At 67.7% G+C, this 55,701-nt stretch carries 58 protein-coding genes and 1 pseudogene (2 of these 59 running past the window's edge); 38 read left to right on the top strand and 21 right to left on the bottom strand.

Annotated features, from left to right (window positions below; genetic code table 11):
• Window positions 1-101: the 3' portion of a hypothetical protein gene (locus ABZW96_RS20960; protein ID WP_355076886.1), read on the top strand. The gene continues 97 nt to the left of window position 1, outside the view; the window shows 101 of its 198 coding nt (coding positions 98-198); the start codon falls outside the window, past its left edge; the stop codon is at window positions 99-101.
• Window positions 102-157: 56 nt separating this feature from the next.
• On the opposite strand, the gene ABZW96_RS20955 is transcribed toward ABZW96_RS20960, so the two are convergent.
• The gene (locus ABZW96_RS20955) at window positions 158-1,807 is read right to left on the bottom strand and encodes an acyl-CoA synthetase (RefSeq protein ID WP_355076884.1); all 1,650 of its coding nucleotides are present in this window, start codon (window positions 1,805-1,807) and stop codon (window positions 158-160) included.
• A gap of 60 nt (window positions 1,808-1,867) precedes the next feature.
• On the opposite strand from ABZW96_RS20955, the gene ABZW96_RS20950 reads away from it, so the two are divergent.
• The gene (locus ABZW96_RS20950; RefSeq protein ID WP_355076882.1) at window positions 1,868-2,650 is read left to right on the top strand and encodes a crotonase/enoyl-CoA hydratase family protein; all 783 of its coding nucleotides are present in this window, start codon (window positions 1,868-1,870) and stop codon (window positions 2,648-2,650) included.
• A gap of 72 nt (window positions 2,651-2,722) precedes the next feature.
• On the opposite strand, the gene ABZW96_RS20945 is transcribed toward ABZW96_RS20950, so the two are convergent.
• Window positions 2,723-3,142, bottom strand: a complete 420-nt coding sequence (locus ABZW96_RS20945) for a VOC family protein (protein WP_355076881.1) — start codon at window positions 3,140-3,142, stop codon at window positions 2,723-2,725.
• 183 nt (window positions 3,143-3,325) lie between these two features.
• Between ABZW96_RS20945 and ABZW96_RS20940 the strand changes: the two genes are divergently transcribed.
• From ABZW96_RS20940 to ABZW96_RS20930, 3 genes are all read left to right on the top strand, one after another.
• Window positions 3,326-4,324 (top strand): sigma-70 family RNA polymerase sigma factor, encoded by a 999-nt coding sequence (locus tag ABZW96_RS20940; protein WP_355076879.1) that lies wholly within the window; start codon window positions 3,326-3,328, stop codon window positions 4,322-4,324.
• 308 nt (window positions 4,325-4,632) lie between these two features.
• Window positions 4,633-5,067, top strand: a complete 435-nt coding sequence (locus ABZW96_RS20935) for a hypothetical protein (protein ID WP_355076877.1) — start codon at window positions 4,633-4,635, stop codon at window positions 5,065-5,067.
• Window positions 5,064-5,525 (top strand): hypothetical protein, encoded by a 462-nt coding sequence (locus tag ABZW96_RS20930; protein WP_355076875.1) that lies wholly within the window; start codon window positions 5,064-5,066, stop codon window positions 5,523-5,525. The genes ABZW96_RS20935 and ABZW96_RS20930 overlap by 4 nt, the downstream gene beginning before the upstream one ends.
• 273 nt (window positions 5,526-5,798) lie before the next feature.
• Here the strand turns inward: ABZW96_RS20930 and ABZW96_RS20925 are convergent, their stop codons facing one another.
• Window positions 5,799-6,143 (bottom strand): hypothetical protein, encoded by a 345-nt coding sequence (locus tag ABZW96_RS20925; protein ID WP_355076873.1) that lies wholly within the window; start codon window positions 6,141-6,143, stop codon window positions 5,799-5,801.
• A gap of 192 nt (window positions 6,144-6,335) precedes the next feature.
• Here ABZW96_RS20925 and ABZW96_RS20920 point away from each other — a divergent pair, with 192 nt between their 5' ends.
• A complete protein-coding gene (locus ABZW96_RS20920; protein ID WP_355076872.1) occupies window positions 6,336-7,715 on the top strand; it encodes a hypothetical protein in 1,380 nt (459 codons plus the stop codon).
• Entirely contained in the window at window positions 7,715-8,014 is a 300-nt protein-coding gene (locus ABZW96_RS20915) for an MTH1187 family thiamine-binding protein (protein ID WP_355076870.1), read from the top strand. Before ABZW96_RS20920 ends, ABZW96_RS20915 begins: the two co-directional genes overlap by 1 nt.
• Window positions 8,015-8,173: 159 nt before the next feature.
• On the opposite strand, the gene ABZW96_RS20910 is transcribed toward ABZW96_RS20915, so the two are convergent.
• From ABZW96_RS20910 to ABZW96_RS20900, 3 genes are all read right to left on the bottom strand, one after another.
• Window positions 8,174-8,692 (bottom strand): DUF6879 family protein, encoded by a 519-nt coding sequence (locus ABZW96_RS20910; protein WP_355076868.1) that lies wholly within the window; start codon window positions 8,690-8,692, stop codon window positions 8,174-8,176.
• Window positions 8,693-9,170: 478 nt separating this feature from the next.
• Window positions 9,171-10,763 carry an acyl-CoA synthetase gene (locus ABZW96_RS20905; RefSeq protein ID WP_355076866.1) on the bottom strand — a complete coding sequence of 531 codons (1,593 nt, stop codon included), beginning with the start codon at window positions 10,761-10,763 and terminating at the stop codon, window positions 9,171-9,173.
• Between the two features lie 22 nt (window positions 10,764-10,785).
• Window positions 10,786-11,823, bottom strand: a complete 1,038-nt coding sequence (locus tag ABZW96_RS20900; RefSeq protein WP_355076864.1) for an LLM class F420-dependent oxidoreductase — start codon at window positions 11,821-11,823, stop codon at window positions 10,786-10,788.
• A 130-nt stretch (window positions 11,824-11,953) separates the two neighbouring features.
• Here ABZW96_RS20900 and ABZW96_RS20895 point away from each other — a divergent pair, with 130 nt between their 5' ends.
• Genes ABZW96_RS20895 through ABZW96_RS20875 form a run of 5 tightly spaced genes read left to right on the top strand, consistent with a single transcriptional unit; the run spans window position 11,954 to window position 16,449 of the window.
• Window positions 11,954-12,904, top strand: a complete 951-nt coding sequence (locus ABZW96_RS20895; RefSeq protein ID WP_355076862.1) for an OB-fold domain-containing protein — start codon at window positions 11,954-11,956, stop codon at window positions 12,902-12,904.
• A 12-nt stretch (window positions 12,905-12,916) separates the two neighbouring features.
• Window positions 12,917-13,951 carry a thiolase domain-containing protein gene (locus tag ABZW96_RS20890; protein ID WP_355076860.1) on the top strand — a complete coding sequence of 345 codons (1,035 nt, stop codon included), beginning with the start codon at window positions 12,917-12,919 and terminating at the stop codon, window positions 13,949-13,951.
• The gene (locus ABZW96_RS20885; RefSeq protein WP_355076859.1) at window positions 13,948-15,114 is read left to right on the top strand and encodes a thiolase domain-containing protein; all 1,167 of its coding nucleotides are present in this window, start codon (window positions 13,948-13,950) and stop codon (window positions 15,112-15,114) included. Before ABZW96_RS20890 ends, ABZW96_RS20885 begins: the two co-directional genes overlap by 4 nt.
• A 5-nt stretch (window positions 15,115-15,119) precedes the next feature.
• Window positions 15,120-16,004 (top strand): TIGR03619 family F420-dependent LLM class oxidoreductase, encoded by an 885-nt coding sequence (locus ABZW96_RS20880; RefSeq protein ID WP_355077050.1) that lies wholly within the window; start codon window positions 15,120-15,122, stop codon window positions 16,002-16,004.
• A gap of 28 nt (window positions 16,005-16,032) precedes the next feature.
• Complete coding sequence (locus ABZW96_RS20875) at window positions 16,033-16,449, top strand: nuclear transport factor 2 family protein (protein WP_355076857.1); 417 nt, start codon at window positions 16,033-16,035, stop codon at window positions 16,447-16,449.
• Window positions 16,450-16,505: 56 nt separating this feature from the next.
• Here ABZW96_RS20875 and ABZW96_RS20870 read toward each other — a convergent pair whose 3' ends face one another.
• A complete protein-coding gene (locus tag ABZW96_RS20870) occupies window positions 16,506-17,807 on the bottom strand; it encodes a cytochrome P450 (RefSeq protein ID WP_355076856.1) in 1,302 nt (433 codons plus the stop codon).
• 102 nt (window positions 17,808-17,909) lie between these two features.
• On the opposite strand from ABZW96_RS20870, the gene ABZW96_RS20865 reads away from it, so the two are divergent.
• Both ABZW96_RS20865 and ABZW96_RS20860 read left to right on the top strand, forming a co-directional pair.
• Window positions 17,910-19,073, top strand: a complete 1,164-nt coding sequence (locus tag ABZW96_RS20865; RefSeq protein WP_355076854.1) for a steroid 3-ketoacyl-CoA thiolase — start codon at window positions 17,910-17,912, stop codon at window positions 19,071-19,073.
• 359 nt (window positions 19,074-19,432) lie between these two features.
• The gene (locus ABZW96_RS20860; protein WP_011207048.1) at window positions 19,433-19,849 is read left to right on the top strand and encodes a helix-turn-helix domain-containing protein; all 417 of its coding nucleotides are present in this window, start codon (window positions 19,433-19,435) and stop codon (window positions 19,847-19,849) included.
• A gap of 1,054 nt (window positions 19,850-20,903) precedes the next feature.
• Here ABZW96_RS20860 and ABZW96_RS20855 read toward each other — a convergent pair.
• Both ABZW96_RS20855 and ABZW96_RS20850 read right to left on the bottom strand, forming a co-directional pair.
• Entirely contained in the window at window positions 20,904-21,815 is a 912-nt protein-coding gene (locus tag ABZW96_RS20855) for an SDR family oxidoreductase (RefSeq protein WP_355076853.1), read from the bottom strand.
• Window positions 21,816-21,843: 28 nt separating this feature from the next.
• Window positions 21,844-22,626: an SDR family oxidoreductase gene (locus ABZW96_RS20850; RefSeq protein WP_355076852.1), complete on the bottom strand. Its 783-nt coding sequence runs from the start codon at window positions 22,624-22,626 to the stop codon at window positions 21,844-21,846.
• Between the two features lie 62 nt (window positions 22,627-22,688).
• Here ABZW96_RS20850 and ABZW96_RS20845 point away from each other — a divergent pair, with 62 nt between their 5' ends.
• The 5 genes from ABZW96_RS20845 to ABZW96_RS20825 all read left to right on the top strand — a co-directional run bounded on the left by ABZW96_RS20845 (window position 22,689) and on the right by ABZW96_RS20825 (window position 26,975).
• Complete coding sequence (locus ABZW96_RS20845) at window positions 22,689-23,453, top strand: enoyl-CoA hydratase family protein (protein WP_039794869.1); 765 nt, start codon at window positions 22,689-22,691, stop codon at window positions 23,451-23,453.
• A 14-nt stretch (window positions 23,454-23,467) separates the two neighbouring features.
• Window positions 23,468-24,343: a CoA-transferase gene (locus ABZW96_RS20840; protein WP_355076850.1), complete on the top strand. Its 876-nt coding sequence runs from the start codon at window positions 23,468-23,470 to the stop codon at window positions 24,341-24,343.
• Window positions 24,343-25,101, top strand: a complete 759-nt coding sequence (locus ABZW96_RS20835) for a CoA-transferase (protein WP_355076848.1) — start codon at window positions 24,343-24,345, stop codon at window positions 25,099-25,101. The genes ABZW96_RS20840 and ABZW96_RS20835 overlap by 1 nt, the downstream gene beginning before the upstream one ends.
• On the top strand, window positions 25,098-26,192 hold the full coding sequence (locus ABZW96_RS20830) for a nitronate monooxygenase (protein WP_355076847.1): 1,095 nt from the start codon (window positions 25,098-25,100) through the stop codon (window positions 26,190-26,192). The genes ABZW96_RS20835 and ABZW96_RS20830 overlap by 4 nt, the downstream gene beginning before the upstream one ends.
• A 321-nt stretch (window positions 26,193-26,513) precedes the next feature.
• Window positions 26,514-26,975 (top strand): YbhB/YbcL family Raf kinase inhibitor-like protein, encoded by a 462-nt coding sequence (locus ABZW96_RS20825; RefSeq protein ID WP_355076845.1) that lies wholly within the window; start codon window positions 26,514-26,516, stop codon window positions 26,973-26,975.
• A 326-nt stretch (window positions 26,976-27,301) separates the two neighbouring features.
• Here the strand turns inward: ABZW96_RS20825 and ABZW96_RS20820 are convergent, their stop codons facing one another.
• Together ABZW96_RS20820 and ABZW96_RS20815 are read right to left on the bottom strand one after the other, a co-directional pair.
• The gene (locus ABZW96_RS20820; RefSeq protein ID WP_157106555.1) at window positions 27,302-27,526 is read right to left on the bottom strand and encodes a hypothetical protein; all 225 of its coding nucleotides are present in this window, start codon (window positions 27,524-27,526) and stop codon (window positions 27,302-27,304) included.
• Window positions 27,502-28,158, bottom strand: a complete 657-nt coding sequence (locus ABZW96_RS20815; RefSeq protein ID WP_355076843.1) for a hypothetical protein — start codon at window positions 28,156-28,158, stop codon at window positions 27,502-27,504. The genes ABZW96_RS20820 and ABZW96_RS20815 overlap by 25 nt, the downstream gene beginning before the upstream one ends.
• Window positions 28,159-28,774: 616 nt before the next feature.
• Here ABZW96_RS20815 and ABZW96_RS20810 point away from each other — a divergent pair.
• Genes ABZW96_RS20810 through ABZW96_RS20795 form a run of 4 tightly spaced genes read left to right on the top strand, consistent with a single transcriptional unit; the run spans window position 28,775 to window position 31,849 of the window.
• Window positions 28,775-29,383, top strand: coding sequence for a DUF3558 domain-containing protein (locus ABZW96_RS20810; protein ID WP_355076842.1), 609 nt, complete (start codon window positions 28,775-28,777; stop codon window positions 29,381-29,383).
• A gap of 9 nt (window positions 29,384-29,392) precedes the next feature.
• Window positions 29,393-29,773 carry a hypothetical protein gene (locus tag ABZW96_RS20805; protein ID WP_355076840.1) on the top strand — a complete coding sequence of 127 codons (381 nt, stop codon included), beginning with the start codon at window positions 29,393-29,395 and terminating at the stop codon, window positions 29,771-29,773.
• Window positions 29,770-31,077: a hypothetical protein gene (locus ABZW96_RS20800; RefSeq protein ID WP_355076839.1), complete on the top strand. Its 1,308-nt coding sequence runs from the start codon at window positions 29,770-29,772 to the stop codon at window positions 31,075-31,077. The genes ABZW96_RS20805 and ABZW96_RS20800 overlap by 4 nt, the downstream gene beginning before the upstream one ends.
• Window positions 31,070-31,849: an ESX secretion-associated protein EspG gene (locus tag ABZW96_RS20795; RefSeq protein WP_355076837.1), complete on the top strand. Its 780-nt coding sequence runs from the start codon at window positions 31,070-31,072 to the stop codon at window positions 31,847-31,849. The genes ABZW96_RS20800 and ABZW96_RS20795 overlap by 8 nt, the downstream gene beginning before the upstream one ends.
• A 165-nt stretch (window positions 31,850-32,014) precedes the next feature.
• On the opposite strand, the gene ABZW96_RS20790 is transcribed toward ABZW96_RS20795, so the two are convergent.
• The 5 genes from ABZW96_RS20790 to ABZW96_RS20770 form a co-directional block, all read right to left on the bottom strand.
• A complete protein-coding gene (locus ABZW96_RS20790; RefSeq protein ID WP_355077048.1) occupies window positions 32,015-33,169 on the bottom strand; it encodes an acetyl-CoA C-acetyltransferase in 1,155 nt (384 codons plus the stop codon).
• A gap of 49 nt (window positions 33,170-33,218) precedes the next feature.
• Window positions 33,219-33,827, bottom strand: coding sequence for a TetR/AcrR family transcriptional regulator (locus ABZW96_RS20785; RefSeq protein WP_355076835.1), 609 nt, complete (start codon window positions 33,825-33,827; stop codon window positions 33,219-33,221).
• A gap of 45 nt (window positions 33,828-33,872) precedes the next feature.
• Window positions 33,873-34,646 carry a hypothetical protein gene (locus ABZW96_RS20780; RefSeq protein ID WP_355076833.1) on the bottom strand — a complete coding sequence of 258 codons (774 nt, stop codon included), beginning with the start codon at window positions 34,644-34,646 and terminating at the stop codon, window positions 33,873-33,875.
• 199 nt (window positions 34,647-34,845) lie between these two features.
• A complete protein-coding gene (locus ABZW96_RS20775; RefSeq protein WP_355076832.1) occupies window positions 34,846-35,643 on the bottom strand; it encodes an SDR family oxidoreductase in 798 nt (265 codons plus the stop codon).
• Window positions 35,640-36,857, bottom strand: a complete 1,218-nt coding sequence (locus ABZW96_RS20770) for an acyl-CoA dehydrogenase family protein (protein ID WP_355076830.1) — start codon at window positions 36,855-36,857, stop codon at window positions 35,640-35,642. The genes ABZW96_RS20775 and ABZW96_RS20770 overlap by 4 nt, the downstream gene beginning before the upstream one ends.
• A gap of 75 nt (window positions 36,858-36,932) precedes the next feature.
• On the opposite strand from ABZW96_RS20770, the gene ABZW96_RS20765 reads away from it, so the two are divergent.
• From ABZW96_RS20765 to ABZW96_RS20740, 6 genes are all read left to right on the top strand, one after another.
• Window positions 36,933-38,480, top strand: a complete 1,548-nt coding sequence (locus tag ABZW96_RS20765; RefSeq protein ID WP_355076829.1) for a FadD3 family acyl-CoA ligase — start codon at window positions 36,933-36,935, stop codon at window positions 38,478-38,480.
• A complete protein-coding gene (locus ABZW96_RS20760) occupies window positions 38,480-39,385 on the top strand; it encodes an enoyl-CoA hydratase (protein ID WP_355076828.1) in 906 nt (301 codons plus the stop codon). The genes ABZW96_RS20765 and ABZW96_RS20760 overlap by 1 nt, the downstream gene beginning before the upstream one ends.
• A complete protein-coding gene (locus ABZW96_RS20755; protein ID WP_355076826.1) occupies window positions 39,385-40,527 on the top strand; it encodes an acyl-CoA dehydrogenase family protein in 1,143 nt (380 codons plus the stop codon). The genes ABZW96_RS20760 and ABZW96_RS20755 overlap by 1 nt, the downstream gene beginning before the upstream one ends.
• A complete protein-coding gene (locus ABZW96_RS20750; protein ID WP_355076824.1) occupies window positions 40,524-41,540 on the top strand; it encodes an acyl-CoA dehydrogenase family protein in 1,017 nt (338 codons plus the stop codon). Before ABZW96_RS20755 ends, ABZW96_RS20750 begins: the two co-directional genes overlap by 4 nt.
• 61 nt (window positions 41,541-41,601) lie before the next feature.
• Entirely contained in the window at window positions 41,602-42,657 is a 1,056-nt protein-coding gene (locus ABZW96_RS20745; RefSeq protein WP_355076822.1) for an acyl-CoA dehydrogenase family protein, read from the top strand.
• A gap of 215 nt (window positions 42,658-42,872) precedes the next feature.
• On the top strand, window positions 42,873-44,270 hold the full coding sequence (locus ABZW96_RS20740) for an FAD-binding oxidoreductase (protein ID WP_355076821.1): 1,398 nt from the start codon (window positions 42,873-42,875) through the stop codon (window positions 44,268-44,270).
• A 9-nt stretch (window positions 44,271-44,279) separates the two neighbouring features.
• On the opposite strand, the gene ABZW96_RS20735 is transcribed toward ABZW96_RS20740, so the two are convergent.
• Window positions 44,280-44,873: a TetR family transcriptional regulator gene (locus ABZW96_RS20735; RefSeq protein WP_355076819.1), complete on the bottom strand. Its 594-nt coding sequence runs from the start codon at window positions 44,871-44,873 to the stop codon at window positions 44,280-44,282.
• 77 nt (window positions 44,874-44,950) lie between these two features.
• Here ABZW96_RS20735 and ABZW96_RS20730 point away from each other — a divergent pair, with 77 nt between their 5' ends.
• From ABZW96_RS20730 to ABZW96_RS20715, 4 genes and pseudogenes are all read left to right on the top strand, one after another.
• Window positions 44,951-45,439, top strand: coding sequence for a cupin domain-containing protein (locus ABZW96_RS20730; RefSeq protein WP_355076817.1), 489 nt, complete (start codon window positions 44,951-44,953; stop codon window positions 45,437-45,439).
• Between the two features lie 113 nt (window positions 45,440-45,552).
• Window positions 45,553-46,026 (top strand): MarR family transcriptional regulator, encoded by a 474-nt coding sequence (locus ABZW96_RS20725; RefSeq protein WP_355076815.1) that lies wholly within the window; start codon window positions 45,553-45,555, stop codon window positions 46,024-46,026.
• A pseudogene (locus ABZW96_RS20720) lies at window positions 46,023-47,263 on the top strand (MFS transporter). The gene ABZW96_RS20725 and the pseudogene ABZW96_RS20720 overlap by 4 nt, the downstream one beginning before the upstream one ends.
• A 93-nt stretch (window positions 47,264-47,356) precedes the next feature.
• On the top strand, window positions 47,357-48,109 hold the full coding sequence (locus ABZW96_RS20715) for a DUF427 domain-containing protein (protein ID WP_355076813.1): 753 nt from the start codon (window positions 47,357-47,359) through the stop codon (window positions 48,107-48,109).
• Between the two features lie 135 nt (window positions 48,110-48,244).
• On the opposite strand, the gene ABZW96_RS20710 is transcribed toward ABZW96_RS20715, so the two are convergent.
• Window positions 48,245-49,162 (bottom strand): AraC family transcriptional regulator, encoded by a 918-nt coding sequence (locus tag ABZW96_RS20710; RefSeq protein ID WP_355076812.1) that lies wholly within the window; start codon window positions 49,160-49,162, stop codon window positions 48,245-48,247.
• Window positions 49,163-49,258: 96 nt separating this feature from the next.
• Here ABZW96_RS20710 and ABZW96_RS20705 point away from each other — a divergent pair, with 96 nt between their 5' ends.
• Entirely contained in the window at window positions 49,259-50,332 is a 1,074-nt protein-coding gene (locus ABZW96_RS20705; protein WP_355076810.1) for a saccharopine dehydrogenase NADP-binding domain-containing protein, read from the top strand.
• Window positions 50,333-50,339: 7 nt separating this feature from the next.
• Window positions 50,340-50,750 carry a cupin domain-containing protein gene (locus ABZW96_RS20700; RefSeq protein ID WP_355076809.1) on the top strand — a complete coding sequence of 137 codons (411 nt, stop codon included), beginning with the start codon at window positions 50,340-50,342 and terminating at the stop codon, window positions 50,748-50,750.
• Window positions 50,751-50,756: 6 nt separating this feature from the next.
• Here the strand turns inward: ABZW96_RS20700 and ABZW96_RS20695 are convergent, their stop codons facing one another.
• The 3 genes from ABZW96_RS20695 to ABZW96_RS20685 form a co-directional block, all read right to left on the bottom strand.
• The gene (locus ABZW96_RS20695; RefSeq protein WP_355076808.1) at window positions 50,757-51,575 is read right to left on the bottom strand and encodes an MBL fold metallo-hydrolase; all 819 of its coding nucleotides are present in this window, start codon (window positions 51,573-51,575) and stop codon (window positions 50,757-50,759) included.
• Between the two features lie 169 nt (window positions 51,576-51,744).
• Complete coding sequence (locus ABZW96_RS20690; RefSeq protein WP_355076806.1) at window positions 51,745-52,077, bottom strand: hypothetical protein; 333 nt, start codon at window positions 52,075-52,077, stop codon at window positions 51,745-51,747.
• A complete protein-coding gene (locus ABZW96_RS20685; RefSeq protein WP_355076805.1) occupies window positions 52,077-53,273 on the bottom strand; it encodes a Rieske 2Fe-2S domain-containing protein in 1,197 nt (398 codons plus the stop codon). The genes ABZW96_RS20690 and ABZW96_RS20685 overlap by 1 nt, the downstream gene beginning before the upstream one ends.
• 198 nt (window positions 53,274-53,471) lie before the next feature.
• Between ABZW96_RS20685 and hsaA the strand changes: the two genes are divergently transcribed.
• The 3 genes in view from hsaA to hsaC are tightly spaced (at most 10 nt apart) and all read left to right on the top strand, a layout consistent with a single transcriptional unit that may run on beyond the window.
• The gene (gene hsaA, locus ABZW96_RS20680; RefSeq protein ID WP_355076804.1) at window positions 53,472-54,635 is read left to right on the top strand and encodes a 3-hydroxy-9,10-secoandrosta-1,3,5(10)-triene-9,17-dione monooxygenase oxygenase subunit; all 1,164 of its coding nucleotides are present in this window, start codon (window positions 53,472-53,474) and stop codon (window positions 54,633-54,635) included.
• Window positions 54,636-54,645: 10 nt separating this feature from the next.
• On the top strand, window positions 54,646-55,524 hold the full coding sequence (gene hsaD / locus ABZW96_RS20675; RefSeq protein ID WP_355076802.1) for a 4,5:9,10-diseco-3-hydroxy-5,9,17-trioxoandrosta-1(10),2-diene-4-oate hydrolase: 879 nt from the start codon (window positions 54,646-54,648) through the stop codon (window positions 55,522-55,524).
• Window positions 55,524-55,701: the 5' portion of an iron-dependent extradiol dioxygenase HsaC gene (gene hsaC / locus ABZW96_RS20670; protein WP_355076801.1), read on the top strand. Its footprint extends 728 nt past the window's final position; the window shows 178 of its 906 coding nt (coding positions 1-178); its start codon is at window positions 55,524-55,526; the stop codon falls past the right edge of the window. The genes hsaD and hsaC overlap by 1 nt, the downstream gene beginning before the upstream one ends.

Genomic DNA, 55,701 nt, shown 5'->3' with positions numbered 1-55,701 from the left:
GAGGCGGCCGGATCTGGTACGCGATCGATGACGCCAACCGCACCCTCTACCCGACACTCGCCGGTACGAGGCATCCACGGCAGACCGATCGGCCGCGCTGATGCCGTAGTGGCCGGCCACCCCGCGAGGCGCGGTGGCCGGCCGTGCGGTCAGACTGCTACTTCGCGCTCGCCACGGCGTTGTCGTCGGCGGGACGGGAGAGGGCCTGTTCCTTGGCCCAGCGGTAGTCGGGCTTGCCCGCCGGAGAACGCTTGATCTCGTCGACGAACCACAAGCTGCGGGGGAGTTTGTACGGCGCGATCTCCTGGGTGAGCATGGGGCGGAGCTCTTCCAGGGTGGGGCGGGACTCGCCGCGGCATTGCACGACCGCGACCACTCGCTGGCCCCAGCGCTCGTCGTCGATGCCGACCACGAGCGCGTCGAAGATCTCCGGGTGGGTCTTGAGCGCGCCCTCGACCTCCTCGGGGTAGATCTTCTCGCCGCCGCTGTTGATGCTGACCGAGCCGCGGCCGAGCATGGTGACCGTGCCGTCCTCCTCGACGCGGGCGAAGTCGCCGGGGATGGCGTAGCGGACGCCGTTGAACTCCTTGAAGGTCGCCGCGGTCTTGACCTCGTCCTTGTAGTAGCCGAGCGGGATGTGCCCGCGCCGGGCCAGGATGCCGACCGCACCGGAGCCGGGCTGCACGGGATTGCCGTCCTCGTCGAGCACCTCGGTGGACGCGTCGATCTTCACGCGCGGCCCTCCGGTGTGCGTCGCGCCCTTGGCGACGATGGCGATACCGCCGAAACCGGTCTCCGAGGAGCCGATCGAATCGGAGATCATCCGGTTGGGCAACAGCTCGAGGAACTGGTCCTTGAGCGCGGGCGAGAACAGCGCCGCGCTGCTGGCCATCACGTACAGGCTCGAAAGATCGTAGGGCTGACCGGTTTCCGGATTGCCCTCGATCAGCGCGTCGAGCATCGGGCGGGCCATGGCGTCACCGGTGATGAAGATCAGATTGATCTTGTGCTGATCGATGGCCTGCCACACGCCGTGCCCGGAGAACTCCGGAAGCATCACGGCTTTGCCGCCGCCGAACAGGCTGTGGAACGTGGCCCACTGCGCTCCGCCGTGGATCATCGGCGGGATCGGGAACCGCACCATCGGCGGGCTGCCAGCACCGACCTTGGCCAGCTCCCACTCGTCCTGGACGTATTCGCCGGTGATGAAGTTGATGCCCGCGCCGAGTACGCGCCACACGTCCTCCTGGCGCCACATCACGCCCTTGGGCATGCCGGTGGTGCCGCCCGTGTAGACCATGTACAGGTCGTCCGGGGAACGCTCGCCGAAGTCGCGCTCGCCCGAGGACTGCGCGATCACCGCCTCGTATTCCACCGAATCCGCTGCGGTGGCGATCGTGCCGGTCGTATCGTCATCGACGACGATGACGGTGCGCAGCTGCGTGGTCTTGGAACGAACGGCGGCGACCCGGTCGCTGTAGCGCCGCTCGTGAATCAGCGCGACCATGTCCGAGTTGTCGAAGATGTACTGCAACTCGTTCTCGACGTATCGGAAGTTCACGTTGATCATCACGGCCCGCGCCTTGAAGACCGCGACCATGGCCTCGACGGCCTCGATCGTGTTGCGTGAGTAGATACCCACCTTGTCGCCCGGCTGGACTCCCTGTTCTTGCAGGTAGTGAGCGAGACTGTTGGCCCGCTCCTCCAACTGGGCGTAGGTGACCTCGCGGCCGTCGTCGGCCAGCGCGACGCGGTCGGGCATCAGGTCGATGGCATGTTCGACAAGGTCCGCTATGTTGTAGCTCACAGTCATAAAAATAGAACGTGTTACTGTTTCTGACAAGGCTCGAAGTCAGGAGAATCAGCGATGCCGCACTGCCTCGTCGAGAAGCGCGACCACGTCCTCATCGTCACCATGAACCGGCCCGAGGCGCGCAACGCGCTGTCCGGCGAGATGATGGCGATCATGAAAGACGCCTGGAACCAGGTGGACGACGATCCGGACATCCGGGTCGCGATCCTGACCGGCGCGGGCGGCGCGTTCTGCGCGGGCGCCGATCTCAAGGGCATGACCTCCGAGCACCCCGGCGACACCATCGACGGCGGCGGCTGGAATCCGGCCAAGCTCGAGGCGCTGCTCAAGGGACGCAGGCTGACCAAGCCGCTGATCGCGGCGGTCGAGGGCCCCGCCATCGCGGGCGGCACCGAGATCCTGCAAGGCACCGACATCCGCGTGGCCGGGGAGAGCGCGAAATTCGGCGTTTCCGAGGCGCGTTGGGGCCTGTTCCCGCTGGGCGGCTCGGCGGTGCGGCTGGTCCGCCAGATCCCTTACACCGTCGCCGCCGAGATTCTGCTCACCGGACGGCACCTGACCGCCGCCGAGGCCAAGGAGATCGGCCTGATCGGGCACGTGGTGCCGGACGGCACGGCGCTGGACAAAGCGCTGGAGATCGCGGGGCAGATCGCCGCCAACGGCCCGCTGGCCGTGCAGGCCATCCTGCGCACCATCCGCGAGACAGAGGCCATGCCGGAGGAGGACGCCTTCCAGATCGACGCCAAGCTCGGCATGTCCGTATTCCGCTCGGCCGATGCCAAGGAAGGGCCGCGCGCGTTCGCGGAGAAGCGCAAGCCCTCTTTCACCGGAAACTGAGTTCCCGGATCGAGCCCTACGCCCCCGATGCGCGGCCAGTGCACGCGCATCGGGGGCGACCCCTCGCCGGGCTCAGTTCGCGCCCGGGTAATCCATCCAGAACGGCTCCCACTGGTGACCGTCCGGGTCGATGAAGGTGCGGCCGTGCATGCCGACCTGCGCCTCCTGCGCTCGCTTGTCCTCGTTCACCTCTTCGGTCGCGCCCGCGGCGAGCGCCGCGTCGGTCAGGCTGTCGACCTCCTCGGCGCTGCCGAGCGCGAGCGCGTACGCCGCGTTGATCGCCGCCTTGGTGTCGGCCACCGGCCGCTTGCTGAAGGTGGTGAAGAAATCCCTGATGAGCAGCATCAGGCAGATGTTGTCGTCCACCACGATGCAGGCCGCGTTGTCGTCGGTGAACTCCTGGTTGACCTTCCAGCCCAGCGCCTCGTAGAACGCCATCGACCGGTGCAGATCCGCGACCGGGAGATTGACGAAGATCATCTTGCTGCTCATGGCCTCTTCCTTTCGAGCATGTCCGTTCGTGTCACTGGATAGGACGAGCTACGGGCGCCGAACTCATCGTCGCCGCGCCCGTGACAGGTCCCACACGCGAAACGGGTTTAGTGATCTTGATCGGTGTCGCCCTCGAGTTCACGGGTCTGTTTTGTGTCGGTGGCCTGTGGCAGGGTGACCCCCATGACCGACTCGCCAGCCTCCCCCGCCGGCCTCGCTCCCGATCTGCTCGCCGCGTTCGAGACCCATCGCAGGGAGCTGTGCGCGTACGCCTACCGCATGCTCGGCTCGTCCTTCGAAGCGGAGGACGCGGTGCAGGAGACCCTCACCCGGGCGTGGAAGTCCTACGATTCGTTCGAGGGCCGCGCCAGCCTCCGCTCCTGGCTGTACAAGATCACCACGAACGTCTGCCTGGACATGCTCGACGGTCCGCAGCGCCGCGCCAGGCCGATGGATCTGTCCGGTCCGTCGCGGCCGGATTCGCCGTTGCCCGCGCCGCAGCCGGATTACGTCTGGATCGAGCCGATCCCGAACGCCCTGGCCTTCGGCGCCGATCCGGCCGAGCACGCCAGCGCCAAGGACACGCTGCGCCTGGCCTTCGTCGCCGCCTGCCAGCACCTGCCCGCCACCCAGCGCGCGATCCTGATCATGCGCGAGGTGCTGCGTTTCTCCGCCAACGAGACCGCCGAGGCGCTCACCATGTCGCCCGCGTCGGTCAACAGCGCGCTGCAACGAGCGCGCGCCACCATGTCGAAGGTCCAGCCCGCGGCCAACGACACCTACGACGAGACCGACGAGGACCAGCGCAAACTGGTCGACGGTTTCGTCAAGGCGTTCGAGGCCTACGACATGGACACACTCACCTCGCTGCTGAAAGCGGATGTGGCACTGTCCATGCCGCCGATCGAGCTGTGGATCTCCGGCCCGGAGAACGTGGCCGCGTTCATGCTCGGCACCGGAAGCGCCTGCCGCGATTCGCGACTGGTCCGGCTGGCGGGCGCCAACGGCCTGCCCGCCTTCGGCCACTACAAGCCGGGCGACGAGCCGGGCGTGTGGGTGCCGTGGTCGATCACGGTGCTGGAACTCGACGGCGACACCATCGCCGGACTGAACTTCTTCCTCGATACCGAGAAGCTGTTCCCGCTCTTCGGCCTCGCGCCGGAACTGCGCGAAAGCATCTGACTCGAACGCGCGAATGCGCCCTTCGCGGCATAAAAAGCTTCGGTCCCCCAACACTTGCCATTCCCCCGGTGACAAGCCAACGCCCGCCGCAAACAAGCGGCCAGCGAACGACACAGTGAGGCTGTAACGCACAATGCCGTGCACGCGCTGCGGCTGATCATGCCTGGCGTCGTCGCGCGGGAACATCTGGTCTACCTCGCCGCCAAGGGCACGGGAGCGCTCGCGCCCGGCAGCGGCCCCATACAACCAGCTCACCGCCACATGGACATAACCACTCGCGCTGACGCATCCGATCAGGGACCATTGCCATGGGGATGCAAGGCCAAACCTATTACCGCACAGGGGGAATCGTGCACACTACAACCCTCGCTGTCGCCGCCGCGTTTGCCGCACTCGCTGTCGGCGCCGCCCCGGCCCACGCCAGCGCGGAGAAACAAGACGGCCCGGTCAGCCTCACAGTGATCGGCGAGGGTCTGGTTGTCGGCAAGACCGTCACCACCTACGCCAGCCCCGGAGGTGAAGGCCAAGTGCAGGCGTACTACATCGTGGTGAGCCCGGACGGTAAAGCCAAAAGAATCAACTCCGAAGTAACCCAGCCGGGGGCGAAAGGCTCCGGTGTCTACCGTGACAGCTACGGCCCGACCGGAGGATTCCTCGATGGCACGCGGATCTGTGCTGGCTGGTGGGACCCCACCGGACGGGTCTCGATCTCCGGCTACCCGTGTGTGACAATCCATAAATGACCCTCCGCGATCAAGGTTGGGAGCCGGTCACGCCGGTTGGTTCCCGCGGTGAATTCACATGGCGCGTCTGGTGCGACGCACGACGGCCACCGGAAGCCGATCTCATGGGCTGGCCGGAGGATGCAGATTTCCTGGCGACCTTCGTGGAAGTCGCGAACGGCGAGGGGCGCCTGGATTCCGGCGGCATCGGTGGTGTTCGCGAGCCCGGCGAGCAACTGCGGTACTGCATCGGCGGTCGTGACGGTTTCCCTGAAATCGTTGCCGTCCGGGTGGCGCAGGATCGGCCGGGCATCGTGGTCGAGACGACGCGGCGGTCCATCGAAATCGATGCCGCTGAGCTCGGCGAACCACACTTCGGAATGCGATTTTTCGCGATGCCGCTCGATGACCAGGAGCGTCTCGTCGCCGTCGCCAGTGGCGACATGCGGCAGGAACATAACGCGCTGTCGGCCCGCTAACCCGACTCGCGAACCACGAAACCCCCGGACCGAGAAGGTCCGGGGGTTTCGTCGTTGCAGACCCGATAACCCTGCTTGCGTGGGGGAGCCTGAGCTGCGGCTACTCCAGCGGTCCCGGTGCCGTGCGCTGTGATCGCCGGTGTGATCCACGTCGAGGTGCATCTCCGCGCCCCGACCGAAGTTGACGCTGTGGGGGGGCGGTGGCCCCTCCCCGCACGCCGACCGGTGAGCGTCGGAGGACGCGAACTGCGTGCGGGATGCTCAAAGCGCTGCTCAGTGCATGCGTGGCGAGGCCGGATACAGACGCGCGGTATCCGGCACCATCCGTCCGGCGTCGATCAAGGTTTGCCGTGCGGCTGCCTTCCGGGGGCAGCCATCGGCGCGGCATCCGCGATGGCGCTGCATCGTTGCGTGCGCTTCGGGCACGCTCAGCGGGTGCTCTGGTGCCTCATGCGGCCAGCCTGTCGGCCATAGGCCCATGTCGGCGGATTCGGCGGCCTGGGCGGCGCGGATACGGTCATGTCGCCGTTCGGCTCGCCACTCGGCCTGTACGCGATCGATGATCGCCTGCGGCGATGTCTCGTTCGGTTCGGCTTCCCTCCACCAGTTGAACCCCACCACTTCACCCCTGTCTGTTGGCTTTTGCTGGTGAGCACCCGACGCCGGGGAGTCGATGTAGGCACCGCATCAACCCGGCGGCGGGGCTGGTTATCAGCGTGGCGTCACCCTTGACGTTGTTGCAGTCACACGGTGCATACGGAGCGCTTACGCTTCCAATACGCGAACAACAGACACGGAGGGGCGTACGCGATGTTCGTGGTGACCCGTTGGACCGGCTTGGAAGTCCGAGCGTTGCGCCGGGTAGCTCTGCGAGTCAGTCAGTCTCGGTTCGCCGAGATGACTGGTTTCTCCGAAGCGGTTGTAAGCAAGTGGGAAAGACGTGGCGAGACGATCACTCTGTCTGGTGACTTCGCCGCTGCCATGGACATCATGCTGAAGCGACTGGACGATGACCAGTCGGCACGGTTCCAGGCCGAACTGGCTGTTTCGGTCCGGCCGATTGCACCCAGCGAAGGTCCGGAAGATCGTCCTATCATCGCGGCCGAAGGCAGTAGCGATCTTCGCATACCTGACGCGGAAGCTGAGGACGACGTGAACCGCAATGAATTCCTACGCGGATTGTTGGCTCTCCCCGCCGCTACCCTTGCGAACGATCTCATTACGGTGGCCAGCGCTCCTATGGAGCCATCCGCCCCGGCCAAGGTGGGGATGGATCACGTCGACCAGGTTCGGGCGTGGGCGGGACTGTTCCGTGCAGCGGACGATGCGGGACTGCGGGTGGGTGACGCCATGACCACCCAACTACGGACAGCAGTCTTATTCCTCCGCGCCGACATGCCATCACACGTTCGCACCGCGATGCAATCGGCGGTCGGAACGTTCTTCAGGGTCGTCGGATGGGCCTATTTCGATCGCGGGCAGCACGATCCGGCCAGAGCTCACTTTCATATGGGTTGGCAATGCGCGGAACAGGCTGGTGAATGGTGGCTACGCGCCGCAATCCTGACCTGCATGGCGCGTCAGGCAATATTCCTCGGCAATGCCGATGATGCACTCACCATGCTCGGCCTTGCCTCGGTGCGGTCCGATCGTATTTCGCTGCTGCGCCGCGCAGATATTGCCGCAGTGCAGGCCCGCGCCTTCGGCAAGCTAGGCAACGATATCGAATGCATTCGAGCTGTACGCCAAGCCGAGCAGCTCTTTGCGGAGGCCGCCGGGCAAGAACACCCCGATACGGAGTACGAAGGCTTCAAAGGCTATTACAACGAGCAACTGATGAATAGTGACGCCACACATGGATTATTCGAGCTCGCATATCAGCGAAACATCCGAACAGTCAACACGGTTGAACGTCTCCACGCCGCGTTGAAGCTGTCGGACGACCACGCTCGCTCGCGGCAATTGAACACCGCGCGCCTTGCTGCGCTGCAGCTCCGACACGGAGACTTGGACGAGGGGGTCGCCCTGGGAACCAGAGCCGTCCAAGGCGCTTTGGGCACAACGTCGGCGCGAGTGCTGAACGAGCTGGCAAAGATCTATCAGGCGACGGGCGAAGACCGCATCAGGAATGCATCAGGCGTGCCCGAATTACGGCGGGGCATTTTAGATATTCTAACAAAGGAGTCATAGTGATCATCGCCTTCTCGGTAACACCGGTTGGAGTAGGCGAAAGCGTCGGTGCCGCAGTGGCCGAAGCGGTGCGCGTTATACGCGCCAGCGGATTGCCAAATGAGACGAACGCCCTGTTCACAACCATCGAAGGTGAATGGGATGAGGTAATGGCGGTGATCAAGCAAGCGGTAGATGCCGTAATGGAAGTCGCGCCACGATGCAGCATCGTTCTCAAGGGCGATGTCCGACCTGGATCGACAAACGCGATCACATCGAAAGTCGAATCGGTGGAGCGTCATTTGAGGCAACCTCGTTAACCGCGCCTCCGTGGGCTACGGTCCCCGGTTTCGATCTTCGACACCACCGACTCATGCCAACCGCGAGAGAGGAAAGCTGACGGCCGGACAGCCCGGCATCACGACGAAGCCCCCGGAGAGTTGCCCCAAGGGCTTGTCGCGCCTTATGAACGGAGTTGGTCACCGCTGAACATACTCCGCATAAGGGATAGCCAGCTTCCAGAGCCGCCCCCGTACCTCTTGGTAGTACGCCACGATTCCGGGGTCTGTGGTCACTGCCAGACCGGCTGGCGCCCCGGCCGGATCGGTGAGGTTGTAAACAACCCTCTCGCCGTCCATCAACCACCAGTCGTCTAGTGGCACCGTTCCCGCGATATTTCTCGGCACATAACAAATGCCGTCCCCAGCTTCCACGTTGTACCCGGTGACCGACAACAACCATCGCTGATAGTCCGACAGTGGTTCTGTGACCACCCGAACACGGGTCACCGATACGCCCCGGCTAGTGGTTTCCAGCATGAGGTCTTGCCACGGCGTCCGGGTGTACGGGGCTGGTTCGCCAGCGAGGAAGGCACGTATCCGGGTGTCCTCGTCGGCTACGTGATATTCGTCCCGCACTTCGAGATGGAACGCGTCCCATTTCAGCTCACGGAACAGATTCGGCCACAGGTCCGGTTCATCGTTGGGCCGCAGCAGCATTGCCGTAGAACGTCCTTCCTAGCTTCGGGACCTCGATAGCAGTTTCGTCCTCTGCCAAGGTCAACATGCCCAACACATCCGGCTCGGTGATCGGCCGACCGGGATACGGTCAAGGTACCCCGGCCGGTGTCGGTCATAGTGGAGCTGATGAACGTATCCGGCTCGGCGAACCCGGTCAGAAGGTGCGGAATCTCCACCGTCCCAGTGGGGGTGATTCCCACCCTGGACTATGTAACTGCCCTGGTCGGTGGCATACAGGCTTGAGCATCCTCCAGAGTCCGATCTGGGGGCACCGGTACACTCGCAGATCCTTCGCGGGGACGCGAGTGCGCCCTTCACGGTAACCGTGAAGGGCGCACTCGCTTTCGGCGTCGTCGCGTGGCCGGGTCACAGCCCCAGCGGCCCGGTTACACGGCGAGCCTCGCCTCCGCCGGACCTGGGGCGGGCGTCGCGCCGTCCGTCCGTCGGGCGGCGGGTCTCAGGAGGCAGGGATGTACCGCTCCCGCAGCTTGCGCTTGTACAGCTTGCCGTTCGGATCGCGCGGCAGTTCGGGCAGATAGTCGATCGACTTGGGCATCTTGTACTTCGCCAATTGGGTGGCGGCGAAGGCGAGCAGTTCCTCGGTGAGCGCGTCGTCGCCCTCGGTTCCGTCGGCCGGCTGTACGACCGCCTTCACCTCCTGCCCCCAATCCGGGTGCGGGATGCCGAAGACCGCGACGTCGGCGACCTTCGGGTGGGTGATCAGGACGTTCTCGACCTCCGCCGGGTAGATGTTCACCCCGCCGGACAGGATCAGGTCCGAGCGCCGGTCGTGCAGGTAGAGGTAGCCGTCCTCGTCGAGGTGGCCGATGTCGCCGACGGTGAACAGGTCGCCGACGCGCGAGTCCTCGGTCTTTGCCTTGTCGTGGTGGTACTCGAAACTCGACGCGCCCATGCGCATGTAGACCAGGCCGGGCTCGCCGACCGGCACCTCGGAGCCATCCTCTTCGCTCAGCACCTTGATCACCGACCACGGCCATGCCTTGCCGACCGAGCCCGGCTTGCGCAGCCAGTCGGCGCCGTTGATCACCGTGCCGCCACCTTCGGTGGCCGCGTAGTACTCGGTGACCGTCGGGCCCCACCATTCGAGCATCTGCCGCTTGGTCTCCTGCGGGCAGGGCGCGGCGCCGTGCACCATGCTGCGCAGGGAGGACACGTCGTACTTGGCGCGCACCTCCTCCGGCAAGGCCAGCAGCCGGTGGAACTGGGTGGGCACCATGTGGCTGTGCGTCACCCGGTGCTTGTCGATCAGCCGCAGCATCTCCTCGGCGTCCCAGCGATCCATCAGAACCAGCTTGTGGCCCAGATTGATCGAGATGGTGGCGAAGTTCAGCACCGCCGTGTGATACAGCGGCGAGCCGCAGATGTGCACGTGGTCGTCGTAGGGCGTGAGTTCGAACAGGCCGAAGAACGCGGTGGTGTGCGCCGGGACCACATCGGGGTCCGCGCCGGTGAGCGGCCGCCGGACGCCCTTGGGCCGTCCCGTGGTTCCCGAGGTGTAGAGCATCGGCGCGCCGGTGCTGCGGTCGGACGGACGGCCGGTGTCGGCGGCGCCGAGCCAGGCCACCGACTTGAAGCCCTCGATCTCGCCCACCGCGAAGCGCGCCGTCGCGGGCAACCCCGCCTCGTCGGCGGCGGCCTTGGCCGCGGCGGCGAAACGATCGCTGGCGATGAACGCCTTCGCCTCGCTGTCGGCCAGGATGTAGGCGACCTCCGGACCGGTGAGATGCCAGTTCACCGCGACGATGTACAACCCCGACTGGTAGGCCGCGAAGTACGCCGCGATCGCCTCCACGCAGTTGTGCACCATGCTCACCAGCACGTCACCGGTTTTCAGGCCGAGCCCGCGCAGGCCGGTGGCGTAACGATTGGCGAGCGTGGCCAATTCGCGATACGTCACCTCCCGGCCCCAGGGATCGACCATCGCGATCCGATCGGGTTCGGCTTCGGCGATGTTCCACAGACCGAGAATTTTCACTGGCTCCGGTGCGGGGGGATTGTGCGGAGCCGACGGGGCGGGTGAGGCAGTCACCCCATTGAATCTAGAACGTGTTCTACTGTTCGACAAGGGGTGCGAGCCGATGCAATTGCGCGACATCGGGAACCGACACCAGCATCATCGTGACGCCCGCGGCCTCCCAGACCCGCAGCTGTTTGCGGACATGCTCCTCGTCTCCGATGATCGCGGTGTCCAGAATCAGCTCGTCCGGCACCGCCGCCGCGGCCTCCGCCTTCTTGCCCGACTGGAACAACTTGCCGATCTCGTCGACCTCGCGGTCGTACCCCATGCGCCGGTACACCTGGGCGTGGAAGTTCAACTCCGGCGCGCCCATGCCGCCGATGTAGAGCGCCATGATCCAGCGCATCCGCTCCAGCTCGCCCGCCGGGTCGTCGGTGATCACCACCTGACAACTCGCGGCGATCTCGAAGTCCTCCCTACTGCGCCGCGCACCCGCCCGCGCGAAGCCCTCGTCGAGCCACTCGTCGTACATACCGGCCAGCCGGGGCGCGTAGTAGATGGCCAGCCAGCCATCGGCGATCTCGGCGGTGAGCGCCACGTTCTTCGGCCCCTCCGCGCCCAGCCAGATCGGCAAATCCGCACGTAGTGGATGGACGATCGGCTTCAGCGGCTTGCCGAGCCCGATCGAACCCGGCCCGGTGTAGGGCAGCGGGTAGTGCGGGCCGTCGCTGGTGACCGGCGCCTGCCTGGCCAGCACCTGGCGCACGATCCCGACGTACTCACGGGTGCGCTGCAACGGCTTGGCGAACGGCTGGCCATACCAGCCCTCCACCACCTGCGGACCCGAGACGCCCAAGCCGAGAATGGCGCGGCCACCGCTGAGATGGTCGAGGGTGAGCGCGTGCATGGCGGTCGCCGCAGGCGTGCGCGCCGACATCTGCACCACCGACGTACCCAGGCGCACCCGCCGTGTGGCCGAACCCCACCAGGTGAGCGGACCGAAGGCATCCGACCCCCATGACTCGGCGGCGAAGACGGCGTCGAACCCGGCTTCCTCGGCCGCCACCACCAGCTCCCCCGCGTTCGCGGGCGGCTGGGCCATCCAGTACCCGAGTTGCAATCCGAACTTCACGCCGGACCCCTTTCCGATCAACTGCTTGCCACCAGAGTTAGAACCTGTTCTACTCGATATCGTGACTCAGGGGAATACTGCATCCACGGCAATCGCTGGTGGTAGCGGCACGGCATTGAACACGGGCGCCGTGCCCGAGGTACTCAGCGCGCCCCTGCGGGTGCGTTTCGATTACACCCGCTCCGTCGGCACCACCATCGGAACCTTTCTGACCCGATTGCGCGACCACAAGATCGTCGGCGCGCGCGGGTCGGACGGCCGGGTGATCGTGCCGCCGCCGGAATACGATCCGATCACCGCCGAACCGCTGACCGAGTTCGTCGACGTCGCCGACACCGGCACCGTCGAATCCTGGACCTGGGTGCGCGAGCCGCTGCCGGGCCAGCCGTTCGACCGCCCGTTCGCCTGGGCGCTGATCCGGCTGGACGGCGCGGACACGACGCTGCTGCACGCCGTCGACGTCGCCGCACCCGAGGACATCCGCAAAGGCTTACGGGTGACCGCCCGCTGGGCCGAGCAGACCGAGGGCAGCATTCGCGACATCCTCTGCTTCGAGCCGGGCGAGCAGGCTTCGGCACCGGTGGAGTCCGCCTCGGCCGATCCGGTCACCATGATCACGACGCCGGTCGACCTGTCCTACAAGCACACCGCCTCGCCGCAGGAGACCGTGTACCTGCGCGGACTCGCCGAAGGCAAGCTGATCGGCGCGCGCACCGACGCCGCTGGCAAGGTGTACTTCCCGCCGCGCGGCGCGAATCCGACCGACGGCAGGCCGACCGACGAGTTCATCGAACTGTCCGATCACGGCACCGTGACCACCTTCTGCATCGTCAATGTGCCGTTCATGGGCCAGCGGATCAAGCCGCCCTACGTCGCGGCCTACGTGCTGCTGGACGGCGCGGACATCCCGGTGCTGCACCTGGTGCTCGGCTGCGACGCGAGCGAGGTGCGGATGGGCATGCGGGTGCAGGCGGTGTGGAAGCCGCGCGAGGAGTGGGGCTACGGGCTGGAGAACGTGGACCACTTCCGTCCCTCCGGCGAGCCGGACGCCGACTACGAGATCTATAAGCACCACCTCTGAGAGAGGCGCACGTTGACTGACAACGCCACCGACATCGCGGTCGTGGGCTTCGCCCACGCGCCGCACGTGCCGGAGACCTTCGGCACCACCAACGGTGTCGAGATGCTGGTGCCCTGCTTCCAGCAGCTCTACGACCGACTCGGCATCACCAAGTCCGATATCGACTTCTGGTGCTCCGGCTCGTCCGATTACCTTGCCGGACGCGCCTTCTCGTTCATCTCGGCGATCGACGCCATCGGCGCGGTGCCGCCGATCAACGAATCGCACGTGGAGATGGACGCCGCATGGGCGCTGTACGAGGCGTGGGTGAAACTGCGCTCCGGGCAGGCGACGACGGCACTGGTGTACGGCTTCGGCAAGTCCTCCGCGGGCACGCAGCGCCAGGTGCTCACCATGCAGCTGGACCCCTACCTGGTCGCGCCGCTGTGGCCGGACGCCTGGTCCATCGCCGGCCTGCAGGCGCGCGCCGGTCTGGACGCGGGCCGCTGGACCGAGCGGGACATGGCGGCCGTCGTGGCAGGCGACGGTGACGCCGACAGCCTGCTCGACCAGCCCTACGTCGCGGATCCGCTGCGCGCGCACGACATCGCGCCGATCACCGACGGTGCGGCCGCCATCGTGCTCGCCGTGGGCGACCGCGCCCGCGAACTGTGCGAACGCCCCGCGTGGATCACCGGCATGGCGCATCGGATCGATACTCCCGTGCTCGGTGCGCGTGACCTCACCGTCTCGCCTTCGACGGCCGCCGCCGCCCACGCGGTCACCGGCGGCGACGTCAGCGGCTTCGACATCGCCGAGCTGCACGCGCCGTTCAGCCATCAGCAGCTGATCCTCGCCGAGGCGATCGGGCTGAAGAACGGCACGAAGGTGAATCCGTCCGGCGGCGCGCTCGCGGCCAACCCGATGTTCGCCGCGGGCCTGGAGCGCATCGGCTTCGCGGCCGAGGCGATCATCGCGGGCTCGGCGAATCGCGCCCTGGCCCACGCCACCAGCGGCCCCGCGCTCCAGCAGAACCTTGTGACCGTCTTGGGATCGGAGAACCGATGAGCTTGCCAGCTGCGGTGCTCGGCACCGGACAGACCCATCACGTGACGAAACGGACCGATGTCTCCATGTCGGGGATGTGCCGCGAGGCCATCGATCGCGCCCTCGCCGACGCCGGTCTCACCATCGCCGATATCGACGCGGTCGTGGTCGGCAAGGCGCCCGACGGGTTCGAGGGCGTCATGATGCCCGAGCTGTTCATGGCGGACGCGCTCGGCGCCACCGGCAAGCCGCTGCTGCGGGTGCACACCGCCGGTTCCGTCGGCGGCTCCACCGGCATCGTCGCGACCAATCTGGTGCAGGCGGGTGTGCACAAGCGCGTGCTCGCGGTGGCGTGGGAGAAGCAGTCGGAGTCGAACGCCATGTGGGCGTTGTCGATTCCGGTGCCGTTCACCATGCCGGTCGGCGCGGGCGCGGGCGGATATTTCGCGCCGCACGTACGTTCCTACATCCGGCGCTCCAACGCCCCGGGCCACATCGGCGCCATGGTGGCGGTGAAGGATCGCCGCAACGGCGCCAAGAACCCGCTGGCCCACCTGAAGCAGCCCGACATCACGCTGGAATCGGTGCTCGCCTCGCAGATGCTGTGGGACCCGATCCGCTTCGACGAGACCTGCCCCTCTTCCGACGGCGCGTGCGCGATCGTGCTGGGCGACGCGGACGCCGCCGAGGCGGTCGAGGCCACCGGCCGCAAGGTCGCCTGGGTGCACGGCACCGCGATGCGTACCGAACCGACCACATTCTCCGGGCGCGACCAGGTCAACCCGCAGGCGGGCCGCGACGCGGCGGCGGCGCTGTGGCAGGCGGCCGGCATCACCAACCCGCTCGAGGAGATCGACGTAGCCGAGATCTACGTCCCGTTCTCCTGGTTCGAACCGATGTGGCTGGAGAACCTGGGCTTCGTGCCGCAGGGCGACGGGTGGAAACTCACCGACAAGGGCGAGACCGAGATCGGCGGCACTCTTCCGGTCAATCCGTCCGGCGGCGTGCTGTCGTCCAACCCGATCGGCGCCTCCGGGCTCATCCGGTTCGCCGAGGCGGCCAAGCAGGTCATGCAGCGGGCCGGGGACTACCAGGTCGAGGGCGCGCGCAAGGCGCTGGGACACGCGTACGGCGGTGGTTCGCAGTACTTCTCGATGTGGGTCGTCGGATCGGAGCGGCGGTGACTCCGCTGAAGTTCACCGTCGGCATCGCGCTGAGTCCGCTGGACCAGCTGCCGGAGCTCGCGAAAACCGCCGAGGAATGCGGTTTCTCGTCCATCGCCCTGCCGGATTCGTTGTTCTACATGAAGTCGGCGGCGGCGAAGTACCCCTACACCGCCGACGGCAGCCGGTTCTGGGGGCCGGAGACTCCGTGGGTCGACCCGCTCATCGGCGCGACCGCCATGGCGGCCGTCACCAGCCGCATCCGCTTCTACACGAACGTGCTGAAGTTGGGTTCGCGCAATCCGCTCCTGCTGGCCCGGCAGGTCGGCTCGGTGGCCAACCTGTCGGGCAACCGCTTCGGTTTCGGCGTCGGAATCGGCTGGGCGCCGGAGGAGTTCGAGTGGTGCGGCGTGCCCTTCGCACGCCGCGGCGCGCGGGTGGACGAGATGATCGAGGTGATCAAGCTGGTGCTCGCCGGTGGCATGGTCGAGTACCACGGCGAGTTCTTCGATTTCGATCCGCTGCAGATCAGCCCGGCCCCGAGCGAGCCGGTGCCGTTCTATATCGGCGGGCACACCGACGCGGCATTGCGCCGCGCCGCACGGGTCGGCGACGGCTGGACCTCGGCCATGATGACCTATGCCGAACTCCGGAGCACCATCGGCAAGCTCGGCACGCTGCGCGCCGAGTACGACCGGGCCGATGAGCCGTTCGAGATCCAGGCGGTGTGCATCGATCGCTTCGGACGGTCGGGCTATCAGGACCTCGCGGACGCGGGCGTCACCGACGCGATCGTGGTGCCCTGGCTGGCCGACGGCATCGGATTCGACGGTGAGCTCGCCGCCAAACAGGACTCGCTGCGCAAGTTCGCGCGACAGTACATAGCCGAACCCGTGCTCACCGCGCGGTGAGACCCATCAACCGGTCGAAGGAGGCCGTATGACCACCGCCGAGCATCCGGCCCGGGCCGCGGGCCTTGCGTCACAGGCCGCCGTGCGAGCACGGGACAAGCGGGCCTGGGTCGCGCTGTTCGCCGAGGACGGCATCGTGGAGGACCCCATCGGCCCGTCGGGCTTCGACCCGGAGGGCAAGGGCCACCGCGGCACGGAGGCCATCGCCGCGTTCTGGGACAAGGCGATCGCGAAGACCGATCTGATCGAGTTCCTGTTCGGCGACTCGTTCGCCTGCGGCAACGAGGTCGCCTTCACCGGCACGATCCGCAGCACCCTCGGCGGGCACCGGATCGACGCCGACGGCGTGTTCACCTACCGGGTGAACGAGGACGGCAAGATCGCCGCGCTGCGGGCGTTCTGGGAGGTCGATCGCGCCATGAAGACCGCGCGTCCGGTCGACTGACTCGGTACCGGACGAATAAGGCCCTCGCACCGAAGTGCGAGGGCCTTTTCCATGTCTCAGTGCGCGACCGGGCAGGTCTTGTAGTCGACCGGGAACTCCTTGATCCCGTTGAGCCAGCCCGAACGCAGCCGCTTGGCGTCGGCGACCTTGGTGATGTCGGGCAGGTGGTCGGCGATGGCGTTGAAGATCAGGTCGATCTCCAGCCGGGCCAGGTTCGCCCCGATGCAGAAGTGCGCCCCGGTGCCGCCGAAGGCCAGGTGCGGGTTGTCCGCGCGCATGATGTCGAACTTCTCCGGCTGGTCGAAGACCTCTTCGTCGAAGTTGGCCGCGCGGTACAGCATGACCACCCGCTGGCCCTTCTTGATCTGCACGCCGCCGAGCTCCGTGTCCTCCAACGCGGTCCGCTGGAACGAGGTGACCGGAGTGGCCCACCGGATGATCTCGTCGGCGGCCGTGGCGGGACGTTCCTTCTTGAACAGCTCCCACTGGTCCGGGTTCTCCAGGAACGCGATCATGCCGTGCGAGATGGCGTTGCGCGTGGTCTCGTTGCCCGCGACGGCGAGCATGATCACGAAGAAGCCGAACTCCTCTTCGGTGAGCTTGTCACCGTCGACATCGGCTTCGATCAGCGTCGTGACGATGTCGTCGGCCGGGCACTGCTTGCGCGCGGCCGCCATCTGGTAGGCGTAGCCCAGAATCTCGGCGGAAGCCGCGACCGGGTCGGCGGCGCTCTCCGGGTCGTCGTAGCCGGTCATGTCGTTGGACCAGGAGAAGACCTTCATCCGGTCTTCCTGCGGGACGCCGATCAGCTCGGCGATGGCCTGTAGCGGCAGTTCGCACGCGATCTGGGTGACGAAGTCGCCGGAACCCGACTCGGCCGCCGCCTTCACGATGGACTCCGCACGGGCCGACAGCTCCGCGCGCAGGCCGTTGATGGCGCGCGGGGTGAAGCCGCGCGAGATGATCTTGCGCAGCTTGGTGTGCTCCGGCGCGTCCATGTTCAGCAGGACGATCCGCTGCAGCTCGATCTGCTCCCGGGCGATGTCGTCGTTGAACCGCGGGATGGCGGTGTTCTCGTAACTGGAGAACACGTCGCTGCGCCGCGAGACCTCTTTGACGTCGGCGTGCTTGCTCACCACCCAGAAGCCGTCGTCGTGAAAGCCGCTGACGTCCGGGGACTGCGGGTTCCACCAGATCGGCGCCGTCCGGCGCAGTTCGGCGAACTCCTCGACCGGAACACGCTCGGCGTAGATGTCCGGGTCCGTGACGTCGAACCCGTCCGGAAGATTCGGCCGGGCATTCCGAGTGTCTACCACCAGATGTCTCCTTCGACAAACTGAAACACGTTCTATAATCATTGAAGCACAGGCGGGAGAACGAGGAAAGAAACCGGACAGATCCGCCCCTGACAAGTGCTATGAACGCGTTTCAGTTTTCTGTCCCATAAAGAGAGGTTGGACATGGGCACACCCGTGATCGTCGAGGCCGCACGGACCCCGATCGGCAAGCGCGGCGGCTGGCTGTCGGGCCTGCACGCGGCCGAACTGCTCGGCGCGGCCCAGCGCGGGCTGCTCGAGCGCGCACACCTGGACCCCGCGCAGGTCGAACAGGTCATCGGCGGCTGCGTCACCCAGGCGGGCGAGCAGTCCAACAACGTCACCCGGGTCGCGTGGCTGCACGCGGGCCTGCCGTGGCAGGTCGGCGCCACCACGATCGACACCCAGTGCGGCTCCGCTCAGCAGGCCAATCATCTGATCGCGGGCCTGATCGCGGCCGGCGCCATCGACATCGGCATGGCCTGTGGCGTGGAGGCGATGAGCCGGGTTCCGCTGGGCGCCAATGTCGGCGAGAACGCGGGGCCGCGCAGGCCCGCGTCGTGGAACATCGACCTGCCCAACCAGTTCGAGGCGGCCGAGCGAATCGCCAAGCGGCGCGGGATCACCCGCGCGGACGTGGACGCGTTCGGCGCACGCTCGCAGCGCCTGGCCGCTCAGGCGTGGGCAGAGGGCCGGTTCGATCGCGAGGTGCTGACCGTCACCGCCCCCGCAGCCGACAAAGAGGGCAACCTCACCGGCGAAAAGCTCGATGTGTCACGGGATCAGGGCCTGCGCGAGACCACTGCCGAAGGCTTGGCGAAGCTGAAGCCGGTCCTGGAGGGCGGCGTGCACACCGCCGGATCCTCCTCACAGATCTCCGACGGCGCCGCCGCGGTGCTGCTGATGGACGAGAAGGCCGCGCAGCGAGCGGGTTTGCGTCCGCGGGCGCGGATCGTCACGCAGGCGGTGGTCGGCGCGGAGCCGGAGTTCCACCTCGACGGCCCTGTGCAGGCGTGCACCAGGCTGCTGGAGCGGTCCGGCATGAATATCGGCGACATCGACCTTTTCGAGATCAACGAAGCGTTCGCGTCGGTCGCACTTTCCTGGGCTTCTGTACACCAGCCGGACATGGATCGGGTTAATGTCAACGGCGGCGCCATCGCTCTCGGGCATCCCGTCGGCTCCACCGGATCCCGCCTGATCACAACGGCTTTGCACGAACTGGAGCGCTCCGACCGCAGCACCGCAATGGTTCTCATGTGCGCCGGTGGCGCACTCGCGACAGGAACGATCATCGAACGTTTGTGAGTTCAACCATTTCATGCGCGTTTGTTGAACGTTCATCCCCTGGGCGCGCAAACGTGTCGTACGCCACACAAACCCATGTACCGCCGAGTCCATGAGATGTCAGCTATCTTGCGGCTATCAAGACCCCTTGCGTAGAGACCGCAGCGACGGGCCAGAACCGGTTCGTACCGCGGCTTCTCGAGAGGCCTTGGCGTGACCCGCAAACGCGACCGTCCCAGTGCCTTCGCCGCCTTCCGACCTAGAAGCTTCAAGGAAATCCGGAATCAGGCGTAGGTTTTCAGTTACTGAGCCGCTAATATCAATGATACGTATCCGAGATAACGACTGTTAGTACAGCGAAGGGAATTGGGCGGCTCACAATGGCTGATTTCGCGGCGCGGCTGAACAAGCTGTTCGAAACCGTGCATCCCCCGGGGCGTAAGCCGCACACCAACGCGGAGGTCGCGGCGGCGCTGACGGCCTCCGGACATCCGATCTCGAAACCGTACCTGTCGCAGTTGCGGTCGGGACAGCGGACGAACCCGTCCGATGAGACGGTGGCCGCCCTGGCGAAGTTCTTCAAAGTCAAGCCGGACTACTTCTTCAACGACATCTATGCCGCCAAGATCGATCACGATCTGGAGCTGCTGTCCCAGCTGCAGGGCTATGGACTGCGACGGCTGTCGAGTAGAGCGTTCGACTTGTCCGAAGAATCACAGAACCTCCTCACATCCATGGCGGAGAAGTTGCGGGCAAGCGAGGGCTTGCCCGAAATTCCTCCGGATGGAACCGAATAGGTTCTTCTGCACGGCAGCACAGTGCGACCCATCGGGTCGCACTGTGCTGTGTTTTGCGCACGCGTAAGCGGGCGAAGCACGCAACCGGCGTGCGGTCGTGCCAGAGAAATTGGGGCCGCGACCGCAGGCCGGTTAGTGCCGCCCTCCCTATGATGTGCTTACATATGCACTTTCGGCGTGGTTCGCCGACAGTCGTTCATGTCGAAGAGGATTCCCGGCCCAACCGGTCTGTCCGAATAGTCCGCGTTCGGCTATTGCGCCGGATTGATCGTATTTGCGCGAGGTCGATCAATTTCGAGCGCAGCCGGGCGCGGTGGTCCGATAGGCTCGCGAGACGTGCCTGCACGCTCCGCCCGGACTAAAGCCTTCGGGCAGAGCAATCCACCGCGCTCACCCGGTCGGTCCGGACCACCACCGAGGCGGTCGGTGCGCGTTCCGCCAGCACGAGGCCCTGATTCGCCGCCCGGCGGCATGTCGCCGATCTGCGATGAGCAGGCTCGCGACCTTCCAAGCGGGCCGAGCCAAGGCCGGACTGCCGGTGCGCGACCCGGGCCGCGCACCGGATCCGATCCACGGCCGGTACCGCGAGCACCACGATGCCCGCCGGGTAGAGCGCGATTGCACGGCCGACCCGCTGCCGAGCACACGCCCAGACCGGACGACCCGGCGGCCGCCGAACCCGCTGCGGCCGAATCCGTTCCAGCGGTCGACCGGGCAGGGGCCGCATCGACCTCCGACCGCCGCCCCGGCACGGCCAGCGGAAGCCAGGGATCGCCGTCGTAGGGCGGCGGCTCGGGATCCACCGCGCACGATGGGCGGGAAAGTGGCACGTGGGCGGAAACCCTGCCGCCGCGCAGAGCGGGGCCCGCGACGGCGCCGGACGCTGCCCGCACACGGAACGCGCGACCTACTCTCATGCGCCGAGCCTTCCCCTCATCAGTCGAAGCGCAGTTCTGTGCCCGGTCGCCACTCTCACACGGGACTTTCCGAACGGACGGGTGCGCCCATACTAGACCCCGGTCCGCGAACGCGCCCGTCGACGGGCCGAGGCCGCTCAGGCGCCGTATACCGCCTCCGGCGGAGTCGCTTTGGCGATCAGGTCGGCCACGACCGGTCCGAGCTCGGCCGGATCCCAGCGGGCGCCGCGGTCGGCGGGCTCACCGTGCCGCCAGCCGTCGGCCAGCGCCACCTTGCCGCCTTCCACCTCGAAGACCCGCCCCGTCACCGCCGCCGACTGCGCACTGCCCAGCCATACGACCAGCGGAGACACGTTCTCCGGCGCCATCGCGTCGAAGCCGCTTTCCGGCGCCGCCATCATGTCCGCGAACACCGTCTCGGTCATCCTGGTGCGCGCGGACGGGGCGATCGCGTTCACCGTCACGCCGTAGCGGGCGAATTCGGCGGCGGCGGTCAGCGTCAGGCCCGCGATACCGGCCTTGGCCGCCCCGTAATTGCTCTGTCCGACGCTGCCCTGCAGTCCGGCGCCGGAGCTGGTGTTGATGATCCGTCCGTCGACCGGACGACCCGCCTTGGCCTCCGCACGCCAGTATTCGATCGCGTGCCGCATGGTCGCGAAGTGGCCTTTCAGGTGCACGCGGACCACCGCGTCCCACTCGTCCTCGCTGAGATTGACCAACATCCGGTCGCGCACGAACCCGGCGTTGTTGACCAGCACGTCCAGCTTGCCGAAGGCGTCGACGGCCTGGCGGATGAGCCTGCGGGCGCCTTCCCAGTCGGCGACGTCGTCGCCGTTGGCCACCGCCCGGCCGCCCAGCGCCTCGATCTCGGCGACCACCTGCGCGGCGGGCGTTTCCGCGGTGGCCGCGCCGTCGAGGGTCGAACCGATGTCGTTGACCACCACGCTGGCGCCCGCCGCGGCGAAAGCGAGGGCGTGCGCGCGGCCGATGCCCCGGCCCGCGCCGGTGACGATGACGACGCGCCCGGCGCAGATCTGCTCGGTGTCCATATGTGTCCTTCTTCGTGTGCGGTCTTGTTCAGGACTGCTGGTCGGCATTGGAAGCGGCGAGGAAGGCGGGCCGTTCGCCGCCGCCGTGCACCAGCAGGGTCGCGCCGCTGACGTATGCGGCCAGCGGCGAGGCCAGGAAGACGGCGCAGCGGCCGACGTCGTCGGGTCGGGCCATGCGACCCAGAGGAATGGTCCGGCCCACCGCGTCGACGCCGTCCTGATCGCCGTAGTGCAGTCGGCTCAGCTCGGTGTCGACCGGCCCCACCACCAGCGAGTTCACCCGAACCCTCGGCGCCCACTCGACGGCGAGCGAGCCGGTGAGACTGTCCACGCCCGCTTTCGCCGCGCCGTAGGCGGCGGTGCCCGGCGAGGGACGGTGCCCGCTGACGCTGGAGATGTTCACGATCGAGCCGCCCTCGTCCTGCCGCTGCATCACCGCGTTGGCGGCCTGCGCCAACAGCAGCGGAGCGAGCAGGTTCAGCTCGACGATCTTGGTGTGGAACTTCTTGCTCGCCTCGGCGGCGAGTGCGAACGGAGCGCCGCCCGCGTTGTTCACCAGATGGTCGAGGCGGCCGTGGCGCTCGGTGATCGTGTCGATCAGGGCGCGCACCGCGCCCTCGTCCCGCACATCGCACGGCACGTAGTCGATCGAGCGGCCGTCGACTTCGACGGGCGCGTCCGCCGGTCGCCGTGCACACGCCACGACGGTGGCGCCGGCGGCAAGGAACGCCTTGCTCACGCCCGCGCCCACACCGCGCACACCGCCCGTCACCAGAACGACGCGGCCGGACAGATCGATTTCGAGTGGCACCGTGCTAACCTACCAAGCAACTGCTTGCTTTGCCAATGCGTTCACACACGATGGGACTTGCCATGGGGATCAACCGCCACTCCGAATCGACCGGAATCAGCGTGGTCACGGTCGACTATCCGCCGGTCAACGCCATCCCCACGGACGGTTGGTTCGCCATCGCCGACGAAGTGCGCGCGGCGGGCCGCGACCCGGACACCAAGGTGGTGGTGCTGCGCGCGGAGAACCGCGGTTTCAACGCGGGTGTGGACATCAAGGAGATCCAGAGCAAGCCCGGCCATCAGGCGCTCATCGACGCCAATCACGGCTGCTTCGAGGCGTTCGCGGCGGTGTACGAGTGCCAGGTGCCGGTGATCGCGGTGGTGCAGGGCTTCTGCCTCGGCGGCGGCATCGGCCTGGTGGGCAACGCGGATGTCGTGATCGCCTCCGACGATGCGACCTTCGGGCTGCCCGAGGTCGATCGCGGCGCGCTCGGCGCGGCCACCCACTTGGCACGGCTGGTGCCGCAGCACCTGATGCGCGCGCTGTTCTACACCGCGAGCACCATCACCGCCCAGCAGCTGCACCACTACGGCTCGGTGTACCAGGTTGTGCCGCGCGCCGAACTCGACGCCGCCGCCTTGGAGCTGGCCAAGAACATCGCGGCCAAGGACGGCCGGGTGATCCGGGCGGCCAAGCGGGCGCTGAACGGCATCGACGTGCAGGACGTGCACCGCAGCTACCGGTACGAGCAGGGATTCACCTTCGAACTCAACCTCGCCGGCGTCGCCGACGAGATCCGCGCCCGGTTCGACGACGACCTCGCGGCGCGCAAGAGCGGGCAGTGAGAGAGGAATTACCCATGCGAGACAAGCGGATGTCGCTCGACGAGGTCGTCGGCGAGCTGCGCAGCGGGATGACCATCGGCATCGGTGGCTGGGGGTCACGGCGCAAGCCGATGGCGCTGGTGCGAGCCATTCTGCGTTCGGACCTCACGGACCTGACCGTGGTCGGTTACGGCGGGCCAGATCTCGGGCTGTTGTGTTCGGCGGGGAAGGTGCGCAAGGCGTACTACGGCTTCGTATCGCTGGATTCGGCGCCGTTCTACGACCCGTGGTTCGCCAAGGCGCGCACCTCGGGTGCGCTGGCCGCCCGCGAGATGGACGAAGGCATGCTCAAGTGCGGGCTGGAGGCCGCGGCGGCGCGACTGCCGTTCCTGCCGATCCGCGCCGGGCTCGGCTCGGACGTCCCGAACTTCTGGGAGGGCGAGTTGAAGACGGTCGAGTCGCCCTACCCCGTCGACGGCACGCCGGAGACCCTGATCGCCATGCCCGCCCTGAATCTCGACGCGGCGCTGGTACATCTGAATCTCGGCGACGCGCACGGCAACGCCGCCTACACCGGCGTCGACCCCTACTTCGACGATCTGTTCTGCCTGGCGGCGCAGCGCCGCTACGTCTCGGTCGAGCGCGTCGTAGAGACCGACGAACTGGTGAAAACCGTTCCGCTGCAATCGCTGCTGCTCAACCGCATGATGGTGGACGGCGTGGTCGAGGCCCCCGGCGGCGCGCACTTCACCCTGGCGGCCGACGACTACGGCCGGGACGAGAAGTTCCAAAAGCACTACGTCGAGTCCGCGAAGACGCCGGAGTCGTGGCAGCGGTTCGTCGACACCTATCTGGCCGGCTCCGAGGAGCAGTACCAGGCCGCCGTCCGCCGATTCGCCGAGGAGGCGTGATGACCAGCACCGAAACCGTCACCCGCGCCGAGATCTGTGCCATCGCCTGCGCGGAGATCTTCAGCGGCGCGGGCGAGATCATGGCCAGCCCCATGTCGCCCATGTCCATAATCGGCGCGCGGCTGGCCAAGCTCACCACCGAACCGGATCTGCTGCTGTCCGACGGCGAGGCGCTGCTGTTCGCCGAGACTCCCCCGCTGGGCGGCAAAGCGCCGATCGAAGGCTGGATCCCGTTCCGGAGAGTCTTCGACGTGGTGGCGTCCGGACGCAGGCACGTGGTGATGGGCGCCAATCAGATCGACCGGTTCGGCAACCAGAACCTTTCGGCGTTCGGCTCCTTGCAGCAGCCGACCCGGCAGATGTTCGGTGTGCGTGGCGCGCCGGGAAACACGATCAATCACGCCACCAGCTACTGGGTCGCGCGGCACACCAAGCGGGTGTTCACCGAGAAGGTCGACATCGTCTCCGGGGTGGGATACGACAAGGTCGACGCGGCCGACCCGGCATACCGCTTCCACCACCTGCACCGCGTGGTGACCAATCTGGGCGTCTTCGACTTCGAAGGCCCAGGCCACACCATGCGCGCACGCAGCCTGCACCCCGGCGTCACCGCCGACGAGGTCGCGGAGAACACCTCGTTCGAGATCGCCGGGCTCGCCGAAGCGGGCGAGACGCGGCAGCCGACGGCCGAGGAGCTGCGGTTGATCCGTGAGGTGCTCGACCCCAAGAAGATTCGCGAAACCGAGGTCCCGTCATGAGCCCGCGCTTGCGTACCCCGCTGACCGATCTGGTCGGCATCGAACATCCGATCGTGCAGACCGGCATGGGCTGGGTCGCGGGCCCGAGCCTGGTGTCGGCCACCGCCGAAGCGGGCGGACTCGGCATCCTCGCCTCCGCCACCATGACCTTCGCCGAGCTCGAGGCGGCCATCGCGAAGACCAAAGCGCACACCGCGAAACCGTTCGGCGTGAACATCCGCGCCGACGCCGCGGACGCGTCAGAGCGGATCGATCTGCTGATCCGGGAGAAGGTGGCGGTCGCGTCGTTCGCGCTCGCGCCGAAGCAGGACCTGATCGCGAAGCTGAAAGACGCCGGGGTGGTGGTCATTCCGTCGATCGGCGCGGCGAAGCACGCGGTCAAAGTCGCATCGTGGGGGGCGGACGCCGTGATCGTGCAGGGCGGCGAGGGCGGCGGACACACCGGCCCGGTGGCCACCACCCTGCTGCTGCCCTCGGTGCTGGACGCGGTGGACATTCCCGTGGTCGCCGCGGGCGGATTCTTCGACGGGCGCGGTCTGGCCGCCGCCCTGGCCTACGGCGCGGCGGGTGTCGCGATGGGCACGCGGTTCCTGCTCACCCAGGAGAGCACCGTCCCCGATGCGGTCAAGCAGGAGTACCTGCGGCGACAGCTCCAGGACACGGTGGTGTCGCTCAAGGTCGACGGCATGCCGCACCGCGTGCTGAACACCGAACTGGTTCAGCGACTGGAGCATTCGGGCCGTTGGCGCGGCCTCACCGCAGCGGTGGGCAACGCGGCCCGGTTCAAGAGCATGACCGGCATGAAGTGGTCCACGATGGTCCGCGACGGCTTGGCCATGCGAAAGACCAAGGACCTCAGCTGGTCTCAGGTCGTCATGGCCGCGAACACGCCGATGCTCCTGCGCGCCGGATTGGTCGAGGGCAACACCCAGGCGGGCGTGCTCGCGGCGGGACAGGTCACGGGGATCATCGACGACCTGCCCACGTGCAAGGAACTGATCGATCGGATCGTCACCGACGCGGTGGAGCGGATCGAGACGATCGCGGCGCTGGCCGGAGACAAGCAGTCGGCGGGAACAGGGTCGGACTGAGGGATTGCGGCCGCCGGTTCGCCCTGGTGCCGCCCTGCCCGTGTCCAACTCGAAAGGGACCGACATCGGGCGACCCCCGCATAGCCGGCCGGGCGAAGCGAGCCATGACCTCGAAGCCGACCTCGCGGGTGGCCGGTCGCCTACAGGCAGTGATAACGGCTGATTTGCCCATAATCTGGATGGTCCCGCAACGGCGTCTTACGCTGGACTGACAACGACATAACAGGGTTCGCCTGTCGATCGCCACATTGCGCCAGCCCGCCGTGCGACAGGCGAACCGTCGGACTCGATCACCATCCCTCGACTCGAGCGGAGGCCGCGATGCCCGCGACGAACGAGATCTCCGTGCGCAGTACCGCTTTCGACCATGGCGACCCGATTCCGGTGGTCTACACCTGCAAGGGCAGGAACGAGCCGCCGCCGCTGAACTGGACGATGCCCCCGGAAGCCGCCACCTCGGCGCTGATCGTCGACGACCCGGACGCCCCGAGCGGCCTGTTCACCCATTGGGTGGTCAGCAATATCCCGACGACCACCACGTCCAGCGCGGAGGGGCAGACACCCGCGGGCGGGGTGGTCAGCCTCAACAGCGCGAAGCGCGCCGAATACTTCGGACCGTGCCCACCCGCAGGCACCGGCGTCCACCATTACCGATTCATCGTCTACGCGCTCTCGCGTCCCGTGAAGGTGGACGCGCGGACGTCGGCGAACGACGCGAGGTCCGCGATCGTCGACGCGAGCATCGGAGACGGCCAGCTCATCGGCACCTATACCGTCGACTAGCTAGATCACTCGCCAGGCGAGGGTGTGCCCCCGCCAGGCGCCTCGTCGAGTGGCACAAGACGGAGGGTCTACTCGCAATTCGCCTCAGCCATGTGCCACTCGACTGACGGGTGCCTACCTTGCGGCGATCTCCGCCTTTGATCGGCGCGAGAGGCCCACAGCGGAGGCTTGCATGCCGTGTGTGCGCTGGGCCGTGTCTATGTGTGCGCTGTGAACCGGAGCATCAGATCCGGGCACTCGGCTACGAGTTGTTCACCGCCGTGCCGTGAGCGAACTCGTGCGTCACCCACGGTGGGGCGCCGCGCTGTAGGCGGGCCGGGTGACGTTCACAGTCCGAAGGTTTCGCGTGCGCGGTTTTTCCATTCCTCGATTAGCCGGCGTGCTTGCCGGTCGAATTCTTCCCGGTCGGCCGCGGGCCAAGTATCGGGGTCGGTGTCGAGGCCACGTTCGGTGACGAACCGCATGAAGTGGGTGGAGGTGGCTTTGCCGCGGGCCTCGATGAACTCACGTTCTTCCGGGGTGGGAGTCACAGTTTCTTCATCCCGTGCCATGACGATCCTTTCATCAGTTCAAATCCCACCGGCGGTCCGTCGAATCGTGTGCGCATGTCCTGAAGTAGCGCTGTGTCGGCGGGGCTCAGCGTGCCTATTTCCCCGTCGAGCAGTGAGTCGATCCTCGATCTCATGCTGTTGACGGACTTCGCCAGTTTCACCGGATCCGGGTTCCAGTCGTAGCCGGCCTTGGCCCAGGCGACCGCGCCGTCGAGTGAGTCGTCTTGCCGCAGTCTCGTGGCGGTCAACTCTATTCTGTCCACACCCGATCGACGGAAGTAGTCCTCTGTGGATGCGGCGAAGGCAGTGGAGAATCCCTTGCCCGTGAAGCCTTCGTTCAGTTCGGTGAGGTCATGGGTGACCACGAGCCTTCCGTCGTTGTCGCGCGTGAAGCTGTAGAGCAGCGAGCCGGCGTCTTCTCCGCCGGGACCGCATATCTTCGCGGTGAACCCCACGTTGTCGGGGTGAATGCTTCCGTCCTCGCGTTCCCAAGCCCGTTCGTACCAGGCGCCGAGATCCTCGAGGTGATAGGGACCGTACTTGCGCTGTAGTCCTCCCAGCTCCCGGGTCAGGTCGTAGTCGTCGAGATCGCCGCGCCGAGCGCCGTCGAAGAGGTCACCCAGCGGCCGCATATGCGACAGATCGGTGAGCGGTGTCCGCCCGGAGCGTGCGGCGACAGGAGCCGAACCGCCCGCGGCCTCGCTCGGTTCTCGGGTGCCCGCGATCCGGTCGTATCCGTCCTGGTCGCTTCTTCGGATGACGCGGTCGGATTCTCTGACGCCTTCGGCTTTGCCGTGTATCCAGGCATTGTGACCCTCGGCTTGGCGGCGCAGCATTCCGCGCAGATCGTCACGGACCCGCCTGAACAACTCCCTGACAGCATTGGCCCCCGGACCCCTCATCGAATCAGCGCTCCACTGCCACCGATCGGATGCAAGGCAGCACCATCGAGCCAAAGCAGTACGAGCTCAACGATGTTCGCCACACCCGAACTGTACAGAGAAAGATGGTCACTAATAATTGAACAGTCGAACGTTACGAACATTTCGAATACGTAGAGCTTCGAATTCGGCGTCATCGACCGCTCGGAAGCGCGAGCGTGTCAGGATTCCGCTCACCTGTGCCACTGTGCTCCGATTTCCGTCGCGCTTCGCCTCACCCCATCGGCGACTGTTGCGACCCCGTGAACCGCCCAGTAGCGTCGATCCCAGCTTGCGGGGGGCGGAGGAGCCGGTCCGGCCCCCGTCGATGCGTTACGGCACCGGCGGTGAGGAACCGATGACGAGCTGGGGGAAGCTGTTACGCGGTGCCGTGCTCGCGACCGGTGCGGTGGTGGTGCTGGCTGGGTGTGGTGACACCACCGGGAGCACACCGACCTCCACAACGGCGGCGGCCACGGCGACTACCACCGCCACGAAGTCTGCTGACCCGGACGCGGCACTCTGGAACCCATGCGACCTGCCGGAAGCTGCGATATCGGGGACCGGGCTGGATACCGCCAGCAAGAACAAGGACGCGGCTGGCGTGGACTTCACCGGATGGAAGGTATGCGGGTGGCGAGCCGTCTCTCGCTGGTACGACTTGACGATCTTCTCCGGTACGCCCACTCTTCAGGACGTTCAGAAGCGTCGTGATTTCGAGTCCTTCACACCGCATCCGGTCGGTGCCCACAACGCCGTTGAGTTCCTCGATGTGGGCGACGCCAAGCAACTCAAGTGCAGCATCGCCGTCGAAGCGGCACAGGGCACGGTCTTGTTTCGGGTCGTAACTCGCTACTCCGTTGGCAAACAGGGCGATCCATGCGCAGAGGTCCGTCGCCATGCCTCCGATCTAGCGCAGTACCTGCCGAAAAACTAAGGAGGGGTTGTGTCTGTCGGAGTCGACGCAACGGAGTGGCGGAGAGTTCTCGACCTGGCCAATTCCGGTGAGATAGTACTACATCCCGAGATCGGCAAGGGGTTGGACAAGGCCTGCGACGACTACTTGGACCGGCTGGACGCCATCCTGCAAATGGCGGACCGGGTCAAGATTATCGACGGTTTCGGCCCCTTTCCCTCAGGTCAGGTTCTCCGGGAGAAATTCGCCAGCAAGGCTGCTGGCACCGAGCAATCCTTGGACGCCGTCCTCATGCAGCACATCGACGCGGTAAAGATCGCGAAAGAGGTTGTCGCCAAAGCAATCGCGAACTTCGTGGAGCTGGACCAGTCGAGGGCCGACCAGTTCACCGGCTTGGACGCGCAACCATGACCTACGAGGAGTACCGCGCCCGGATCATCGCCGCGCAGGAGCAGTGGAATCGGGAGCGCGACACGATCTACGACTTCACCAGCCGGTTGGGCACATCGTTTCAAGGGGAGTACGAACCGCCGCGAATTCCGGGACCGGACAACTACGACAGTATGACGTTGGCGCAGATGGTCGACGCCGTGAACGCGATGCGGCCGGGTACGGTGCGCGAGGCGTCGGAGGCCTGGTTGAACATCGGGATGAATCTGACCGGTGCGATTCAGGCGTTCAACGAGCAGTTCGGCCGCACCGTGACCGGGGACGGCACGAATCCGGGCTGGACCGGGCAATCCGGGAAAGCGGCCGCGGACGCGGTGACGAACTACCGGAATCAGTCGGGGAATCTCGCGGATGCCGCGTGTCTGGTGAGTTTCAAGCTGTCGGAGATGCATACCGGTCTCGAGCAGACGCAGGCGTTGATGCCGCAGGCCACCGAACGCCCGGACCTGAGGGATAAGACGTTGCCCCAGGACGGTGTCATGAAGGCGGGCGATTACACCGAAGAGGAGGCGGCGCAGGAAGCGAGGCGGATTCTGCGGACGGTGTACGGCCAAGTCGCGAATCAGACCGACCACGGTGTGCCCGTCCTGCCGACTGCCCCGCAGATCGTGGCAGATCCCGGGCAGCAGCCGGGTATCTCGTCACCTGGCGCTCCGAATACCTCCGCACCGCAGACGACGACTACCGAGTCGAACCAGCCCGAAGCCGCGCAACCGGAGACCACCGACCAATCCGACGGCGGCCCACGACAATCGCCCGAGACCAACCCCGCCACCACTCCGCAGGCACTCACCCCGGCGGGTGTGGACCAGTCGACCGGCGTACAACCGACGACATCGACCACGCCGTCGACGACACCGAGCAGCACCACTACGCCGAGCCCGAACTTCACCACCGCTCCGGCGACGCCTGGTCGGCCCGGGACGACGAGCCCGAATACACCTGGGCGTCCCGGCACCCCTGTCGTATCCGGTGCACCGAACATCACCGGAACTCCCGCACCGGGCCGCAACGTCCCGGCCGGCCCGCAGCAGCCGCACGCGCATCCGGCCGCCACGGCGACCGGAGCCCAGACGGCGCGAACCGGCACGACCGGAACGAGCGGCATCGCCCCGGGGATGGGGTCTCGCGGCAAGGACGACGAACGCGAGACATCGGGCGTCAAGGACTACCTGGTCAACCAGCACAACGGCGAGGAACTCACCGGTCTGGATTCCTTGCCGAAGGCCGTTCCTCCGGTCATCGGAGACAACCCGCATGGCTGACTGGCGCTTCACCGGGCAGGAATTCGAAATCCTTTGGTCCGCCTATGGTCGCGACCGTCTGCCGTACCCGCTGCAATATCGTCCGGAAGAGATGGATTTCGCCGATCTGAAGCGTCAACGCGAGGAAGCGGTCGACGCGCTGCTCGGGCGATACGCCGTCGAGCTGGAACAGGCGCTGGACGTATTGCTGGAGCCGGAGGTACGGGTCGAGTCCAAAGGCATGGGGGGCCCGGACATGTCGATCGTGTTCCGTTTCCACGGCGCGGTACGCGGGCAGGCCGGGGCCACCCTGGTCCAACTCCCCGGCCACGCACCGGACACCGGAGCTGACGTGATCGTGAGTTATTGCGCCGCAGGGCGGGTCGCCGCCAAAGCGGTGGCCGCGCTGCCGAAGATGCCCGCGGGCACGCATCCGCCGATCGAAGTGCGCCGCGAAGAAGTGACCGCCGATCGGGAACGGCCGGTGCGCAAGCCGTACGAGGTCGGCACCGTGGCGCGGCTGGACCAGATCTTCAAGCGGGAACGCCTCGGGCTGGGCGAGGTCACGGTGTTCGCCGGCCCGGCCGTCGACGCCCGCCCGAGTTTCGGGCGCGGTTTCTGGTGGATGGACTACACGGATGGCCGCTACTACGTGAGAACGGGCGACCCCATCGTCGCCAAACCGCTCGCCCCCGCCGCTATGGCGGCCGAGATCAACCGTCTCACCGTGCTGACCCAGCGTTACTACCGCGAGGACCGCGAACACGACGAGTACCTGCGCTCACAGCGATAAGGACCGCGCGAACGGCGGGTCCACCAGAGCCGTGGCGCCATCAATGATGGGCCGTCTCAGGGGCAGTCGGATCACGAGGTGCAATCCGACTGACCACGACCCGTCGCCATCCTCGACACGCGAGCGGCACGTCGAACTTCTCGGCGTGCCGCTCGCTCGCGCGGATCAGCGCGGCAGGCGCTCGATGATGGTGGCGTTGGCGGTGCCGCCGCCCTCGCAGATGGTGAGCAGGCCGTAGCGGCCCTCGATCCGTTCGAGCTCGTTGAGCAGCGTCGCGAAAAGCTTCGCGCCGGTCGCGCCGAGCGGGTGACCGAGGGCGATGGCGCCGCCGTTGACGTTGACCTTCTCGGGATTCGCGCCGGTCTCCTTCAGCCAGGACAGCACCACGGGCGCGAACGCTTCGTTGATCTCGATCACGTCGATGTCATCGATGGTGAGACCGGACTTCTCCAGCGCCCACTTGGTCGCCGGGATCGGCGCGGTGAGCATGTAGATCGGGTCCGCGCCGCGCGCGCTCACGTGGTGGATGCGCGCTCGCGGCGTCAAGCCGTACTCCCGCACCGCCCAGTCCGAAGCGAGCAGGGTGGCGCTGGCGCCGTCGGAGATCTGGCTGGCCACCGCGGCGGTCAGCGGGCTGCCCTCGGCCAGCGCGGGCAGCGAAGCCATCTTCTCCAGACTGGTCTCGCGCGGGCCCTGGTCGATCCAGAAATCGCCGACCGGCACGATCTCGTTGTCGAAGCGGCCGTTCTTGATCGCGTCGCGGGCCCGCTCGTGGCTGCGCAGCGCCCATCGTTCCATTTCCGCCCGGCTGATGTCCCACTTCTCGGCGATCAGCTGGGCCGCCCGGAACTGGGTCACCTCGGCGGTGCCGTAGCGGTGATCCCAGCCCTGCGATCCGACGAACGGCGAGTCGAAGCCGTACTCCTTGCCCGCGAACATGGCCGCGGAGATCGGGATCGCGCTCATGTTCTGCACGCCGCCCGCGACGATCACCTCGGCCGTGCCGCTCATGATGGCTTGGGCGCCGAAATTGATGGCCTGCTGGCTGGATCCGCACTGCCGGTCCACCGTTACGCCGGGCACCTCTTCGGGATAGCCCGCGGCCAGCCACATGGTGCGGCCGATGTTGCCCGCCTGGGGGCCGACGTTGTCGACGCAGCCGACGATGACGTCGTCCACATTCCCCGGGTCGATCGGGTTGCGGTCCAGCAGGCCGCGCAGCGCGGCCGCGCCCAGATCGGCCGGGTGCACGCCCGCCAGTGCGCCGCCGCGCTTGCCGACCGGGGTGCGTACCGCATCGATCACGTAGGCGTCCCGCAGCGGGGCATACGGACGACGGGACGCGGAAGGTGCTGACATGTAAGGACTCCTACGTGGTGCGCTCGCCGGCGGTGAGCCCGTCGAGCACGATGGTCAGGTACTGCTTCGCGAGGTTCTCGACGGTGACCGAGCCGCCGGGGCGGTACCACCGCACCGCGACCCACACCGTGTCACGCAGGAACCGGTAGGCCAGTTCGACATCCAGCTCCGGCCGGAAGCTGCCGTCCTGGACGCCGTTGGTCAGCACCCGGTGCCACAGCTCGCGGAATTCGCGGTTGTACGCGGCGATGTAGGTGAACCGCTCCGAGTCGCGCAGCCGCTTCGCCTCGGCCTGGTAGATCGCCACCGCGGCGTGCCAGCGGTCGAACGACTCGTAGGACGCGAGCACCAAGGCTTCCAAGGTGTCTCGCGAACTCAGACCGGAGGCGACGATCTCGCGGTAGCGACCGAACAGTTCGTCCAAGAACCCGCGCAGGATCTCGTCCACCATCGACTCCTTGGAATCGAAGTGGTGATAGAGGCTCCCCGATAGGATCCCGGCCGCGTCGGCGATGTCGCGCACTGTGGTCGCGCGCAATCCCCGCTCGGCGAACAATTCGGCCGCCAAGGCGAGCAACTCGCTGCGCCGTGCTGATTTAGAGGCGTCTGGTGCGGGCACACGGCCATCATACAACCAAGCATTTGCTTGGTACAGCGGCCCCGTTCAACGGGCCGAATAGCGCAGCGGCGAGGACACCGAGAGATCGGCGAGCAGGCGATCGCAGATGATCACCGGCGAGACGCCCGCGCGCGCCATCCGGGCGACGAGCGCGAGACGACGTTCGCAGCTGTCCCACTCCACGGTGAGCTGACCGCGATCGGGACCGGCGTCCACCGTGGCCATCACCCGTGGCGGGCCGCCGCGCACCGGCTCCTCGCTCAGCTTGAGCACCATGCCGCGCTGCCAGGCGTGGTAGGTGTCCATGTCGGCCCCGATCACCAGTTTGTCGGTGGCAGCGCACAGGCCCTGCGCGATCTCGTCCGAGAAGGTCACCTGGTCGAAACGGAATTTCCGGCATTTCGCGACCACCGCGAGCAAGTCGGCGCGCACCTCGCACAGCAAGTCCGTCTGGCGCTGCCTGCGCTGCTCCTGCTCGCTCTCCGTACTGTCGGCGCTGAGGCCGATGCGCCGGGCACGCTCGCGATCGCGCGCCAGATCGGCCCGCAGCGCGCCCCGCGGATCGCGGGCGACCTCTCCCTCGTCGACGGCGTGCTGCTCGAGAATCCGCGCGGCGGCCGTGGCGACCGCGCTTTCGGAGGTGTGCTCGATGAGCTCGGCGCCGAGGGTGAGGGCCGAGAGGACGAGGCTGTCGAGCCGTCGCCTGGCCAGCACGACTTCGCGCACCACATCGAGTTCCAGTTGTTCGCGGGCAGGTGGGCGATCGCGACCCATAGCCATCGCCCCCTTGAAGAGCGCTGATCCGATCTCATCCAGCATGGCACACCGCGCCGCGCTCCGGCTCGTCCTTTTCCACCTGATCAGCTGCCCATTTCACCCGGCAGCCGCGATGCGAGAAGGCGATCGCAATACGGCGTGGAAGATCTCTCCGGGCGTGGCGGACGAACGGCTGCTCGATGGTCGCCGGGGTGTGCTCGTCCGCCCCATGCTGAGCGGACGAGCCCGAAAAGCCCGTGGCTCAGGCACGTTGGCTGCTGATCGAAACCACTTCGCCGGTCAGGTAGGTGGTGTAGTCACTGGCCAGCATCGCGATCGTGGCGGCGACCTCCCAGGGCTCGGCCGCGCGGCCGAACGCCTCGCGCTCCGACAGCCGGTCGAGCAGCTCGGTCGAGCTGACCTTGTCCAGGAAGGCGTGCCTGGCGATGCTCGGGGCCACCGCGTTGATCCGGACGCCGAGTTCGGCAGCCTCGATTGCGCTGCACCTGGTCAACGCCATGACGCCCGCCTTGGCCGCCGCGTAGTGCGCCTGGCCGTACTGCGCGCGCCAGCCGAGCACGCTGGCGTTGTTCACGATCACGCCGCCGTGGCCCGCGTCGCGGAAGTAACCGAGGGCGGCCCTGGTGCAGCGGAAGGTGCCGTTGAGGGTGATGTCGAGGACGCGGTCCCACTGCTCGTCGGTCATGTCGACCACGGGCGTCTCCCCGCCCAGCCCGGCGTTGTTGACCATGATGTCGATGCGGCCGACGGCCTCGGCGGCGCCGCGGATCAGCGCGTTCACCTGTTCGGTGCTCTGCACGTCGCACGGGATCGAGGCGACCCGCCGGTCCGGGAACTCGGCGGCCAGCTCGGTCGCGGTCTCGGCCAGACGCCGCTCGTGCCAGTCGGAGACCACCACGTCCGCGCCCTCGGCCAGCAACCTGCGCGCGGTGGCCGAGCCGATGCCGGTGCCCGCCGCCGCGGTGATCACGGCCGAACGTCCGGTCAGCAGGCCGTGCCCAGGAACGGGCGCGGGGGCGACCGACAGCGGCCCGGTCACGGGCGGGCCTCGCGCGGCAGGCCGAGCACCCGCTCGGCGATGATGTTGCGCTGCACTTCGTTCGAACCTCCGTAGATGGTGTCGGCGCGGGTGAACAGATACAGCCGCTGCCATTCGTTGAGATCGTTCTCGCCCGCCACCAGGCCGCGGGCGCCGAGCACGGCCATCGCCAGCTCCCCCAGCCCGCGATGCCAGTTGGCCCACAGCAGTTTCGCCACCGAGGCCTGGCCCGCGCCGTCGTCCACGCCCGCGCCCTCCATCGTGCGCATGGCGTGCGCGCGCAGCACGCGCAACCCGACCCAGGCGCGGTCGATTCGGTCGGCGATCAGCGGGTCGTCGGCCGCGCCGGTGCGGCGGGCCAGAGCCTCGATGTCGGCCAGTTCGCGGGCGAACCGGATCTGCTGGCCCAAGGTGGAGATGCCGCGCTCGAAGGTGAGCGTGCCCATGGCGATCCGCCAACCGTCGCCCGGCTCGCCGACCACCAGGTCGGCCGCGGTGCGGGCGTTGTCGAAGAAGACCTCGTTGAATTCCGAGGTCCCGGTCAGCTGGATGATCGGACGCACGTCGATCCCCGGCTGCCGCATCGGGACCAGCAGGTAGGACAGACCCTTGTGCCTGGCGGACCCGCGCTCGGTGCGGGCGACGACGAAGCACCAGTCGGCCACGTGAGCCAGCGACGTCCAGATCTTCTGCCCGTTGATCGACCACTCGTCGCCGTCCAGGTGCGCCGAGGTGGTGATGGCGGCCAGGTCGGAGCCGGCGCCGGGCTCCGAATAACCCTGGCACCACAGTTCGCTGACGTTGCGGATGCCGGGCAGGAAGCGGTCCTTCTGCGCCTGGGTGCCGAACGCGAGCAAGGTCGGGCCGAGCAGTTCCTCGCCGACGTGCGACACCCGCGCGGGGGCGTTCGCCTTGGCGTACTCCTCGTGGAAGATGACCTGCTGGCGCACCGTGGCCTCGCGGCCGCCGTACTCCTTCGGCCAGCCCAGGCAGGTCCACCCGGCCGCGGCCAGGTGCCGGTCCCAGGCCAGGCGTTCGTCGAACGCCTCGTGTTCGCGGCCGGGACCGCCGAGGCCGCGCAGCGCGCGGAATTCGCCGTTGAGGTTCTCCTCCAGCCACTCGCGCACTTCGGCGGCGAATCGCTCGTCCTGCACGGCGGAAAACCGCCCGGCCGGAGCGGCGGTGTCGGATTCTGAGGTCTGGATCGCACCCACGCCGGTAGGATAACCTACCAAGCACTTGCTTTGTAGAGTGCACGCATAACTCGCTCGCGGACGGTAAGGACAACCGTGACAACCCCTGCACAGACGACACCGATGGCACTGCACCACGCCGCTCGGACCTTCGGCGACGCCCCGGCGATCGCCGACGGCGAGGTGCGGCTGAACTGGGCCCAGTTGCTCGAAGCGGTCCAGGAAGTGGCACGGGCGCTCATCGCACGCGGGGTGCGGACGGGCGACCGGGTGGCCATGTGGGCGCCCAATACCCACCACTGGGTGATCGCCGCGCTCGCCGCGCACTACGCGGGCGCGGCGCTGGTGCCGCTGAACACCCGCTACGTGGCCGACGAGGCCGCCGACGTGCTCGGACGGGTGGACGCGAAGGCCCTGTTCATCGCGGGGCCCTTCCTCGGCCGCGACCGCTTGGCCGAACTGCGCACGTCCGACCTGGCCATCGACACGGTGGTGGTGATCCCGGTCGAACCCGGCACGGAGAACACCGACATCGCCGCGCTGGACTGGTCGGAACTCGCGACCGTCGCCGCGCCGGTCACCGTGGCCGAAGCCGAGGAACGCGCCGAGTCGGTCCGCCCCGACGACATCTCCGACATCTTGTTCACCTCCGGCACCACCGGCCGCAGCAAGGGCACGCTGGTCGCGCACCGGCAGGCGCTGTCGGTGGTGCGGGCCTGGGCGGAGTGCGCCACCTTGCGGGGCGACGACCGGTATCTGGTGGTGAACCCGTTCTTCCACAACTTCGGATACAAGGCGGGCATCCTCGCCTGCCTGGTCACGGGCGCCACGATCATCCCGCAGGTCACCTTCGACGTACCGGAGACGATGCGGCGGATCGGCGCGGAGCGGATCACCGTGCTGCCCGGCCCGCCGACGATCTACCAGACGATCCTGGATTTCCCGCGCCGCGCCGAATTCGACTTGAGCTCCCTGCGCGTGGCCGTCACCGGAGCGGCGACGGTGCCGGTGGTGCTGATCGAGCGGATGCGCTCGGAACTGGCCTTCGACGTCGTCATCACCGCCTACGGCCTGTCCGAGAGCGCGGGTTTCGGCACCATGTGCCGCGTCGACGACGACGCCGAGACCATCGCGAACACCTGCGGCAGGCCGATCGCGGATTTCGAGTTGCGCCTCGGCGAGGCGGGCGAGGTCCTGCTGCGCGGGCCGAACGTGATGCTCGGATACCTGGACGACCCGGAAAGCACCGCGGAGACGATCGACGAGGACGGCTGGCTGCACACCGGCGACATCGGCACGGTCGACGACCGCGGATACCTGACGATCACCGACCGGCTCAAGGACATGTACATCTCCGGCGGCTTCAACGTCTACCCCGCCGAAGTGGAACAGGCGCTGGCCCGGCTGGACGGCGTCGCGGAGTCGGCGGTCATCGGCGTGCCCGACACCAGGATGGGCGAGGTGGGCAAGGCGTACGTGGTGCGCAAGCCCGGCTCGGGCCTCACCGAGGACCAGGTGCTCGCCCACGCCACCACCGTGCTGGCCAATTTCAAAGTGCCGCGGTTCGTCGAGTTCCGCGACCAGCTGCCCTACAGCGCCGCCGGGAAAGTGCTCAAGCGTCAACTACGTGAGGAGAAGTCGTAATGTCGGAACCGGCAACCCCGGACGAGGGTCCGGCGATCCCGGACGAAGGTGAGGTCGTCACCTACGAGCGGCGCGGACGCGTCGCGATCGTCACGCTGAACCGGCCGGACTACCGCAACGCGCAGAACTCGGTGATGACCTACGCCCTCGACGCCGCGTTCGAGCGCGCCGTGGAGGACCCCGAGGTCGGAGTGATCGTGCTCGCGGGCAACGGCAAACACTTCAGCGCCGGGCACGACATCGGCACGCCCGGCCGCGACCACCACGTGCGGTACCAGAACAAGGCCGCGCTGTGGTGGGACCACGTGGACCGGGCCGGCGGCGACCAGCGCTTCGCCCGCGAGCTCGAGGTCTACCTCGGCATGTGCAGGCGCTGGCGGGAGATCCCCAAGCCGACCATCGCCATGGTGCAGGGCGCCTGCATCGCGGGCGGGCTCATGCTGGCCTGGGTGTGCGATCTGATCATCGCCTCCGACGACGCGTTCTTCTCCGATCCCGTCGTCCGCATGGGCATTCCGGGCGTCGAGTACTTCGCGCACCCGTGGGTGATGGGTCCGCGCGCGGCCAAGGAGTTCCTGTTCACCGGCGACCGGTTCGGGGCCGCGCAGGCCAAGGAGTGGGGCATGGTCAACCGGGTGGTGCCGCGCGCCGAACTGGAGGCCGAAACCCTCGCGCTGGCCGAGAAGATCGCCACCATGCCGCAATTCGGTCTCGCGCTGACCAAGAAAGCGGTCAATCAGGCCGAGGACCTGATGGGCATGCGCTCGGGCATGGATTCGGTCTTCGGCCTGCACCACTTCGCGCACGCGCACAACGCCGAGGTCGGCGCCGACTCGCTGGGCGGCATGAACGCCAAGACGATGAAGGCCTCCGCGAGCACCGCAGAACAGAACGGAACGACCTAGTGGATCTGGATCTCGATCGGACGACCCAGGAATTCCAGCGGGAGGTCCGCGAATTCCTGGCCGCGAACAAACCCGCGAAACCGCTGCCCTCCATGGACACCAAGGCGGGATTCGAGGCGCACCGCGCGTGGGAGCGCACCCTCGCCGACGCACGGCTGTCAGTGGTGGCCTGGCCAGAGGAGTTCGGCGGGCGCGATGCCTCGCTGCTGGAGTGGGTGCTGTTCGAGCAGGAGTACTACGCGGCGGGCGCGCCGGGGCGGGTCAGTCAGAACGGCATATTCCTGCTGGCGCCAACGCTTTTCGAACACGGCACCACGGAACAGCTGGAACGGATCATGCCGCGGATGGCGCGCGGCGACGACATCTGGGCGCAGGCGTGGTCGGAGCCCGAAGCGGGCAGCGACCTGGCCGGTATCCGCTCGACCGCCCGGCGCACCAACGGCGGCTGGCTGCTGAGCGGCCAGAAGACGTGGAGTTCGCGCGCCGCCTTCGCGGACTGGGCATTCGGGCTGTTCCGCAGCGATCCCGAGGCCGAGCGGCACAAGGGCCTCACCTACGTGATGTTCCCGCTGACCGCCGACGGGGTCTCGGTGCGCCCGATCCCGCAGCTGGACGGCGAACCCGGCTTCGCGGAGATCTTCCTCGACGACGTGTTCGTGCCCGACCGCGACGTCATCGGCGCGCCCGGCGAGGGCTGGCGCGTGGCGATGAGCACCTCCAGCAACGAACGCGGCCTCTCGCTGCGCAGCCCCGGGCGGTTCAGCGCCACCGCGCGACGGCTGATCGATCTGTGGCGCGAGGCGGGCGACGAGGACAACACCGCGCAGCGCGACGCGGTGGTGGACGCCTGGATCGGCAGCGAGGCCTACCGGCTGCACACGTTCGGCACGGTAACCCGGCTCAACGAAGGCGGCAGGCTCGGCGCGGAATCCTCGATCACGAAGGTGTTCTGGTCCGAGCTGGACATCGCCATGCACGAGACCGCGCTCGAGGTGCTCGGTCCGGCGGCGGAACGTTCCGGGCCGTGGACGGACGGATACCTGTTCGCGCTGTCGGGACCGATCTACGCGGGCACCAACGAGATCCAGCGCAACATCATCGCCGAGCGGCTGCTCGGACTACCGAGAGGAAGCAGCCGATGAGATTCGCGCTCAGCCCCGAACAACTCGATTTCGCCGCCAGCCTGCGCAAACTGCTGGAGGCGGGCCGCGCGCCCTCCGCCGTGCGCGCGTGGGCGTCCGGCGACAGCGGGCCCGGTCGCGCGTTGATCCGGCAACTGGCCGAGGCCGGTGTGCTGGGTCTGGCCGTGGCGGAGGAGCACGGCGGCATCGGTGCCGAACCGATCGATCTGGTCGTGGCGTTCCAGGAGATCGGCCGGGCGGCCGTGCCGGGACCGGTGCTGGAGACCGCCGCCGCGATTCCGGCTCTGCTGCAAGCGCTTCCGGACCGTGATCCGGCCGAGCGCTGGCTGCCCGGCTTCGCGGAGGGCGCGGCGCTGGGCACCGTCGCCTTCGCGAGCGGTATCGCGCTGGACGCCGACACCGCCGAGGTGGTCCTGCTGGCCGGTGAGCAGCTGTCCCTCGGGCACCGCGGCGGCCTGGTGCGATCGGTCGATCCCGCCCGCCGCCTGTTCACGGTCGCCGCGGCCGAGCCCGTCGCCGAGGGTGAGCAGGTCGCCGCGGCCGTGGCCGCCGGTTTCGACACAGGCGCGCTGGCCTGCGCGGCCCAGCTGCTCGGCGCGGGAAAGGCCCTGCTGCACGCGTCCACCGAATACGCCAAGCAGCGCAAGCAATTCGGTAAACCGATCGGCGAGTTCCAGGCTGTGAAGCAGAAGCTGGCCGACGTGCTCATCGCGCTGGACCTGGCCGAGCCGCTGCTCTACCGGGCCGCGCTGACCATGACCGGACCAACTCGGGGTCGCGACGTCTCGGCCGCCGTGATCGCCTGCGGCGACGCCGCCTACCGCGCGGCCCGCACCGCGCTCCAGGTGCACGGCGCGATCGGCTACACCGCCGAGTACGACCTCTCGCTGTGGCTGACCAAGGTGACCGCCCTGCGTTCGGCCTGGGGCACACCGGACCTGCATCGCGCCCGGATCGCCCACGCGCTGCGGGCGGACACCGACCAGGAACGCGCCGAGCGAGGCATCGCATGAGCGGGCAGGCCCGGAGGCGGCAGCGAAGCGTAACCACGCAGGGCTGGCAGGAAGGACACCGATGAGCACCGCCGAACACCAGGAATTCCTCGCCTCGGTGCGTGCGCTGCTGACCAAGCACGCCGGGTCCGCGGCGGTGCGCGCCGCGATGGACACCGAACTCGGCTACGACCCGGCGCTGTGGCGGCTGCTGTGCGAGCAGATCGGCGTCGCGGCGCTGGCGATTCCCGAGGAATACGGCGGCTTCGGTGCGAGCCTGGTCGAATCCCTGCTGGTGGTAGGCGAATTGGGCCGCACGCTCGCCGGGGTTCCGATGCTCGGCTCGGCCGTTCTCGGTGGACAGGCGGTGCTGCTTTCGGGCGACGACGAAGCGTGCGCACGGCTACTGCCCGAGGTGGCGGAGGGCACGCGCACGATCGCGGTCTGCTGGGCCGACGAGCGCGGCTGGGACGAGCCGGGTGTGCACGAGACGGACGGCGCCCTCACCGGGACCGCGCACTACGTGCTCGACGGTATGTCGGCCGACACCTTCGTCGTCGTCACGCCGACCGGTCTGTTCGAGATCGAACCCACCGCGCCGGGCGTCACCCGCAGGCCCGCGCCCACCATGGACCCCACCCGCAAACTGGCCGAAGTCGGTTTCGCCGACGCGCACGCGCGACGGCTCGGCTCGGGTGACCAGTCCGGGACGGTCGCCCGGCTGCGCGAGATCGCGTGGGCGGCGGTGGCCGCGGAGCAGGTCGGCGCCGCCGACCGCTGCCTGGAGACGACGGTCGACTACGCCAAATCCCGCGTGCAGTTCGGCCGGGTGATCGGCAGTTTCCAGGCGCTCAAGCACCGCATGGCGGACATGTACGTGCTGCTGGAATCGGCCCGATCCGCGTCCGTCGCGGCGACCGCGGCGGTGGCGGCGAACAGCCCGTCGGCCGCCGAGGACGTCTGGGTCGCCCGCGTGCACTGCTCGGAGGCACTCACCGCCATCGCGGCCGAGACCGTCCAGTTGCACGGTGGCATCGCGATCACCTGGGAACACGACGTGCATCTGTTCTTCAAGCGCGCCCACGCGGACGCGCAGCTGTTCGGGGCCGCGCACCGCCCGATGACGCAACCCGCCTGAGCCGGGTCAGGGCGCGCCGACCTGGTCGGCGGCGCGCCCTTCCTCGATAGGCTGTCCGGCGTGGTTTCGATGCACTAAGATGTGACAAGCGCCACACGCGCATGCCGGGGGATGCGTTTTCGAGTGGCACCGCAGGTCGGAATCGGTGCCGTAGCGAGTCGATATGCCGGCTCGCCTCCCAAAAGTCGTCGGGGCCCACCAGCCGGGAGGATGCCATGACGCAAACAGTGCATTCCGATCTCGAAGCATTACGGTCCACCATGGACGGGCCGGTGTACGGCCCAGCGGATACCGGGTACGACCGGGCCCGCGCCATCTGGAACGGGGACATAGACCGGCACCCCGCCGTGATCGCCCAGTGCCTGTCGCCGCGTGACGTGGCCGCGGCGTTGGCCTTCGGCCGGGACCGGGGGCTGGAGATATCCGTTCGCGGCGGCGGCCACTCCTACAGTGGGACCGCGGTCGGCGAAGGCGGCCTGATGATCAACCTGAGCGCCCTCAAGGGCGTCGTGGTGAATCCGGAAGCCGAGCGGGCCCGAGTCGGCGGCGGAGCGACGATGGCGGACATGGACGCCGCGACCCAGAAGTACGGGTTGGCGGTGACCGGCGGAGTGATCAGCGATACCGGCGTCGGCGGCCTCACCCTCGGCGGCGGCATGGGCTGGCTGACCCGCATGGCGGGGCTGGCCATCGACAACCTCGTCTCGGCGCAGGTGGTGCTCGCCGACGGCCAGGTGGTACGGGCGTCGGAGACCGAGAACGCGGAATTGTTCTGGGCATTGCGCGGCGGCGGCGGAAATTTCGGAGTGGTCACCGAATTCGAGTACCGCCTGCATCACGTCGGGCCGGAAATTCACCTCGGCTTGCTCTTCTGGGACATGCCGGACGGCACCGACGCACTCCGCCTGATCCGTGAGTTCATCCCCACTCTGCCGCGCCGGTCGGGAGCGTTGATCGCGCTGGCGATGTCGGCGCCGCCCGCGCCTTTCGTTCCGGAGCGATACCACGGTCACGCGGGCCATGCCCTGATCGTCGCCGGTTTCGGCACGGCCGAGGAGCATGCCGCCGCGGTGGCGCCGATCCGGAACGCCCTGCCGCCGCTGTTCGAATTCCGCACCCCGATGCCGTATGCCGGATTGCAGCGGATGCTCGACGCGGCGGCGCCGTGGGGCCTGTACGGCTACGAGAAGGCGCTCGACCTCGACGATTTCTCCAACGACGCCATCGCGGTACTGATCGCGAACGCGGCCAGGAAAACCGCGCCGCTGTCGTTCATGCCGATCTTCCCGCTCAGCGGCACGTTCAGCACTGTCGGTGAGGACGACACGGCATTCGGCGGCACGCGCCGTTCGCATTACGAGTGCAACATCACCGCGATCACTCCCGACACCGAGACGCTCGCGCTGGACCGGGAATGGGTGCGCACGACGTGGGATGCGCTGCGTCCATTGGCTTCCAACCAGGGCGGGTATGTCAATTTCATGGCCGACCCGGACCATGCCCGGGTTCGCGAATCGTACGGACGCACGAAATACGCGAAGCTGGCGCACATCAAAGCCGACTACGACCCGGGCAACGTCTTCCACCGCAACGCCAACATAGCCCCGGGCTGACCTTCGAGTTCACTCGTCCGAGCGTCTACGGGCCGCATCGGGGCGCAGGCCGTGCAGAACGATCCGCACGAGCCTGCGCCAATCACCGCTGCCGCTGCCGATGGTGGCGGACAACGCGCCGACGATCATGTAGACGTCCGCCACCGTGCAGTCGTCGCGCAATGTTCCCGCGGCTCGGTCCCGCTCGACGAGCTCGCCGATCACGTCCTCGAGCCTGCCGCGGGATTCGCCCCTCGGCTCGCTGCCCGCCGACTGCCGCGCCGTCTCGATCGCCGCCGACAAGCCCCGGTCGGCCGCCAGCACCTCGCCGACATGAAGCAGGTAGCGTGCGAGCCCCTCGCCGGGCTCGGCGCGCAGGCATTCGGTGCGGGCGAACTCCTCGATCTCGGCGAAGCGCTGCTCGGCCGCGGCCTCGATGAGGTCGGCATGGGTGGGGAAATGACGGTAGACGGTTCCGACGCCGACTCCGGCGGCGCGCGCGATCTCGGTCAGTGGCACGGCACTGCCGTGCTCGGCGAACAGCGTGCGCGCCACGGACACGATGCGGGCGCGGTTGAGCGTGGCGTCGGCGCGCTGCTTGCGGGCCGATGGTGGCCTTGACACTGACGATCCCTCCGTGCTTACGCTTCAAACGGAATCGGATTCCGATTCCGTTTCATCGCTTCGAAGGGTAGCACTTCATGTCCCACAATCGTTTCCGCGTTCTGACCCCCGGCGAGGCACGGCCCGGCCGAGTGCCGCTGCCGCCCGCGTTCGCGGTGAAGGCCACCACCGCCGACACCGAGGGCAGGTTCTCCCTGCTGGAAGTGACCCTCGCGCGCGATATTCCCCGGCACACACACCACGTCGCGGACGAATGTGTCTACGTGCTCGAAGGAACGCTCGACGTCGAGTTCGACGACCGAACCCTTTCCGCGACGGAAGGCATGTTCGTGTTGCTGCCACACGGCGTGCCGCATGCCCTGCGCTGCGGATCGCAGCCGCCGCCACGAGTGCTGCAGATCTCCTCGCCCGGCGGCTGGGAGTGCTATCTGGAGGACCTTTTCGAAGCCGGAGCATCGGTGCTGACCGAGGGCGTGCTGGATCCGGTGAAGATCAATCCCATCGCGGCGGCATATGACATCCACTACGAAGAATCGGCGAGTCCCGTTGCCGGACAAGTCGATTGACTCCCTCACCGCCGACTTGGGCAACCCGGCGGAACCCGCCGTCCCGTCGGGATCCACCTCATGTGGCCGACTTCACCGCAGATAGATAGTTAGCCTATGTAATAATATTTCTCGTGCGGCAAGCTCAGGTGAACGTAGCGGATGACATCGTCGTCGACCTTCTCGTCACCGCGGGCAGGCTCACTCGGCTGGCCGGGGTGATCAGCGGCGACGACCTGCCGCGGGCCATGTTGCGGGCGCTGGCGGTGCTCGACGAACACGGCGCGCTGCGCGTCAGCGAATTCGCCAGAATCGACCGATGTTCACAGCCGGCGGCAACGGCGCTGATCGGCAAGCTGGTCGCGGAAGGCTACGCGACCCGGCGCAAGGACCCGGAGGACTTCCGGGCCGTGATCGTCGAACTCACCCCGGCCGGGCGGACCCGGCTGGCCGAGTTCCGCCGCGCATTCGCCACCGCGATCGGCGAACACCTGCCCGGCTTCGACACCGAGCGACTGGCCCGGCTGGACACCGAACTGCACGACCTGCTGGAGGCCCTGAAAACGGCTACGCGACAGCACGATCCGATCTCGAGGGAACACCGATGAGCACTTTGGCTCCCACCCGCGCCCCGGTCGCGGACAACACCAAGCAACCGAAAGCCGTCTGGGCGGTCGCGTTCGCGAGCGTGATCGCGTTCATGGGCATCGGCCTCGTCGATCCCATTCTCAAACCGATCGGCGAGCAACTGAACGCGTCCCCGTCCCAGGTGTCGCTGCTGTTCACCAGCTACATGCTGGTGACCGGCGTGGCCATGCTGGTCACCGGCGTGGTGTCCAGTCGCTTCGGCGCGAAGAAGACGCTGCTGGCGGGGTTGACGATCATCATCGTGTTCGCGGCGCTGGCCGGCATGTCGAATACGGTGGCGCAGATCGTCGGTTTCCGCGCGGGCTGGGGCCTGGGCAACGCGCTGTTCATCGCCACGGCGCTGGCCACCATCGTCGGCGCGGCCAGCGGCGGCGTTGCCCGCGCGATCATCCTCTACGAGGCGGCGCTCGGCATCGGCATCGCGACCGGTCCGCTGGTCGGCGGCGTGCTCGGCGGAATCAGCTGGCGCGGACCGTTCTCGGCGTATCGGTGCTGATGGCCATCGCGCTGGTGAGCATCGTCGTCCTGCTGCCGGAAGGGCCCAAGCCGACGCATCACACCTCGATCGCCGCGCCGTTCCGCGCCTTGCGCTACCGGGGGCTGCTGATCGTGAGCATCACCGCCCTGCTGTACAACTTCGGCTTCTTCACCCTGCTCGCCTACACCCCGTTCCCGCTGGATATGGGCACCTATGCGATCGGCTTCATCTTCTGCGGCTGGGGTGTACTGCTGGCGATCGCGTCGGTCTTCCTCGCTCCCCGGTTGCAGCGCCGGTTCGGTTCGCTGCCGATGATGGGACTCTCCCTGGGCCTGTTCGCCGCCGACCTGGCGATGATGGCCGTGTTCGCCGAGCACAAGCCGGTGCTGATCGTCGGCACCGTGCTGGCAGGCCTGTTCCTCGGCGTGAACAACACGCTGATCACCGAGGCCGTGATGATCTCCGCGCCGGTGGAGCGGTCCACCGCCTCGGCGGCCTACAGCTTCGTCCGCTTCGCGGGCGGCGCCGCTGCGCCCTACCTCGCGGGCAAGCTCGGCGAGCACAGCATCTCGCTGCCGTTCTGGGTGGGCGCGGCGTGCACCGCCGCCGCGGTCGTCGTCCTGCTCGCCGGGCGCGCCGCCTTGGCCCACCTCGACGACCACGATCCCGCACCGCACAGCGTCGAGGAAGCCCAGGCCATCACGGTCGGCGACGACTGATCCCCGCGCGCACCGAAGGCAGCCGCCAGCGTGGCTGCCTTCGCCGTTTCCGCACCCTGGCGCGGGCCGGTGCGAGGAGTACGGTCAGGAGATATGACCGAAGCGAAGCGGGGGCGCGTCAGCGTCGAGACCAGCCAGAAGCGTGTGCGCGTCTATCTGGGCGGGCACTTGGTGGCCGACAGCGCGCGGCCGGTGCTGGTCTGGGAGAACCCGCACTATCCGACCTACTATCTGCCCGTCACCGACCTGCGCGCCAAGCTCGAACCGAACGGGCAGACCCAGCACTCCACCAGCCGCGGCGACGCGACGGTCTACGACCTCATGGTCGACGGCACCACAGCGGGCGGGGCGGCGCTGCGCTACCACGACTCGCCGCTGACCGAATTGCGCGAGCTGGTTCGCTTGGAGTGGGGCGCGATGGACGAGTGGTTCGAGGAGGACGAACCGATCTACGTCCACCCGCGCAACCCGTACTCGCGCGTCGACATCCTGGCCAGCTCCCGGCATGTGCGGGTGGAGATCGACGGGGTCACCGTGGCCGACTCGCACGGGCCGCGCATTCTCTTCGAAACGGGTCTGCCCGCGCGGTACTACCTGCCGATGACGGACGTCCGCATGGATCTGCTGTTTCCGTCGGCCACCCACACCAGCTGCCCGTACAAGGGCACCGCCGACTACTGGACCGTCCGCGTCGGCGGCAACGAGTATCCCGACTATGTGTGGGGCTACCGCACGCCGCTTCCGGAGAGCCAGAAGGTCGCCGGGCTGGTCTGCTTCTACAACGAGAAGGTCGACATCTACGTCGACGGGGAACTCCAGGAAAGGCCGCGCTCGCCGTTCAGCTGAGTTCGGCGACAGCCCGCGAGTCTCGCCCCTTTCGGCGTCGTTCCCCTCGGTCATCACGTCATACGGCGCTGGCAGGGATCAGTCCTCGCGCCGCGCGCACTTGCCGGTCCGGTCGAGCGATATGCGGCGGCCCGGTCAGACCGCGACCAATGGCGGACTGTCGGCCGCACGGCGGTATTGGCCCGGCGCCACGCCGTATCCGCGTTTGAAGGCCTTCGCGAAGGCGAACTCCGAGGCGTATCCGACCCGGCGGGCCACCGCGCCGAGACTGCTGTCGGTGTCCCGGAGCAGACGAGCGGCGGTCAGCATGCGCCAGCGGGTCACGTAAGCCAGGGGCGGTTCGCCGACCGTCGCGAGGAAGCGACGCGCGAGGGTGGCGCGAGAGACGCCCGCGATGTCACCGAGGTCGGCGACGGTCCAGGCGCGGGCCGGTTCCTCGTGCACCGCGCGCAGCGCCGCCGCGACCGCGGGATCGGCGAAGGCGCCCGCCCAGCCCGAGGAGCACAGGTCGGACTGCTCGTCGAACCAGGCCCGCAGGATGAACAGCAGCAACGTCTCGAGGATCGCGGGCACGGCCGCGTCGCTGCCCGGACGGGGCTCGGCGATCTCCGCGGCCAGCAGGTCGACCGCGCCGCGCAGCGCGGGATGTCGCCCCGGACGCGCGGGCAGATGGATGAACTCGGGCAACTCGTCGAGGATCGGATGGGTGCGGCTGCGGCCGAGTTCATAAGCGCCGCACAGCAAGGCGGTCCGCACGCCCGGCCCTACGATCTCCCGTGGCTCACCGGGCTGCGCGGTCTCCGTGACCGGGGTGTCCAGACTGTCCACCAAGTCGTGGTCGGCCCCGCGCGGCATGAACAGCACGTCCCCCACGCCGAGTGCAATGGGTTCGCCGTCCGGCGGCACCACCCAGCAAGAGCCCTGCAAGACCACGTGGAAACCCGCGCCCGGCACTACCGGGTACCGCCGACCCCACGGAGCGTGCCGGATGAACAGGCCGGAGGTGGGACTGCCGGTGCGGATGGCCGCGATGGTCTCGCTGAGAATATCCACTCATTCACCGTAGCACTCTGAAGTTGAGTGTTTCGGACAAATTATCGAGCGCTCTACGCATTGTCCGGCTCATGAGAAGCCAATAGCTTTCTGTTCATGACATCGACCGAAACCACCGCCACCATCGCCGTCTACGGCGCGACCGGACACACCGGCGGCTACCTGCTCGCCGAACTGCGCCGCCGCGGCCTCGCCCCGATCCTGGTGGGCCGCGACGCCGATCGCGTCCGAGCCGCTGCCGATGCCGCGGACCTGCCCGCAGCCGACATCCGGGTAGCCGGCCTGTCCGACCACACGGCTCTGGTCACCGCGTTCACCGGAGCGGATGTGGTGATCAGCAGCTTGCCCGCCTATGTCGAGCACGGCTCGGCGGTGCTGGCCGCCGCGATCGACGCGGGTGCGCACTACACCGACATGTCCGGCGAGCAGCTGTTCCTGAAGCGCGTGCTCGACGAGTTCGGACCGCGCGCGGCGGCGGCCGGCGTCACCGTGGTCTCCGGCGTCACCGACAGCAACCTCCCCGGCGACCTGCTGGCACACCTCATCACGCGCCGGGTGCCCGGGCCGGCCGAGGTGGTGTTGAGCCATCTGAGCAAGAGCGGCGGCAATGGTTCCAAAGGCAGCGCGAAGACGGTGCTCGCCAGTTTGGATTGGTTCCGCGGCGGCGGCTGGCACTACGCCGACGGCGAACTGCGCACCGGCGCGACGGCGCGCCGCGAGAAGATGACCTTCCCCGGTGACACCGAGCCGACCACCGTTGCCAAATTCCCGCAGCCCCCGGTCCTGACCATCCCGCGGCACTCGGACGTCTCCTACGTCGAGGGCGTCCTCGCCACCTCGATCCTCGACACACTCAGCGGGTTCACCGCCGAACTGATCGACACGCTGCCCGACGCGCCCGGCGCGGACCTGCGCTACGACCTCGTCGTCGACGCGTTCGGCGCGGACGGGCGGCAGGTCCGCGGCGTGCTCAGCGGCGTCGACTCCTACCGCGATTCGGCGTTGATGGCGGTGGAGTCGGCGGTCCGCTTGGCCGGCGGAGCCGCGGCGCCCGGCGCCCTCGCGCCGGCGGAGGCGTTCGACCCCGCCGATTTCCTGGACGCGCTGGCGCCTTTCGGTATCACCTGGCGTATCGAGGGAAGCCGAGCGTCGGCGAAGGATCGGGCATAGTCGAACGATGACCGACAATCGACCGCCGCTCGCTGTCGCCCTCGATCTCGCGCCGCATCCCGAAGGCGGCTGGTACCGCCAAACCTGGCGCAGCCCGGTGGAATTCACACCGGAGGGTTATCCGGGCCCGCGCGCCGCCGCCACCGCGATCCATTTCCTGCTGCTGCCGGGCGAGCGGTCCGCCCCGCACACGGTGCGCTCCGACGAGCTGTGGCTCTGGCACCGTGGCGGACCGCTGGCGCTGGAGATCGGCGGCGAGGAGGTGATCCTCGGCCCCGACCTGGAGCACGGTCAGGCGCTCCAAGCGGTGGTGCCGGGCGGGGTCAGCCAGTCGGCGCGGCCGGCGACTGCGGAATACGTGCTGGTCAGCTGCATCGTCGCGCCGGGATTCGACTTCGCGGATTTCCGGCTGGACTGACCCGGCTCAGCGCACCGGCACGGCGGCGAATCGTTCGAGCTCGTGCGGATCGTGCGCGCAGAACATTCGCACCCGCTCGCCGTGGTCGGTGTGCAGCGTGCGCAGCCGTTCCAGGTTCTCCACCCGCTCTCGTCCGAGCGTGCTCGCGAACACCTCGAACACGCCGAGGCCGACCGGGGGACGCGCCTTCCCCGCCGCCAGCTGCCGGTGGTGGAAATAGGCGTCGCCGCAGTGCAGCAACCATCCGTCGCTCTGCCGGACCGCGACGCCGCTGTGCCCGCGCGTGTGGCCGACCAGCGGGATCAGCATGATGTCCTCGAGCACCGGGACGGCGGTGAAGCCGAACCAGGTGTCCGGGCCGGTCTCGTGGGCCAGCCAGCGGGGGCCGTGTTCCCACTGGCGCGGCTGATACCGCATCTTCTCCCCGAGGGTGGGGCGCTGGGTCGCCGCGTCGAGTTCGTCGGCGAAGACATGCACAGTGGCGTCGGGGAAGTCGGACAGCCCGCCCGCGTGATCGAGATCGAGATGGGTGAGCACGATGTGCCGGACGTCCTCGCGCCGATAGCCGAGCCCGCGGATTTGGTGCAGCGCGGTGAGTTCCGGGCGCAACCGGGGACGCAGCAACCGCGAGGTACCGAAACCGAGCCTGCCCCGGTCGAGCACGTCGGCCATGCCGAAGCCCGTGTCCACCAGCACCAGCCCGTCATCGGACTCGACGAGCAGGCAATGGCCGACCAACCCGCCGGTCAGCAGACCACCGCTGCCGAGCAGCGCTCGTCCGCCGACCGGGCACATGGTCGCGCAGTCCAGATGCCGCACCAGCATCGCGGAAACTCCCTCCTGCGGCGCCGAATCGGACTGATCCGTTTCGGCACGAAGGTCTCTTTTGTTCCCGTCAACGTAGTCGGAGCACGACTCGGCCGCGACAGCGCGGTCACCGCCGCGGTAATCGGCGGGCGAATCGATCGCCGCCCGCCGATCCCGAACAGCCTGATCACTCAGGAATTTCGAGCACGCCCTCGTCCACGGCCCAGGCGATGGTGCGCTCGAGATCCGGACACGAGTCCGGGCGACCCGGCCCGTGACCGGTCGCGCTCAGTGCGGCGAAAACCGGGCAGTGCTCGGCCGGGTTGCCGGTCCACTGCACCGACGTCTGGTGGTTGCTGCTCTTGCGCACCAGCACATGACTTTGGCAGGCCCGGCACCGCAGGGGTGTCAGGCCGTCCTCCAGATACCGCTGCTTGTCGACCACCGTCTGGGCGCGCACTTCGGCTCGCCGAGCGGGCTGATCGGCGAAATCGGGTGCCTTCGCCCAGGTGGCCGCCATCAGACGCTCGCCTCGGCTTCCTCGGACTCGCGCTTGCGCCGTAGGTTCTCGGCGACCTCGGCTTCCCACGCCTCGTTCGCTTTGGTGGTGTCCACCTCGAACTCGAAGCGCTGGGTCATCTTCTCGGTGACGTCGGCCAGGTCGACGTAGAACTGGTCGTACCAGCGACGCAGCTGGTAGACCGGCCCGTCCTCCTCGCACAGCAGCGGGTTCTCGACCTTGGACTTGTGCTTCCAGATCTCGACGTCCTGCAGGAAGCCGACGCTGATGCCCTCGGTCATCTTCTCGGCCAGCTTGGTCGCCATCTCGCCCTCGACGCCCTTGGGCTTCTCCAGCGTGATGCCCCATTGCAGGACGAAGGAGTCCTGCGTGACCGGGTAGTGGCAGTTGATCAGGACGCTTTTGACCTCGTAACCGCTGTAGATGTTGATCAGCGGGTTGATCATGTACGAGGGCCCGAAGTACGAGGCCTCGGACTTCAGCAGCGTGTCACCGCCGTATTTGGAGGCCATGCCGATGTCCGGCCTGCCCTTGGTCTCCAGGAACTGGGTGGCGATGTGACCCTCGAAGACGTTCTTGAAGTACGTCGGGAAGGCGAAATGGATGTAGAAGAAGTGGGCCATGTCGACCACGTTGTCGATGATCTCGCGGCAGTTGGCGCCCTCGATCAGCATCGAATTCCAGGTCCAGTCGGTCCACCCGCTGTCGAGTTGCTCGCTGGGGTTGCCGTCGGCGTCGGTGTAGGGGCCCTTGATGTGCGGGATCGTGACCTCGGGCGGCGGCTGGCTGCCCTCGTGGTCGTGCCAGACGAACAGCTGGCCGTTGCGCTCCAGCGTGGTCCACTTCCTGGTGCGCGCCAGCGGCGGCACCCGCCGCGCGTACGGAATCGCGGTGCACTTGCCATTGGTCCCCGACCAGCGCCAGTCGTGGAACGGACAGGCGATGTCGTCGCCCTTGACCTCACCCATGCTCAGGTCGCCGCCCATGTGCCTGCAGTAGGCGTCGAGCACCCGCAGTTCACCACTGCTGTCGGCCCAGACGACGAGCTTGGTGCCGAAAACGTTCACCGCGTGCGGCTTGCCGTCGCGGAACGTCTTGGCCAGACCCAGGCAATGCCATCCCCGCGCATAGCGGGTCGGTGCGGTGCCGACATCCAGCTCCCGGACCTTCGCGCCGCCCTGTGGGGTACCTGCCATCGCGATTCCTCCTCCATCTGTACTAGAACACGTTACAAAACTGGCGTCCTCGACGCCAGCGATTCACCTCACTTCCTGCATGAGCGCATGTCCGCGCGAGGGTGAACACCGGTTCTCGACATAAATAGGAACGTGTTCTAGTCTCAGAGGCAAATGAGATTCCGGACATCAACCGACCAGGCAGGAGCAGGTCCCGAGATGACGCAAGAAGTGACCGAACGGGTCGAAGCGCTGTTGCCGACGTTGCGCGAACGCGCACAGGAGGCCGAGGACCTGCGGCGCATCCCCGACGAAAGCATGAAGGCGTTGCAGGAGACCGGCTTCTTCCGGTTGCTCCAGCCCAAGCAGTGGGGCGGTCACGCCGCCGATCCGGTGGTCTTCTACGACACCGTGCGCAAGATCGCCGGCGCGTGCGGCTCCACCGGCTGGGTGGCCGGCATTGTCGGCGTGCACAACTGGCACCTCGCGCTGTTCGCGCAGCAGGCGCAGGAGGACGTCTGGGGCGAGGACACCGAAGTGCGGATCTCCTCCTCCTACGCGCCCATGGGCGCGGGCACGGTCGTCGACGGCGGCTACCTCGTCAACGGCGCGTGGGCCTGGTCGTCCGGCTGCGATCACGCCACCTGGGCGGTGCTCGGCGGCCCGGTGATAAAGGACGGCAAGCCGGTGGACTTCGGCAGCTTCCTCATCCCGCGCGACGACTACCGCATCGACGACGTGTGGAACGTGGTCGGCCTGCGCGGCACCGGCTCCAACACCGTCGTGGTGAAGGACGTCTTCGTGCCCTCGCACCGGTTCCTCAGCTTCCGTGCCATGAGCGAACTGAAATCGCCCGGTCTGGAGCAGAATACCGATCCTGTCTACAAGATGCCTTGGGGCACAATCCATCCCACCACAATCTCCACCCCGATCGTCGGCATGGCCTACGGCGCCTACGCGGCGCACGTCGAGCACCAGGGCAAGCGGGTGCGCGCGGCCTACGCGGGCGAGAAGGCCAAGGAGGACCCGTTCGCCAAGGTGCGCATCGCGGAGGCCGCCAGCGACATCGACGCCGCGTGGCGGCAGCTGTCGGGCAACGTCGCCGACGAGTACGCACTGCTGGCGGCGGGCAAGGAGATCCCGTTCGACCTGCGCGTGCGGGCGCGGCGCGACCAGGTGCGCGCCACCGGCCGCTCGATCGCCGCGATCGACAAGCTGTTCGAGAGCTCCGGCGCCACCGCACTGGCCAACGGCACACCGCTGCAACGCTTCTGGCGTGACGCGCACGCGGGCCGGGTGCACGCGGCCAACGATCCCGAGCGCGCCTACCTGATGTACGGCACGCACGAGTTCGGCCTGCCCGTCACCGACGGCATGGTCTAGGAGGACGACCGTGACCTCTACCGCGGAACTCACCGCCGAATCGACCTCGCGCTACGCGCAGGTGCGGCCCGATCTGCGGCTGCACTACCACGAGGCGGGCGTCGGCAGCGGGCCGACGATCGTCCTACTGCACGGCGGCGGGCCTGGCGCGTCCTCCTGGTCGAACTTCGCGCGCAACATCCCGGTGCTGGCCGAGCACTTCCACGTGATCGCGGTCGACCAGCCGGGCTACGGCCGCTCGGACAAACCCACCGAGCATCCGCAGTACTTCGTGCACAGCGCCTCGGCGCTGAAGGACCTGCTCGACCACTTGGAGATCACGTCCCGGGTGCACCTGCTGGGCAACTCGCTCGGCGGCGGCGCGGCGGTCCGGTTCGCACTGGACTACCCGGACCGGGCCGGGAAGCTGATCCTGATGGGGCCGGGCGGGCTGAGCACCAACCTGTTCGCGCCCGACCCGACCGAGGGCGTGAAGCTGCTCTCCAAGTTCAATTTCGAGCCGACCAGGGAGAACCTGGAGGCGTTCCTGCGCATCATGGTCTTCGACCAGTCGCTCATCACCGAGGAGCTGATCGACGAGCGGTTCGCCTCGGCGAGCACGCCCGAGGCGCTGGCCGCGACCAGGGCGATGGGCAAGTCGTTCGCCAGCGCGGACTTCGAGAAGGGCATGCTCTGGCGCGACGCCTACAAACTGCGTCAGCCCGTGCTGCTGATCTGGGGCCGGGAGGACCGGGTCAACCCGCTCGACGGCGCGCTGGTGGCGACCAAGGTGATCCCGCGCGCGCAGCTGCACGTCTTCGGTGGCTGCGGGCACTGGGCACAGCTGGAGAAGTTCCACGAATTCAACCGGCTCGCGATCGATTTCCTCGCGGGCGTCAAGGAGAAGTGATGGGCATCCGCTCACTGGGATATCTGCGTATCGAGGCGACCGACATGGCCGCCTGGCGGGAGTACGGCCTGAAGGTCCTCGGCATGGTCGAGGGCAAGGGCACCGACCCCGAAGCGCTGTACTTGCGCATGGACGAGTTCCCGGCCCGGCTGGTGATCGTTCCCGGCGAGAAGGACC

The organism is Nocardia sp. NPDC004168, assembly GCF_040610355.1.
GTDB lineage: Bacteria > Actinomycetota > Actinomycetes > Mycobacteriales > Mycobacteriaceae > Nocardia > Nocardia sichangensis.
The sequence above is the reverse complement of the archived record's forward strand: the minus strand, read 5'-3'. Positions and strand labels throughout refer to the sequence as shown.

Coding starts and splice junctions, on each gene's coding strand:
- ABZW96_RS20950 (WP_355076882.1), top strand. CDS start 1,868: ATGCCGCACTGCCTCGTCGAGAAGCGCGACCACGTCCTCATCGTCACC.
- ABZW96_RS20945 (WP_355076881.1), bottom strand. CDS start 3,142: ATGAGCAGCAAGATGATCTTCGTCAATCTCCCGGTCGCGGATCTGCAC.
- ABZW96_RS20940 (WP_355076879.1), top strand. CDS start 3,326: ATGACCGACTCGCCAGCCTCCCCCGCCGGCCTCGCTCCCGATCTGCTC.
- ABZW96_RS20935 (WP_355076877.1), top strand. CDS start 4,633: ATGGGGATGCAAGGCCAAACCTATTACCGCACAGGGGGAATCGTGCAC.
- ABZW96_RS20930 (WP_355076875.1), top strand. CDS start 5,064: ATGACCCTCCGCGATCAAGGTTGGGAGCCGGTCACGCCGGTTGGTTCC.
- ABZW96_RS20920 (WP_355076872.1), top strand. CDS start 6,336: ATGTTCGTGGTGACCCGTTGGACCGGCTTGGAAGTCCGAGCGTTGCGC.
- ABZW96_RS20910 (WP_355076868.1), bottom strand. CDS start 8,692: ATGCTGCTGCGGCCCAACGATGAACCGGACCTGTGGCCGAATCTGTTC.
- ABZW96_RS20885 (WP_355076859.1), top strand. CDS start 13,948: ATGAGCTTGCCAGCTGCGGTGCTCGGCACCGGACAGACCCATCACGTG.
- ABZW96_RS20875 (WP_355076857.1), top strand. CDS start 16,033: ATGACCACCGCCGAGCATCCGGCCCGGGCCGCGGGCCTTGCGTCACAG.
- ABZW96_RS20870 (WP_355076856.1), bottom strand. CDS start 17,807: ATGATTATAGAACGTGTTTCAGTTTGTCGAAGGAGACATCTGGTGGTA.
- ABZW96_RS20865 (WP_355076854.1), top strand. CDS start 17,910: ATGGGCACACCCGTGATCGTCGAGGCCGCACGGACCCCGATCGGCAAG.
- ABZW96_RS20860 (WP_011207048.1), top strand. CDS start 19,433: ATGGCTGATTTCGCGGCGCGGCTGAACAAGCTGTTCGAAACCGTGCAT.
- ABZW96_RS20855 (WP_355076853.1), bottom strand. CDS start 21,815: ATGGACACCGAGCAGATCTGCGCCGGGCGCGTCGTCATCGTCACCGGC.
- ABZW96_RS20845 (WP_039794869.1), top strand. CDS start 22,689: ATGGGGATCAACCGCCACTCCGAATCGACCGGAATCAGCGTGGTCACG.
- ABZW96_RS20840 (WP_355076850.1), top strand. CDS start 23,468: ATGCGAGACAAGCGGATGTCGCTCGACGAGGTCGTCGGCGAGCTGCGC.
- ABZW96_RS20835 (WP_355076848.1), top strand. CDS start 24,343: ATGACCAGCACCGAAACCGTCACCCGCGCCGAGATCTGTGCCATCGCC.
- ABZW96_RS20830 (WP_355076847.1), top strand. CDS start 25,098: ATGAGCCCGCGCTTGCGTACCCCGCTGACCGATCTGGTCGGCATCGAA.
- ABZW96_RS20825 (WP_355076845.1), top strand. CDS start 26,514: ATGCCCGCGACGAACGAGATCTCCGTGCGCAGTACCGCTTTCGACCAT.
- ABZW96_RS20820 (WP_157106555.1), bottom strand. CDS start 27,526: ATGGCACGGGATGAAGAAACTGTGACTCCCACCCCGGAAGAACGTGAG.
- ABZW96_RS20815 (WP_355076843.1), bottom strand. CDS start 28,158: ATGCGGCCGCTGGGTGACCTCTTCGACGGCGCTCGGCGCGGCGATCTC.
- ABZW96_RS20810 (WP_355076842.1), top strand. CDS start 28,775: ATGCGTTACGGCACCGGCGGTGAGGAACCGATGACGAGCTGGGGGAAG.
- ABZW96_RS20800 (WP_355076839.1), top strand. CDS start 29,770: ATGACCTACGAGGAGTACCGCGCCCGGATCATCGCCGCGCAGGAGCAG.
- ABZW96_RS20795 (WP_355076837.1), top strand. CDS start 31,070: ATGGCTGACTGGCGCTTCACCGGGCAGGAATTCGAAATCCTTTGGTCC.
- ABZW96_RS20780 (WP_355076833.1), bottom strand. CDS start 34,646: ATGCTGGATGAGATCGGATCAGCGCTCTTCAAGGGGGCGATGGCTATG.
- ABZW96_RS20760 (WP_355076828.1), top strand. CDS start 38,480: ATGTCGGAACCGGCAACCCCGGACGAGGGTCCGGCGATCCCGGACGAA.
- ABZW96_RS20750 (WP_355076824.1), top strand. CDS start 40,524: ATGAGATTCGCGCTCAGCCCCGAACAACTCGATTTCGCCGCCAGCCTG.
- ABZW96_RS20745 (WP_355076822.1), top strand. CDS start 41,602: ATGAGCACCGCCGAACACCAGGAATTCCTCGCCTCGGTGCGTGCGCTG.
- ABZW96_RS20740 (WP_355076821.1), top strand. CDS start 42,873: ATGACGCAAACAGTGCATTCCGATCTCGAAGCATTACGGTCCACCATG.
- ABZW96_RS20730 (WP_355076817.1), top strand. CDS start 44,951: ATGTCCCACAATCGTTTCCGCGTTCTGACCCCCGGCGAGGCACGGCCC.
- ABZW96_RS20715 (WP_355076813.1), top strand. CDS start 47,357: ATGACCGAAGCGAAGCGGGGGCGCGTCAGCGTCGAGACCAGCCAGAAG.
- ABZW96_RS20705 (WP_355076810.1), top strand. CDS start 49,259: ATGACATCGACCGAAACCACCGCCACCATCGCCGTCTACGGCGCGACC.
- ABZW96_RS20700 (WP_355076809.1), top strand. CDS start 50,340: ATGACCGACAATCGACCGCCGCTCGCTGTCGCCCTCGATCTCGCGCCG.
- ABZW96_RS20695 (WP_355076808.1), bottom strand. CDS start 51,575: ATGCTGGTGCGGCATCTGGACTGCGCGACCATGTGCCCGGTCGGCGGA.
- ABZW96_RS20690 (WP_355076806.1), bottom strand. CDS start 52,077: ATGGCGGCCACCTGGGCGAAGGCACCCGATTTCGCCGATCAGCCCGCT.
- ABZW96_RS20685 (WP_355076805.1), bottom strand. CDS start 53,273: ATGGCAGGTACCCCACAGGGCGGCGCGAAGGTCCGGGAGCTGGATGTC.
- hsaA (WP_355076804.1), top strand. CDS start 53,472: ATGACGCAAGAAGTGACCGAACGGGTCGAAGCGCTGTTGCCGACGTTG.